64 protein-coding genes, 2 tRNA genes and 1 riboswitch (2 of these 67 running past the window's edge) are annotated in these 53247 nt (G+C 64.1%); of the genes, 38 read left to right on the forward strand and 28 right to left on the reverse strand.

All coding sequences use genetic code 11. From position 1 onward, the window contains the following. From NKJ13_RS08110 to NKJ13_RS08210, 21 genes are all read left to right on the forward strand, one after another. On the forward strand, positions 1 to 5 hold the 3' end of the coding sequence (locus NKJ13_RS08110) for a hypothetical protein (RefSeq protein ID WP_352777615.1). Its footprint begins 217 nt before the window's first position; only the last 5 of its 222 coding nucleotides appear in the window; its start codon lies beyond the left edge, outside the window; its stop codon occupies positions 3 to 5. Next, positions 2 to 244 (forward strand): hypothetical protein, encoded by a 243-nt coding sequence (locus NKJ13_RS08115; RefSeq protein ID WP_352777616.1) that lies wholly within the window; start codon positions 2 to 4, stop codon positions 242 to 244. The genes NKJ13_RS08110 and NKJ13_RS08115 overlap by 4 nt, the downstream gene beginning before the upstream one ends. Continuing rightward, the gene (locus tag NKJ13_RS08120; protein WP_352710879.1) at positions 244 to 462 is read left to right on the forward strand and encodes a hypothetical protein; all 219 of its coding nucleotides are present in this window, start codon (positions 244 to 246) and stop codon (positions 460 to 462) included. The genes NKJ13_RS08115 and NKJ13_RS08120 overlap by 1 nt, the downstream gene beginning before the upstream one ends. A gap of 38 nt (positions 463 to 500) precedes the next feature. Further along, positions 501 to 716 carry a hypothetical protein gene (locus NKJ13_RS08125; RefSeq protein ID WP_352710882.1) on the forward strand — a complete coding sequence of 72 codons (216 nt, stop codon included), beginning with the start codon at positions 501 to 503 and terminating at the stop codon, positions 714 to 716. Then, positions 713 to 838, forward strand: a complete 126-nt coding sequence (locus NKJ13_RS08130) for a hypothetical protein (RefSeq protein WP_352769908.1) — start codon at positions 713 to 715, stop codon at positions 836 to 838. The genes NKJ13_RS08125 and NKJ13_RS08130 overlap by 4 nt, the downstream gene beginning before the upstream one ends. After that, positions 835 to 1092, forward strand: a complete 258-nt coding sequence (locus tag NKJ13_RS08135) for a hypothetical protein (RefSeq protein ID WP_352622304.1) — start codon at positions 835 to 837, stop codon at positions 1090 to 1092. The genes NKJ13_RS08130 and NKJ13_RS08135 overlap by 4 nt, the downstream gene beginning before the upstream one ends. Then, entirely contained in the window at positions 1085 to 1267 is a 183-nt protein-coding gene (locus NKJ13_RS08140) for a hypothetical protein (protein ID WP_352710887.1), read from the forward strand. The genes NKJ13_RS08135 and NKJ13_RS08140 overlap by 8 nt, the downstream gene beginning before the upstream one ends. Next, on the forward strand, positions 1267 to 1569 hold the full coding sequence (locus NKJ13_RS08145; protein WP_352769913.1) for a hypothetical protein: 303 nt from the start codon (positions 1267 to 1269) through the stop codon (positions 1567 to 1569). Before NKJ13_RS08140 ends, NKJ13_RS08145 begins: the two co-directional genes overlap by 1 nt. Further along, positions 1562 to 1939, forward strand: a complete 378-nt coding sequence (locus tag NKJ13_RS08150) for a hypothetical protein (RefSeq protein WP_352777618.1) — start codon at positions 1562 to 1564, stop codon at positions 1937 to 1939. The genes NKJ13_RS08145 and NKJ13_RS08150 overlap by 8 nt, the downstream gene beginning before the upstream one ends. Then, entirely contained in the window at positions 1939 to 3114 is a 1176-nt protein-coding gene (locus tag NKJ13_RS08155) for a DUF5131 family protein (RefSeq protein WP_352777620.1), read from the forward strand. Before NKJ13_RS08150 ends, NKJ13_RS08155 begins: the two co-directional genes overlap by 1 nt. Then, a complete protein-coding gene (locus tag NKJ13_RS08160) occupies positions 3111 to 4130 on the forward strand; it encodes a hypothetical protein (protein ID WP_352777622.1) in 1020 nt (339 codons plus the stop codon). Before NKJ13_RS08155 ends, NKJ13_RS08160 begins: the two co-directional genes overlap by 4 nt. Beyond that, the gene (locus NKJ13_RS08165) at positions 4127 to 4399 is read left to right on the forward strand and encodes a hypothetical protein (protein ID WP_352777624.1); all 273 of its coding nucleotides are present in this window, start codon (positions 4127 to 4129) and stop codon (positions 4397 to 4399) included. The genes NKJ13_RS08160 and NKJ13_RS08165 overlap by 4 nt, the downstream gene beginning before the upstream one ends. Continuing rightward, on the forward strand, positions 4396 to 4581 hold the full coding sequence (locus tag NKJ13_RS08170; protein ID WP_352777626.1) for a hypothetical protein: 186 nt from the start codon (positions 4396 to 4398) through the stop codon (positions 4579 to 4581). The genes NKJ13_RS08165 and NKJ13_RS08170 overlap by 4 nt, the downstream gene beginning before the upstream one ends. 96 nt (positions 4582 to 4677) lie before the next feature. Continuing rightward, positions 4678 to 4956, forward strand: a complete 279-nt coding sequence (locus NKJ13_RS08175; RefSeq protein ID WP_352777628.1) for a hypothetical protein — start codon at positions 4678 to 4680, stop codon at positions 4954 to 4956. Further along, positions 4953 to 5300: a DUF4031 domain-containing protein gene (locus tag NKJ13_RS08180; protein WP_352777630.1), complete on the forward strand. Its 348-nt coding sequence runs from the start codon at positions 4953 to 4955 to the stop codon at positions 5298 to 5300. Before NKJ13_RS08175 ends, NKJ13_RS08180 begins: the two co-directional genes overlap by 4 nt. Continuing rightward, entirely contained in the window at positions 5297 to 5500 is a 204-nt protein-coding gene (locus NKJ13_RS08185) for a hypothetical protein (protein ID WP_352777631.1), read from the forward strand. The genes NKJ13_RS08180 and NKJ13_RS08185 overlap by 4 nt, the downstream gene beginning before the upstream one ends. Further along, positions 5497 to 5970 carry an ASCH domain-containing protein gene (locus tag NKJ13_RS08190; protein ID WP_352777633.1) on the forward strand — a complete coding sequence of 158 codons (474 nt, stop codon included), beginning with the start codon at positions 5497 to 5499 and terminating at the stop codon, positions 5968 to 5970. The genes NKJ13_RS08185 and NKJ13_RS08190 overlap by 4 nt, the downstream gene beginning before the upstream one ends. Further along, complete coding sequence (locus NKJ13_RS08195; RefSeq protein WP_352777635.1) at positions 5967 to 6377, forward strand: DUF4326 domain-containing protein; 411 nt, start codon at positions 5967 to 5969, stop codon at positions 6375 to 6377. Before NKJ13_RS08190 ends, NKJ13_RS08195 begins: the two co-directional genes overlap by 4 nt. Further along, positions 6374 to 6604, forward strand: a complete 231-nt coding sequence (locus NKJ13_RS08200) for a DUF7736 domain-containing protein (RefSeq protein WP_352777637.1) — start codon at positions 6374 to 6376, stop codon at positions 6602 to 6604. Before NKJ13_RS08195 ends, NKJ13_RS08200 begins: the two co-directional genes overlap by 4 nt. Then, a complete protein-coding gene (locus tag NKJ13_RS08205) occupies positions 6604 to 7569 on the forward strand; it encodes a DUF7666 domain-containing protein (protein WP_352777639.1) in 966 nt (321 codons plus the stop codon). Before NKJ13_RS08200 ends, NKJ13_RS08205 begins: the two co-directional genes overlap by 1 nt. A 5-nt stretch (positions 7570 to 7574) precedes the next feature. Beyond that, the gene (locus NKJ13_RS08210; protein ID WP_352777641.1) at positions 7575 to 7811 is read left to right on the forward strand and encodes a hypothetical protein; all 237 of its coding nucleotides are present in this window, start codon (positions 7575 to 7577) and stop codon (positions 7809 to 7811) included. Here the strand turns inward: NKJ13_RS08210 and NKJ13_RS08215 are convergent. Both NKJ13_RS08215 and NKJ13_RS08220 read right to left on the reverse strand, forming a co-directional pair. Next, positions 7771 to 9132, reverse strand: a complete 1362-nt coding sequence (locus tag NKJ13_RS08215) for a DUF6538 domain-containing protein (protein WP_352777644.1) — start codon at positions 9130 to 9132, stop codon at positions 7771 to 7773. The two genes, NKJ13_RS08210 and NKJ13_RS08215, sit on opposite strands and share 41 nt — an antisense overlap. Positions 9133 to 9278: 146 nt before the next feature. Further along, positions 9279 to 9363 (reverse strand) — tRNA-Leu (locus tag NKJ13_RS08220). Between the two features lie 175 nt (positions 9364 to 9538). Between NKJ13_RS08220 and lipB the strand changes: the two genes are divergently transcribed. Next, positions 9539 to 10282 (forward strand): lipoyl(octanoyl) transferase LipB, encoded by a 744-nt coding sequence (lipB, locus tag NKJ13_RS08225; protein WP_352738715.1) that lies wholly within the window; start codon positions 9539 to 9541, stop codon positions 10280 to 10282. A gap of 386 nt (positions 10283 to 10668) precedes the next feature. Here the strand turns inward: lipB and NKJ13_RS08230 are convergent, their stop codons facing one another. The 23 genes from NKJ13_RS08230 to NKJ13_RS08340 all read right to left on the reverse strand — a co-directional run bounded on the left by NKJ13_RS08230 (position 10669) and on the right by NKJ13_RS08340 (position 34135). After that, the gene (locus tag NKJ13_RS08230) at positions 10669 to 11352 is read right to left on the reverse strand and encodes an ABC transporter ATP-binding protein (protein WP_254818120.1); all 684 of its coding nucleotides are present in this window, start codon (positions 11350 to 11352) and stop codon (positions 10669 to 10671) included. After that, the gene (locus tag NKJ13_RS08235; protein WP_352505708.1) at positions 11349 to 12635 is read right to left on the reverse strand and encodes a lipoprotein-releasing ABC transporter permease subunit; all 1287 of its coding nucleotides are present in this window, start codon (positions 12633 to 12635) and stop codon (positions 11349 to 11351) included. The genes NKJ13_RS08230 and NKJ13_RS08235 overlap by 4 nt, the downstream gene beginning before the upstream one ends. Next, positions 12632 to 13960, reverse strand: a complete 1329-nt coding sequence (gene proS / locus NKJ13_RS08240) for a proline--tRNA ligase (RefSeq protein ID WP_352703654.1) — start codon at positions 13958 to 13960, stop codon at positions 12632 to 12634. Before proS ends, NKJ13_RS08235 begins: the two co-directional genes overlap by 4 nt. 560 nt (positions 13961 to 14520) lie before the next feature. Continuing rightward, a complete protein-coding gene (locus NKJ13_RS08245; protein WP_352777645.1) occupies positions 14521 to 14805 on the reverse strand; it encodes a DUF1467 family protein in 285 nt (94 codons plus the stop codon). After that, entirely contained in the window at positions 14802 to 15206 is a 405-nt protein-coding gene (gene mce / locus NKJ13_RS08250) for a methylmalonyl-CoA epimerase (RefSeq protein ID WP_352477558.1), read from the reverse strand. The genes NKJ13_RS08245 and mce overlap by 4 nt, the downstream gene beginning before the upstream one ends. 140 nt (positions 15207 to 15346) lie before the next feature. After that, positions 15347 to 17017 (reverse strand): ribonuclease J, encoded by a 1671-nt coding sequence (locus NKJ13_RS08255; RefSeq protein WP_352703652.1) that lies wholly within the window; start codon positions 17015 to 17017, stop codon positions 15347 to 15349. A 134-nt stretch (positions 17018 to 17151) separates the two neighbouring features. Continuing rightward, entirely contained in the window at positions 17152 to 17973 is an 822-nt protein-coding gene (locus NKJ13_RS08260; RefSeq protein WP_352477556.1) for a biotin--[acetyl-CoA-carboxylase] ligase, read from the reverse strand. Positions 17974 to 17977: 4 nt separating this feature from the next. After that, a complete protein-coding gene (gene nuoN, locus NKJ13_RS08265; RefSeq protein WP_352477554.1) occupies positions 17978 to 19414 on the reverse strand; it encodes an NADH-quinone oxidoreductase subunit NuoN in 1437 nt (478 codons plus the stop codon). A 17-nt stretch (positions 19415 to 19431) separates the two neighbouring features. Next, positions 19432 to 20937 (reverse strand): NADH-quinone oxidoreductase subunit M, encoded by a 1506-nt coding sequence (locus NKJ13_RS08270; RefSeq protein WP_352450009.1) that lies wholly within the window; start codon positions 20935 to 20937, stop codon positions 19432 to 19434. Further along, entirely contained in the window at positions 20937 to 22910 is a 1974-nt protein-coding gene (gene nuoL / locus NKJ13_RS08275) for an NADH-quinone oxidoreductase subunit L (protein WP_352505704.1), read from the reverse strand. Before nuoL ends, NKJ13_RS08270 begins: the two co-directional genes overlap by 1 nt. Positions 22911 to 22920: 10 nt before the next feature. Further along, a complete protein-coding gene (nuoK, locus tag NKJ13_RS08280; protein WP_023676620.1) occupies positions 22921 to 23229 on the reverse strand; it encodes an NADH-quinone oxidoreductase subunit NuoK in 309 nt (102 codons plus the stop codon). Position 23230: 1 nt separating this feature from the next. Beyond that, positions 23231 to 23851 (reverse strand): NADH-quinone oxidoreductase subunit J, encoded by a 621-nt coding sequence (locus tag NKJ13_RS08285; RefSeq protein WP_352505703.1) that lies wholly within the window; start codon positions 23849 to 23851, stop codon positions 23231 to 23233. Between the two features lie 230 nt (positions 23852 to 24081). Further along, entirely contained in the window at positions 24082 to 24573 is a 492-nt protein-coding gene (gene nuoI, locus NKJ13_RS08290; RefSeq protein WP_023676622.1) for an NADH-quinone oxidoreductase subunit NuoI, read from the reverse strand. Continuing rightward, positions 24573 to 25616 carry an NADH-quinone oxidoreductase subunit NuoH gene (gene nuoH, locus NKJ13_RS08295; protein WP_292663045.1) on the reverse strand — a complete coding sequence of 348 codons (1044 nt, stop codon included), beginning with the start codon at positions 25614 to 25616 and terminating at the stop codon, positions 24573 to 24575. The genes nuoI and nuoH overlap by 1 nt, the downstream gene beginning before the upstream one ends. Positions 25617 to 25618: 2 nt before the next feature. Beyond that, positions 25619 to 27700: an NADH-quinone oxidoreductase subunit NuoG gene (nuoG, locus tag NKJ13_RS08300; RefSeq protein ID WP_352505702.1), complete on the reverse strand. Its 2082-nt coding sequence runs from the start codon at positions 27698 to 27700 to the stop codon at positions 25619 to 25621. Positions 27701 to 27774: 74 nt separating this feature from the next. Continuing rightward, on the reverse strand, positions 27775 to 28470 hold the full coding sequence (locus NKJ13_RS08305) for a helix-hairpin-helix domain-containing protein (RefSeq protein ID WP_352505701.1): 696 nt from the start codon (positions 28468 to 28470) through the stop codon (positions 27775 to 27777). 79 nt (positions 28471 to 28549) lie between these two features. Continuing rightward, a complete protein-coding gene (nuoF, locus tag NKJ13_RS08310) occupies positions 28550 to 29854 on the reverse strand; it encodes an NADH-quinone oxidoreductase subunit NuoF (protein WP_352505700.1) in 1305 nt (434 codons plus the stop codon). 10 nt (positions 29855 to 29864) lie between these two features. Then, positions 29865 to 30926 carry an NADH-quinone oxidoreductase subunit NuoE gene (gene nuoE, locus NKJ13_RS08315; RefSeq protein ID WP_352777647.1) on the reverse strand — a complete coding sequence of 354 codons (1062 nt, stop codon included), beginning with the start codon at positions 30924 to 30926 and terminating at the stop codon, positions 29865 to 29867. Continuing rightward, positions 30927 to 32117 carry an NADH-quinone oxidoreductase subunit D gene (locus NKJ13_RS08320; protein ID WP_352738727.1) on the reverse strand — a complete coding sequence of 397 codons (1191 nt, stop codon included), beginning with the start codon at positions 32115 to 32117 and terminating at the stop codon, positions 30927 to 30929. A gap of 66 nt (positions 32118 to 32183) precedes the next feature. Next, complete coding sequence (locus NKJ13_RS08325) at positions 32184 to 32561, reverse strand: four helix bundle protein (RefSeq protein WP_352505698.1); 378 nt, start codon at positions 32559 to 32561, stop codon at positions 32184 to 32186. Between the two features lie 28 nt (positions 32562 to 32589). Continuing rightward, positions 32590 to 33192 carry an NADH-quinone oxidoreductase subunit C gene (locus NKJ13_RS08330; RefSeq protein WP_352738729.1) on the reverse strand — a complete coding sequence of 201 codons (603 nt, stop codon included), beginning with the start codon at positions 33190 to 33192 and terminating at the stop codon, positions 32590 to 32592. Positions 33193 to 33197: 5 nt separating this feature from the next. Further along, on the reverse strand, positions 33198 to 33779 hold the full coding sequence (locus NKJ13_RS08335) for a NuoB/complex I 20 kDa subunit family protein (protein WP_023670824.1): 582 nt from the start codon (positions 33777 to 33779) through the stop codon (positions 33198 to 33200). Beyond that, complete coding sequence (locus NKJ13_RS08340; protein ID WP_023720750.1) at positions 33770 to 34135, reverse strand: NADH-quinone oxidoreductase subunit A; 366 nt, start codon at positions 34133 to 34135, stop codon at positions 33770 to 33772. Before NKJ13_RS08340 ends, NKJ13_RS08335 begins: the two co-directional genes overlap by 10 nt. Positions 34136 to 34471: 336 nt before the next feature. On the opposite strand from NKJ13_RS08340, the gene NKJ13_RS08345 reads away from it, so the two are divergent. The 8 genes from NKJ13_RS08345 to NKJ13_RS08380 all read left to right on the forward strand — a co-directional run bounded on the left by NKJ13_RS08345 (position 34472) and on the right by NKJ13_RS08380 (position 44727). Next, positions 34472 to 35671: a winged helix-turn-helix domain-containing protein gene (locus tag NKJ13_RS08345; protein WP_352738731.1), complete on the forward strand. Its 1200-nt coding sequence runs from the start codon at positions 34472 to 34474 to the stop codon at positions 35669 to 35671. A gap of 29 nt (positions 35672 to 35700) precedes the next feature. Next, a riboswitch (cobalamin riboswitch) is annotated at positions 35701 to 35904 on the forward strand. A 38-nt stretch (positions 35905 to 35942) separates the two neighbouring features. Then, positions 35943 to 36377, forward strand: coding sequence for a DUF1636 family protein (locus NKJ13_RS08350; RefSeq protein WP_352738733.1), 435 nt, complete (start codon positions 35943 to 35945; stop codon positions 36375 to 36377). Next, a complete protein-coding gene (gene cobW / locus NKJ13_RS08355; protein WP_352738735.1) occupies positions 36374 to 37414 on the forward strand; it encodes a cobalamin biosynthesis protein CobW in 1041 nt (346 codons plus the stop codon). The genes NKJ13_RS08350 and cobW overlap by 4 nt, the downstream gene beginning before the upstream one ends. A gap of 18 nt (positions 37415 to 37432) precedes the next feature. Continuing rightward, positions 37433 to 41089, forward strand: a complete 3657-nt coding sequence (locus NKJ13_RS08360; protein WP_352777648.1) for a cobaltochelatase subunit CobN — start codon at positions 37433 to 37435, stop codon at positions 41087 to 41089. Continuing rightward, on the forward strand, positions 41086 to 42576 hold the full coding sequence (gene cobG, locus NKJ13_RS08365; protein WP_352703627.1) for a precorrin-3B synthase: 1491 nt from the start codon (positions 41086 to 41088) through the stop codon (positions 42574 to 42576). The genes NKJ13_RS08360 and cobG overlap by 4 nt, the downstream gene beginning before the upstream one ends. Positions 42577 to 42578: 2 nt before the next feature. Continuing rightward, on the forward strand, positions 42579 to 43211 hold the full coding sequence (locus NKJ13_RS08370; RefSeq protein ID WP_352691660.1) for a precorrin-8X methylmutase: 633 nt from the start codon (positions 42579 to 42581) through the stop codon (positions 43209 to 43211). Beyond that, a complete protein-coding gene (locus tag NKJ13_RS08375; RefSeq protein WP_352691658.1) occupies positions 43208 to 43966 on the forward strand; it encodes a precorrin-2 C(20)-methyltransferase in 759 nt (252 codons plus the stop codon). Before NKJ13_RS08370 ends, NKJ13_RS08375 begins: the two co-directional genes overlap by 4 nt. Continuing rightward, positions 43963 to 44727 (forward strand): precorrin-3B C(17)-methyltransferase, encoded by a 765-nt coding sequence (locus tag NKJ13_RS08380; protein WP_352691656.1) that lies wholly within the window; start codon positions 43963 to 43965, stop codon positions 44725 to 44727. Before NKJ13_RS08375 ends, NKJ13_RS08380 begins: the two co-directional genes overlap by 4 nt. On the opposite strand, the gene NKJ13_RS08385 is transcribed toward NKJ13_RS08380, so the two are convergent. Continuing rightward, a complete protein-coding gene (locus NKJ13_RS08385) occupies positions 44691 to 45473 on the reverse strand; it encodes a cobalt-precorrin-6A reductase (RefSeq protein ID WP_352777651.1) in 783 nt (260 codons plus the stop codon). The genes NKJ13_RS08380 and NKJ13_RS08385 overlap by 37 nt on opposite strands. Position 45474: 1 nt before the next feature. Here NKJ13_RS08385 and cbiE point away from each other — a divergent pair, with 1 nt between their 5' ends. The 8 genes from cbiE to NKJ13_RS08425 all read left to right on the forward strand — a co-directional run bounded on the left by cbiE (position 45475) and on the right by NKJ13_RS08425 (position 52089). Further along, a complete protein-coding gene (cbiE, locus tag NKJ13_RS08390; RefSeq protein ID WP_352738738.1) occupies positions 45475 to 46716 on the forward strand; it encodes a precorrin-6y C5,15-methyltransferase (decarboxylating) subunit CbiE in 1242 nt (413 codons plus the stop codon). After that, a complete protein-coding gene (locus NKJ13_RS08395) occupies positions 46713 to 47093 on the forward strand; it encodes a cobalamin biosynthesis protein (protein WP_254818091.1) in 381 nt (126 codons plus the stop codon). The genes cbiE and NKJ13_RS08395 overlap by 4 nt, the downstream gene beginning before the upstream one ends. Then, complete coding sequence (gene cobM / locus NKJ13_RS08400; RefSeq protein ID WP_352691652.1) at positions 47090 to 47854, forward strand: precorrin-4 C(11)-methyltransferase; 765 nt, start codon at positions 47090 to 47092, stop codon at positions 47852 to 47854. The genes NKJ13_RS08395 and cobM overlap by 4 nt, the downstream gene beginning before the upstream one ends. Then, positions 47851 to 48657 (forward strand): uroporphyrinogen-III C-methyltransferase, encoded by an 807-nt coding sequence (gene cobA, locus NKJ13_RS08405; RefSeq protein WP_352738740.1) that lies wholly within the window; start codon positions 47851 to 47853, stop codon positions 48655 to 48657. The genes cobM and cobA overlap by 4 nt, the downstream gene beginning before the upstream one ends. Further along, positions 48654 to 49967 (forward strand): cobyrinic acid a,c-diamide synthase CobB, encoded by a 1314-nt coding sequence (locus NKJ13_RS08410; RefSeq protein ID WP_352738742.1) that lies wholly within the window; start codon positions 48654 to 48656, stop codon positions 49965 to 49967. Before cobA ends, NKJ13_RS08410 begins: the two co-directional genes overlap by 4 nt. Next, a complete protein-coding gene (cobS, locus tag NKJ13_RS08415; protein WP_254818087.1) occupies positions 49964 to 50725 on the forward strand; it encodes an adenosylcobinamide-GDP ribazoletransferase in 762 nt (253 codons plus the stop codon). Before NKJ13_RS08410 ends, cobS begins: the two co-directional genes overlap by 4 nt. A gap of 24 nt (positions 50726 to 50749) precedes the next feature. Then, positions 50750 to 51760, forward strand: a complete 1011-nt coding sequence (cobT, locus tag NKJ13_RS08420) for a nicotinate-nucleotide--dimethylbenzimidazole phosphoribosyltransferase (protein ID WP_254818086.1) — start codon at positions 50750 to 50752, stop codon at positions 51758 to 51760. A 95-nt stretch (positions 51761 to 51855) separates the two neighbouring features. Continuing rightward, entirely contained in the window at positions 51856 to 52089 is a 234-nt protein-coding gene (locus NKJ13_RS08425; protein ID WP_352703612.1) for a hypothetical protein, read from the forward strand. 179 nt (positions 52090 to 52268) lie between these two features. On the opposite strand, the gene NKJ13_RS08430 is transcribed toward NKJ13_RS08425, so the two are convergent. Both NKJ13_RS08430 and NKJ13_RS08435 read right to left on the reverse strand, forming a co-directional pair. Further along, positions 52269 to 52344, reverse strand: a tRNA-Lys gene (locus NKJ13_RS08430). Positions 52345 to 52451: 107 nt separating this feature from the next. Further along, positions 52452 to 53247, reverse strand: partial view of a PhzF family phenazine biosynthesis protein gene (locus NKJ13_RS08435; RefSeq protein WP_352703610.1) — the 3' portion only. Its footprint extends 110 nt past the window's final position; the window shows 796 of its 906 coding nt (coding positions 111-906); its start codon lies off the right edge, out of view; the stop codon is at positions 52452 to 52454.

Raw genomic sequence — 53247 nt, forward strand, 5'->3', positions numbered from 1 at the left:
CATGACCGCGCGCGATGCCATTGACCACCTCAACCGCAGCCGCTCGCAGATCCGCGGCGAACTGCCCGACCGCGCGCCGCTCGACTACCTCGAGCGCATGTTCGACGATGTCGAGTTCGAAGCTGAAGAGCTGCCGCCGCTCGGCGCTCGTCCGCTCTGGGACTTTCAGGCAAAGTTCCTGATCGTCCTCTTGATGGCGGCGCTGGTCGTTGGCGCCATCGGCTGCTGGCCGAGGCTCGACTGATGAACGCCCGCCTCAATCGCACGCCGCCCCGTGAACTGATTTCGGTGCCGCCGCACGGCAACAAGCAACTGATCTGCGACCAGTGGCCGGAGTGCATGTGCCGCGGCGACTGCCCCGACGATACGGTCAGAAGTCCAGTCGCCTCAGGCATCCTTGCCGTCCTGATGATCGCAGTGGCCCTGATCATCGCTGGCCTGTTCTATGTGGGGCTGCGCTGATGACTAGGCTTGGTCCACGTCCAACACCAGGCGAGCAATTGGCCGACGCCATCAACATGGCGAACCGCCTATTCCCCGGCAAGCATTGGTTGTTCGCCAAGGGCCGTGTCCGGGTTGATGAGCCGCTCTACGGCTTTCGCGTTTTTGAGCCTGGCAACACGGAGACGGTCGTCGCTGAAAGCGAACATGACGATCCCATCGAATGCGTAATGATGGCTATCGATGTCGGCCGGGCAAAAAGGAGGCCGAGATGATGAAGGCCGCCATCATCCTAGCGTTGCTGTTCCTGTCGGCTTGCACGACGACCGAGCCGCACGACTTCGCCGCCGAGCAGCTCGGCGCGCTCGGCCCGCTGCTGAAGGGCGAGCGGCCATGAGTGCGGCGAGCGATCTGCACGATCTCCTGTCCGGCCGCTTCGTCCGCGAAGTCATCGGTCCCGCCATCAAGGGCGGCGCGACCTATGCGGAGCTGATGGTCCTCTTCGAGACCGTCCAGTTCGGCATGATGGAGGTTCTGCACCGTCACTACGAGCTGGCGCCCGCCACCGCAGTCAGCCTCTGCGAGGAAAGCCTGCATAGCGCCATCGAACGCTTTGCCGGCGCCAGGAACAAGGATGGCGCCCGTGGCTGAATTCCCCCCATCCCAGTCCACCGAAGCGAGCTTGCCAGGTGAGGTGCCCGGCAAGGTCGAAATGTTTGAAGGCCGGCTTCAGACCGTGGTCGATGCCGCGCGCACCGGCTGGTGGCGCTTTCATCAGCGCTACGACCGCGACAGCTACTGCGACAACCCGGGAAGGGGTTACTGATGGCAACACTGGAAGAGAAGCTGGTCTTTGCCGTGTCCCCGACCGGGCAGGGCGATGGCGTTCCGCTCCTCATCGTCGGCGTCCCGGCCGGCGCATGGGAGTACATGAAGGACGGCAAGACGCACCACTTCGACCTGACCAAGGCCGGGGTGCCAGTGAAGTTGCTGTTCTTCGGCGCCGCCACTCACGCCGCGGCGATGAAAGTCATCGACGACGCGATGAAGGCGAGCGGCACCGCCTATCTCGACGAGCGCCGTACCGACTTCTCAATCAAGCCGAAGCGGGGTGGCGGCAATGGCTGACCACTTCAACGGCCACATCAATCGCGAGGCTTTCGAGAAGGTGCTGCGCGAGGCTTTTTCAAACATCCCGCCGGAGGCAAAGGCAGCGCCTGTTTTGGCGTGCCAAGCCCGTGCGGTCGAAGTTTCAGTCCAGTTCGCTCTCTTCATCGCGGACGAACTGAATGCCGGCACCAGCGCCACCGTTCTTCTCGATGCGGGATCGCGCGTGATCGGCGGCATGGTCGAGAACTTCGCACGCGGTTTCGCCGCCGATGCGGGCGAGGACATCCTCTCAACCATCCTCGAGCGCGTTCGATGGGCGACAACGTCGGACGATGACGATTTCGAAGTGTCCGTGAAGCGTCCGCAGGTCAAAGGCGGAAGAGCGTGATGGCTGACAAATCCGCCATCGAATGGACCGACGCGACGTGGAATCCCATCGTCGGCTGTTCGATCGACACTACTGGCTGCATCCACTGCTATGCCATGAAGATGGCTGGCCGGATCGAGGCGATGACGGCCGCGCTTCGGGCCAAGGGCCAGACTGGCGCGCCGCATTATGATGGCACCACGAAGGTTGTGAACGGTAAGACCGTCTGGACCGGTAAGCTGGCCATGGCGCCGGATCATATCCTGACCGAGCCTCTGACCTGGCGCACGCCGCGGCGCATCTTCGTCAACTCCATGGGCGACCTGTTCCATGAAGACGTGCCCGACGAGTGGATCGACAAAGTCTTCGCCATCATGGCACTGGCACCGCAGCACACATTCCAGGTGCTGACCAAGCGCGCCAAGCGCATGCGGGAATATCTGGCAGCTTCGCGCGCCAGTCCGGTGGCGTTGGAAGCGATGGAGATCACGCTCTTCGATCACTTCGCCAATCCGGCCTCCGAGGTTGGCAAAGGCTGCATCATCGCCGGCGACATCCCACACCTGAAAGTGTGGCCCCTCCCCAACGTCTGGCTCGGGGTCTCCGCCGAGCGCCAGCAGGAAGCCGACGAGCGCATCCCCGAGCTGCTGGCCACGCCGGCAGCGATCCGCTTCGTCTCCGCCGAGCCGCTGCTCGGGCCGATCGATTTCACGCGCATGCGGCCAGCGCCCGAAAGGCAGATCTACGGTTTCCCGAATCTCGACGCGCTCCGCGGCGCATGGTTCGTCGACGGACATCGGCCAGACGACGAAATTCCCGATACCGCCGTTCGCATCGACTGGATCATCGTCGGCGGCGAGAGCGGCCCCGGCGCGCGGCCCATGCATCCCGCCTGGGCGCGCTCGATCCGCGACCAATGCCAGGCCGCCGGCGTGCCGTTTTTCTTCAAGCAATGGGGCGCGTGGGCGCCCGGCAACTGGGCGTTCGATCTCGACGACCATCTGCATTTCTTCCCCGACGACGAGCGTGTCCCAGTCATCGGTCTGAGCGATCATCAGCGTGCCCAGGCGCGCATGATCTGGTCGGAGGACGATAAGACGCCCGAGGGCCGCGGTTTCCTCAACGTCGGCAAGAAAGCCGCCGGCCGGCTGCTCGACGGCATCGAACACAACGCCATGCCGGAGGTGACAGCATGACGCGCGCTCCGCTCGATATCCGGATTCACGACGCCAGCATCGGGATCTGGCAAGACAATGCGCAAGATGCCAGTTTCCGTTCCGAGGTGTACGGCGTCTTGATCCGCCAGATGCGCGACCGAGGCTGGTCGATCAAGCGCGATCCCGGCATCCATTACCGGCACAAGTGCTTGAGCCCGAGCTACCGCCTTGGCGCACGCGGCACGCTGCGCTGCGCGATCGAGATTTCAGGCCGTGCGGTGAAGGTCGAGTTCTGGTCGGTGACGGCACCTCAGGTGAACCAGAACGGCAGGCGATACGACTTCGACCGGAAGGCTCGCATGCACCACATCGAGCAGCTCCGCGTGGTGCTGGAATTCCGTCGCATCGTAACTTGGCTGGAGACGATAGCTCCGGTGAAAGTGTCCCGCTCCGAAACCCGCGATATGTCTCCGATGGAGCGTATCGAAAAGCGTTACGCCGAGAGCTGGCACAAGGACAAGGTGCTCGGGCGTCCAACGTGGAGCAGCGAATCGCAACGGAAGTCGCAGGACGGGAGTTTGCTCGAACACGGCCAGACGGTCTGGATACCCGACCACAAGGGCCGTCTCGTCCGAGGCGTCGCCTACTACAACATCAACAATATGTGGTGGGTGGTGGCCGGCGGGCAGCTTTATAACGAGGGCTGCCATTCGCTGTTGACTGCGACGCCTGCCGATATTCGCGCAAAGCGCAACCAGCGCGCCCGCCGGCGGCGGCTCGAGGAAGAACTGGCGCTCGCCATCCGGCGCATGAATTTCCAGCGGGCCGAGACACTGAAACGCATTCTGTTCGGCGGCGATGCCACTTTCATGATCTGGGCGCGCGATCACAACGCCTACTACCGCGCCCAATACGCAGGCTACACCACCGACGTCATCAGCGCCGGCAAATACACGCGAGCGGAGGCCGAGGCTGAATGCCGACGGGTGCCGCATGAATTGTCGATAGTCGACCAGGACGGGAGACACACCCGATTCGACAAGGTGGCAGCATGACGCCGGTACAGCGCGACCTCGCCCGCCACGCCATCGGCCTCGACGGCCGGCACAAGCAATCCTTCCGCAACCACTTCGTGACAGGCGAAGGCAGCGCCGACCATCCGCACTGGCTGGCCATGGTGGAATCTGGCCATGCGACGAGGCGTCGGTGCTCAATACTCACCTGCGGCGACGACCTTTTCCGCCTGACGAGGGCCGGTGCCGAGTTGGTGCTGGATCCTGGCGAAAGCCTAAATCCAGATGCTTTTCCGGCGGTGCTGGCATGAAGGTCATCGCCTTTGCCCAGCGCTGCGCCGGCATCTCTCTCGCCGCCCTGAAATGGTCGCACGACACCCTGTCAACGGAACCGGTGCACGTCGACCAGGAAGAGAACCCCGACACCGTTACCCGGTTCATCGCCGAGATGCGGGAGCGTCTCAACTACATCGAAGAGAAACTGAATGGCTGACCACATCAACATCAGAGCCCCACGCCAGCGCGACGGGAACGCCGCTGGCCGGCTGCTCGACGGCGTCGAGAACAACGCCATACCAGAGGTGCCAGCATGAGCGGTTCCGCGCAATGCCCGCATGTCGACTTCCAGTTCGAAGTCAAGGTCGCCCGGTTCGAGGACGACACGATCAAGCAGGCCGACATCACCGGCCGGTGCATCAATTGCGATAAGCCGCTCGTCTTCTTCTGCGACCTTCCCATGGGCGTCAGTTGGACGCATCCGACGTTGTCGACCGACGCGCAGGAACTTCGCCTGCCGGTGGTCGTACTCGGGGACGAGGTCGACGAGGCCAAGCCGCGACCCAGCTTCAGCGTGCGGGAAGTTCGATGAGCGTCTACGTCGACAACATGCGCGCGGCCGTCGGCCGGATGAAGATGTGCCACATGCTCGCCGACAGCACCGATGAACTGCTGGGCATGGCCGATAAGATCGGCGTCGACAGAAAGTGGCTCCAAAAGGCTGGCACGCCTCACGAGCACTTCGACATTGCGCTCTCCAAGCGCGGATTGGCCATATCTGCCGGTGCCGTCGAAGTGTCCAGAATGGAGCTCGGCCGCATCATCCGGGCGCGACGAACCGAGCCGCGGCGTTGCAAGACCAACTTCGTCGGCGGCATGGGCGAGTGCCTCGCCTGTGATGCCGATCAGGGTGAAACCTGCCGGGGGCCGAGATGATCGAAAAACACTCCGGCCTTCAGCAGATCGTCTGCGAATGCGGCGAATCGCAGAGCCGAACCTATCAGGCCGACGAGTTCGACGTGATGGTGTCCGATGCCCGCCGCGAAGGCTTTGTCATCGCCAAGGTCTCCGGCGAATGGCAGCATACCTGCCAGGACTGCGCTCGGCCGGCACGAGCCCAGAGGAGGATGCTGTGAAGGCAATCACCATCTGGCAGCCTTGGGCGACGCTGATTGTTCAAAGCGCGAAGCCCTACGAGTTTCGCGGCTGGCGACCGCCTCGTTCGCTCATCGGGCAGCGAATTGCCATCCATGCCGGCGCGCGGCCGATCCGACGCGATGAGGTTCAGGTGCTACTGCTTCAGCTGCAGGATTCTCTTCGCTATGGGCAGCCTTGCCTGCGTGCGCCACTCGCGCTGCCGGTTCTGGAGTTGGCCCTTCGTAATCCGAAGGCTGGTGCCCTACCCCTTTCACACGTCCTTTGTTCGGCTGTCCTCGGCGAGCCGAGGCGCGGCGACGAATGTGCGGCCGAATTCGGCGAGAACGCCGGCAATGACAGCGACCGCGAAGGGACCTTCAACTGGGGTTGGCCACTCTCGGATATCGAGCCATTCCTGCCACCGATCCAAGCGCGCGGCGCGCAGGGCCTTTGGGACTGGATGCCATGACAAAGCCCGTCCGCCTCCGTCTCTCCCGCTCCAAAGGCTTCGACCTTCAGGCGCACTCTCGGTCGTTCAATGGCCTCGACGCTGTCAACGTCGCCAGGCCATCGGTCTTCGGCAATCCTTTTAAGGTCAGCGCCCGGCACGACCGCGCCTACGCCGTCCAGCTGTTCAGCCAATTTATGTGCTGCTGGACGGTTATGCTGCCGGATCCGGCGCCACAGGAACAGGACGCCGCGAGGCTTAGTATATTTCGCCGCTTAGACACCCTGACCGGCAGGAATCTCGCCTGCTGGTGCGCGCTCGACGGCAAGCCGTGTCATGCCGACGTCCTGCTCAACATCGCCAACGATCCCGAACAACTCGTCAGCCGGCAGCGCTTTGCCACCAGATGCGAAGAGGTTTCACCATGACTACGAAAGAATTCCCGACACGCGACGTTCTGTCGACCATCACCGGCATATTGATGGGCCCGATCGGCGGCGTCTATGAGGTGCTGAACTTCATGACCGGCGAGGACGTGAAGCCCGCAATCGACGCCGCCCGCCGCTCCATCGCCGCCCTTCTCAACATCGCCAACGATCCAGACCAGGTCAAATCGCGTGTGGCCTTTGCTGCCCGCTGCAACGAGGTGAAATGATGGCCCGCACGAAGAAGACTGCCGAAGCCCTTGCCGAAACCGCGGCGCCGCTGATCACCTACAAGGGCTTCAAGCCGGACATGTCGTGTCGCGGCTTCCAGTACGAGATGGGCAAGAACTATAAGGTCAGCGGCAAGATCGTCGCCTGCGAAAACGGTTTTCACGCGTGCGAGCACCCGCTCGCCGTGCTCGGCCACTACCCGCCGGCGACAAGCGTCTACGCCATCACCGAACAGCGCGGCCCGTTCGCCCGCGAGGACGGATCGACCGACACCAAGGTGGCATCGGCGGAGATCACCGTCACGGCACGGATCGAATTGCCAGAACTGGTTGCCGCAGCGATCAAGTATGTTTTCGATCGCGCCAAATGGATCAGCGGCCCTTTCGCCAGCGGCAAGGGCGAAGGTGTCAAGGAAACGAAGGACGGGGGCGCTGCCACCGCATCGGGCGACTGGGGCGCTGCCACCGCATCGGGCGAACAGGGCGCTGCCACCGCATCTGGGCGCTGGGGCGCTGCCACCGCATCTGGATATCAGGGCGCTGCCACCGCATCTGGGAGCGGGGGCGCTGCCACCGCATCGGGCGACTTGGGCGCGGCCACCGCATCGGGCGTATTGGGCGCTGCCACCGCATCTGGATATCAGGGCGCTGCCACCGCATCGGGCTGGCAGGGCGCTGCCACCGCATCGGGCTGGCAGGGCGCTGCCACCGCATCGGGCGAACAGGGCGCTGCCACCGCATCTGGGCGCTGGGGCGCTGCCACCGCATCGGGCGAACAGGGCGCTGCCACCGCATCGGGCTATGAGGGCAAGGCACGCGGCAAGGACGGCTGCGCGCTGTTCCTGGTCGAGCGTTCGACCAGCGGCGAAATCCTCAACGCATGGGCCGGCATCGTCGGCAAGGACGGCATCAAGGCCGACACCTTCTACCGGCTGGCCGACGGCAAGCCGATCGAGGTCGCGTAACGCCCATGCCCGCCCGTTCCACCAAACGAAAGCCGGTGACTCTGGACGAGATCGAGACCTTTCTCGATCTGGTCGCCATACGCATGGACAAGCTCGGGCCGCAGCGGGCCGAGCTCTATCTGCCAATCTGGCGGGCCCTGGAGCGCGAACGGGAAAAACGCATCGAAGCCTCGGCGATCCTGGCCGCCGCCAAAGCGCGCCTCACACGATCGCTGGATCGAACGGCAGCACTATCTTCATGAGCTCGCGCCGGCGCCAGTCGAGCGAGCCGCCGGATCCGTACTTCGGGCGGTCGACCGTATGGCCCATCAAGATCCGGCGCAATTCATCCTCGATGCCGCCGTCCTTCATCCGGTCTTCAAACGAATGCCGGATCGAATAAACGGTGTGCTTTCTGGTCGGCATCAGCGCGTTGCTGCGCAGGTATTTGTTCAACGTCGCCGACAATTCATTTTCACGATTGCGGTAGAGTGGAAAACCGGCCTTGTGGCGCTGGGCGGCAGCAAGCGCCACGCCGACCAGCGGCACCAGGCGGGTCGAGGATTCGGTCTTGATCTCGCGCGGGTCCTCCGGATCCTCGCGCGGCTCGATCGACAGATGCGGCACCTTGTGCGACAGCCGGATGGCATGCGGTTCGAGATTACAAACCTCGCTCGGCCGGGCGCCAGTTTCTATGATAATCAACAGGATACCGCGCGCTTCCTCATTCATCGTGGCAAGGTTGCCAGGCTTCATGATCGTGTCGCGGATCCACTCTGTTGGAACCGGCGGCCTGGAACGCTTCTTCTTCAGCGCGAAGCCGAGACCCTCAAACGGGTTGGCGCGCTTGGAGTCACCCTGGTACTTGAAGTAGGCATCATAGAGAACGCGCATGTTGCCGAGATCGCGATTGCCGGAAGAGGCGCCGGCCGTGGCCGGTCCTTCCTTCGGCGCAATCCTGTTGAGCCAGTGGCGATAAACCTTCTTGGCGTCGTCGATGGTGATCTCCTCCATCGGCTTGTCGCTAACCAGACTGATGAAATTGTTGACCGCGCGCCGCTTGACCTTTTTCCACTGGTTCTTCTGCACATGGCTTTTGTTGACCAGTTCGTCGGCAACGATCTCGTCGCAATAGAGGTCGAAGGCTTTCGACACCGTCATCTTCGGCACTTCGATGGCGCCGAGCAGCGGCTCCATGATCTGGTCCTGCTGGCCGGTCGCAAGCACGTGCCGCAGCCGGTCGACCAGGTCGTCGAAAGCTTCCGGCTGCTCGAAATAACCGGCGCCATGGAAGGTGAAGTCGAGCGCCTCGACCCGCTTGACCGCGGCCTCGTAGCGTCGGCGAGCCGGGTCGGTGACCCCCTTGGTGATCAGCGACGCCCACAGCGCATCGTCGGCCGCCTCGAGCAGATCGCGCTTGCGCCTGGCGAGACCGCGATCGTCCGTTTTCAGCGAGGTGCGGACATGCGGCGCGCGCTCGTCGAGATGCGCGATCGTGACCGGCACCCGGCGCTTGTAGTGGAAGTTACCCTGCCGCTTGGTAAGGTATCTGTCGGGATCGGTTCGGGTACGATTTCGACCCATGCACGCACCTGCAAAAAAGCCTGTCGGGGCTTGGTATGTGGCGCGATTAGTGGCACAAAACGGTGCGTTTCTGCAAGGCCGGAATTATCGAACCGGGTTTTATGTAACGATTACAAAGGAGTAGGCCGGTATTTCGGCTTGAGTAATGGTGCGGTCGAGAAGACTCGAACTTCCACGGGTTGCCCCACAGCGACCTCAACGCTGCGCGTCTACCAATTCCGCCACGACCGCACGTGGTAGGAGCCGGAACCAACCGGCCCGCGGCGTGTAGCAAATCGTTTCCGGTGAAACAAGTGCGCGGCCAGCAATAATCGGCCGGACATCGGCATAACTCTTCAAGGGCCGAACGTGCCGGAACTGGACGTTTGTACCGATTGCCGCCATATGAGTGGCGAGACGAGATATCATGACGGACCGCAGCCAGATCGCCACGTCGTTCCTGCCCTTGCCCGGCTCGGCGCCGGTCGAATGGCGCATCGAGCCTGGGCTCACCGCCTATCCCGATGCGCTCGCCCTGATGGAGGCGCGAGCCGAGGCAATCCGCAGCGGCGCCGCCGGCGAGATGGTCTGGCTGGTCGAGCACCCGCCGCTCTACACCGCCGGCACCAGCGCCCGCGTCGAGGACCTGATCGAGCCGGACCGCTTCCCGGTCTTTGCCGCCGGGCGTGGCGGCGAATACACCTATCATGGGCCAGGCCAGCGGGTCGCCTACGTCATGCTCGACCTGAAGCGGCGGCGCGAGGATGTCCGCGCCTTCGTCGCCGCTCTCGAACAATGGATCATCGGCTCACTGGCCGCCTTCAACGTACGCGGCGAACGCCGCGAGGACCGCGTCGGCGTCTGGGTGGTTCGGCCGGACCGCCCCGCTTTGCCCGACGGCTCGGCGGCCGAGGACAAGATCGCCGCCATCGGCATAAGGCTGAGGCGCTGGGTGAGCTTTCACGGCATCGCCATCAATGTCGAGCCGGACCTTAGCCATTTCAGCGGCATCGTGCCGTGCGGCGTCCAGGATCACGGCGTCACCAGCCTTGTCGACCTCGGCCTTCCCGTAACCATGGCCGACCTCGACCTGGCGCTGAAATCCGCTTTCGAGGACGTGTTCGGGCCCGCCGCGGTGTCGCCTGTCGAAATGTCCCGCAAGGCCGGCTGAAACACTCGCCCAATGCCTGCGCCAATATGCGAAGGCGGCCTTCGCTCATCAGCATCGAGCCCGCCCTTGAGCTCAAGCCTCACATCGCGCCGATCCAGATTGCCATGGAAATGAGGAACGTGCTCATGCACACCAGCGAAACGACATCCTGAACAAGATCGGTCATAACTCTCTCCTGTTGTTAGTATGTTCGTATTTTGTTCTAATTTTGTTCGAATGTCAACGATCGCAGTCCGGGTGTCACCGGAATTGCGCTCGGTCATTTCGACAGGGTTAAGAAAGGGTTGAGAGGGAGATGCCAAGCGTTTCGGGCCAACAGGCGCGCGAAAGCGGCGGGACGGCGCACGGCAGCCCGCAGGCCGTCATCGCCTCAATTGCAGCGCACCCTAAAGCGGCACAACCTTGCCGTCGGCCAGCGTCACGCGGCGGTCCATGCGCGAGGCGAGCTCATGATTATGAGTGGCGATCAGCGCCGCCAGGCCCGATTGCCGGACCAGCGCTGCCAGCGCCTCGAACACATAGGAAGCAGTCACCGGGTCGAGATTGCCGGTCGGCTCGTCGGCCAAAAGCACCAGCGGCGCATTGGCGACGGCACGCGCAATGGCGACCCGCTGCTGCTCGCCGCCGGAGAGCTCGGAGGGGCGATGCTGTGCCCGCTTGCCGATCTGCATATAGTCGAGCAATTGCGCCGCCCGCTCGGCCGCCTCCTTGCGCGGCAGCCCTTTTATCAGCTGCGGCATCATGATGTTTTCCAGCGCCGAGAATTCAGGCAGCAAATGATGGAACTGATAGACGAAGCCGACGTCGTTGCGGCGGATCGCCGTGCGCTCGTCGTCGGAAAGCCGGCCGCAGGCGCGCCCCGCCAGGATCACGTCGCCGGCGTCCGGTCGCTCCAGCAGCCCGGCGGTGTGTAGCAGCGTCGACTTGCCGGTGCCCGACGGCGCCACAAGCGCCACCATCTCGCCACGCTTCAGCGAAAAATCGGCGCCGTTCAGGATGGTCAGCTTGCGCGGTCCCTGCACATAGTGCCGTTCGACGCTCTTCAGCTCGATAATGGCTTCGGCCATCACTCGTACCTCAGCGCTTCGACCGGATCGAGCCTGGCCGCGCGCCACGCCGGAAACAGCGTGGCCAGGAACGACAGCGCCAGCGCCATGAGAACGACGGAGATCGTCTCGCCGGCATCCATGCGGGCCGGCAATTGGCTCAGGAAATAAAGCTCGGGATTGAACAGCCGCTCGTTGGCCAGCCAGGAGAAGAACTGGCGAATGCGCTCGACGTTGAGGCAGATCACGATGCCGAGCAGCACGCCGGCGATGGTGCCGACAACGCCGATCGCAGCCCCGGTCATCAGGAAGATGCGCAGGATCGCGCTGCGCGTCGCGCCCATGGTGCGCAGGATGGCGATGTCGTGGCCCTTGTCCTTCACCAGCATGATCAGGCCCGAAATGATGTTGAGCGCCGCCACCAGCACGATCAGGGTCAGGATCATGAACATGACGTTGCGCTCGACCTGCAGCGCGTCGAAGAACGTCTTGTTGCGTTGCCGCCAATCGACAAGGCTGATCGGCCGCTGCGCCGCATCTTCGACCTTCGGCTTCAGCGCGTCGATATTGTCGGGATTGTCGGCGTAGATCTCGATCGTCTGCGCCCGGCCGTCCATGTTGAAGTAAAGCTGCGCTTCCGAGAACGGCATGTAGACGATCGAGCTGTCATATTCCGACATGCCGACCTCGAAGATCGCGGTGACCGGATAGCCTTTCATGCGCGGCGTCGTGCCAAGCGGCGTGATGTCGCCCTCGGGCGAAATCAGCGTGATCGTATCGCCAAGCACTAGCCCGAGATTCTCGGCCATGCGGCTGCCGATGGCGACGCCTTCGCCGGTGTCGAAGCCGACGATCGAGCCCTCCTTGATATTGTTGGCGACGATGGTGATCTTGCCGAGATCCTCGCCGCGTATGCCGCGCACCAGCGCGCCGGTGCCGCCGCCGACATTGCCTTGCGCCAGCACCTGCCCGTCGATCAGCGGGATGGCGTATTTGACGCCGGGCACGCCGTTGATGCGGCCGGCGACCTGGGCATAGTCCTCCAGCGGCATATCGAGCGGCTGCACGATCAGGTGCCCGTTGACGCCTAGGATGCGCGTCAGCAGTTCGGCGCGAAAGCCGTTCATCACCGCCATGACGACGATCAGCGTGGCGACGCCCAGCATGATGCCGAGGAAGGAGATCGAAGCGATGACCGAGATCACCGTCTCCTTGCGACGCGAGCGCAGATAGCGCCACGCCACCATGCGCTCGAAGCCGGAAAAAGGCCCGGCGCCCGATGGTCTTGCTGCCGCCGCTTTGTTCATGCGGCGGCACCGAAACGCTGCTTCACGTCCGCGATCGGCAGCGTCTCGCGCTCGCCGGTCCTGCGGTTCTTGATTTCGACCTCGCCGGCGGCGATGCCGCGCGGCCCGACGATCACCTGCCACGGCAGCCCGATCAGATCGGCGGTGGCGAACTTGCCGCCCGGCCGCTGGTCGGTGTCGTCGTAGAGCACCTCCTTGCCGGCGGCGGCAAAAGCGGCGTGCAGCTCGCCGCAGACGCGATCGCATTCGGCATCGCCGGCCTTCATGTTGATCAAGCCGACATCGAACGGCGTCACCGCCTCCGGCCAGATGATGCCGTTATCGTCATGACTGGCTTCGATGATCGCGGCGACCAGCCTGGACGGGCCGATGCCGTAGGAACCGCCAGAAACGAAATGATCCTTGCCGTCCGGGCCTGTCACCTTGGCGCCCATCGGCTTGGAATATTTGTCGCCGAAATGGAAGATATGACCAACCTCGATGCCGCGCGCCGAGACCCGGTCGCTCGCGGGCACCTTCTCCCATGCCGCCTCGTCATGCATCTCGTCGGTGGCGGCATAGGGCGTCGTCCATGTCTTGACGATGGCGCCGATCTCGGCGTCGTTCGAAAAATCCGTGTCTGCGCCAGGCACTGCCAGCGAGAGATAATCGCGGTGGCAAAACACCTGGCTCTCGCCGGTGTCGGCCAGGATGATGAACTCATGGCTGAGGTCGCCGCCGATCGGCCCGGTGTCGGCGCGCATCGGGATAGCCTGCAGCCCCATGCGCGTAAACGTCCTGAGGTAGGACACGAACATGCGGTTATAGGCAGCCTTGGCGCCTTCATAATCGAGGTCGAAGGAATAGGCGTCCTTCATCAGGAACTCGCGCGAACGCATGACGCCGAAGCGCGGGCGCACCTCGTCGCGAAACTTCCACTGGATGTGATAGAGGTTGAGCGGCAGGTCCTTGTAGGACTTGACGTAGGAGCGGAAGATCTCGGTGACCATCTCCTCGTTGGTCGGCCCGTAGAGCATATCGCGGTCTTGCCGGTCCTTGATGCGCAGCATCTCCTTGCCGTAATCTTCATAGCGGCCACTTTCGCGCCACAGCTCGGCCGATTGGATGGTCGGCATCAGGATTTCGAGCGCGCCGGCGCGATTCTGCTCCTCGCGGATAATCCGGCAGACCTTGTCCAGCACCCGCTTGCCGAGCGGCAGCCAGGAAAAGCTGCCCTGCCCCTGCTGGCGGATCATGCCGGCACGCAGCATCAGCCGATGCGAGACGATCTCGGCCTCGCGCGGGTTTTCTTTGAGGATGGGCAGGAAATAGCGCGACAAACGCATGAACTGGTCCGTGAGAGAGGATGGCGGCGCCGGAATCGGCGCGGCACAGGCTTGCTTGCCCCGGCTTCATAGCCATTTCATGGCGGAATGGAAACCCGGCCCAGGCGCTGCACAGGCGCCGCAATTGCCGCACGCGGCTTGCTGGGCGTTTCGCAAGCAACGCCTGCCGTACTATTGTGCACTGCAGCACGAGATTGCCTGTTTCCGGGCAAAATTCTTCGTGACATTTTCACCCGCCTTAGGCTAGTGTGCCCACATAACCGAGAGGGTAGAGAAAAATCTGCCCTCCTACGCGGTCAAAGTCTTGGGAGGATGCGATCTAGGCGCGGTAACTCGCTGCCGCCGGACACCGGAAACAGATCGGACGCGTTTAAATTGCAAGGCCTCGCGCCTTGCATTTTTTTTGTGCAATCATTTGGTTAGCGCGACAGATTACCAGACTACATGACGTCGCGTCAGCCCAAGCCCGCCCCGGCCTTTACTTTGGGTTTACCTTGCTGGCTCAGCTTGATTTCAGGGCGTCGGCTAGGCTGGGATAGCCGGACACGGTAGGTAGCCGGCTAATGCGCTGGGCTCTGGTTGAAATCCGGCACGATGTGGGGGATGTCGTCGATGCCGAGGCCAAGCCCTTTCGTGATGCCGTAGAAGATACCCATGAGGACCAGCGTGGCGATTGTCGTGCGCAGCGCCGCGCGCAGCATATGCGGTCCGCGCGGTGCACTCGGAACCGTGCCAAGCGTCACGTCCCGGTCCTCGTCCTGTGTCCGCATGCTGAACGGCAGGACGGCGAACAACACCACCCACCATGTGGCGAAGAACAGGGCAACAAACGAAACCCAACTCATGCTTGCTCCAGTTCGACCAGCGTGCCGAAGAAATCCTTGGGGTGCAGAAACAATACCGGTTTGCCATGCGCGCCGGTCTTCGGCTTGCCGTCGCCCAGCACGCGCGCGCCGCTGGCCTTGAGACGGTCGCGCGCCGCAACAATGTCGTCCACCTCGTAGCAGAGATGGTGCATGCCGCCGGACGGATTCTTCTCGAGGAATGCGGCGATCGGTGAGGCTTCGCCGAGCGGCTCGAGCAACTCGATCCTGGTGTTGCCGACGTCGACGAACACCACCGTAACGCCATGCTCCGGCAGCGCCTGCGGCGCGGTTACGCGGGCGCCAAGCGTATCGCGATAGACCGCCGCAGCCGCGGCCAGATCCGGCACCGCAAGCGCGACATGGTTGAGACGTCCGAGCATAGGGTACTCCCGGGTTAAGGGAGTAGGGGAGTAAGGCAGTAGGGAGTAGGGAAAAAAGGATCTAGAAGTGCAGACTGTTTGCGCTCCTACCTCCTACTTCCCTACTCCCTTACTGCCCTACTCCCCTATTCCCTTGTTCGTCACCGCGTGACGAACACTGTCACCAGTGGCTTCTTGCCCCAGGCTTCGTTGGCCGCGCCGCGCACCGCGCGCCGCACCGCCTCCTGGACCAGGTCGAGGTCTTTTCGGCGCTGGCGGGGGATGGAGTCCACGGCGCCGATTGCCGCATCGATCATCAGGTCTTCCAGGCTCTCGCCGCTGCCGTCGGCCTCGGCGACGCCGATGGCGACGAGATCGGGATCGCCGGCAAGCTCGTATTTGTCGTCGAGCACGACGTTGACGGCGACATGGCCGGCAAAGGACAGCTTGCGGCGGTCGCGAATGCCCATCGCCTGATCGCTGCCGATCAGCCTTCCGTCCTTGTAGATGCGGCCGAACGGAACCTGGTCGATGATGGCGGCAGCACCCGGATACAGCCTGAGCATGTCGCCGTCGCGCACCTGCGCCACCTGGCCGATGCCGGACGTCGACATCAGCGAGCCCTGCGCCACCAGATGCGCCGCCTCGCCATGAACGGGAACGCCGATCTGCGGCCGCACCCATTCATACATCTTGCGCAATTCGCTGCGGCGTGGATGGCCGGAGACATGCACCAGCGCATCGCCGTCCTCGATGATCTTGATGCCGAGATCGATCAGGCGGTTCTTGATTTCGAGGATCGCCTTCTCGTTGCCGGGAATGGTGCGCGAGGAAAACACCACCGTGTCGCCGGCCGTCAGCGCCACCGACTTCATCTCGTCGCGCGACAGCTTGGCAAGTGCGGCAAGCGGCTCGCCTTGGCTTCCGGTGCAGATGATGACGAGGTTTTCGCGCGGGATGAAGCCGTAATCCTCCTCGGCGATGAATTCCGGCAACCCGTCCATATAACCGAGTTCATCAGCCACATCGATGACGCGCTTCATCGAGCGGCCAAGCACCAGGCATTGGCGGCCGGCATCCCGCGCTGCCTTGGCGATCGAGACGATGCGGCCGACATTGGAGGAGAAGCTGCTGACGGCGACACGGCCCTTGGCATTCTGGATGACACCTTTGAGGCCCTCGCCCACCGCCACTTCCGACGGTGATTCCCCTTCCCGCAGCGCGTTGGTGGAATCGCAGATCAACGCCAGCACGCCCTTGTCGCCATAGGCACGGAAGCGTGCCTCGTCGGTCATCGGCCCCACCGTCGGCGCCGGATCGATCTTCCAGTCGCCGGTATGGATGACGACGCCGGCCGGCGTGGTGATCGCCAGCGACATCGGTTCGGGAATGGAGTGCGCGACGGGGATGGCCTCGATCTCGAACGGACCGACGGTGAATTTCTCGCCAGCCCGGTAGATCGTCACCGGGATCTTCGGCGCCCCTTGCTCGCCCTGCCGCTTGGCTTCCAGCAGGCCGGCGCCGAACGGCGTCATCCAGACCGGCGCCTTGAGCTTCGGCCAGATGTCGTGCAGCGCGCCGTAGTGGTCCTCATGTGCATGGGTAATGACGATGCCGCGCAGATTGGCGACATTCTCCTCGATGAAGCGGGTGTCGGGCAGTACCAGGTCGACGCCGGGCAGGGTTGCATCGGGAAAAGTAACGCCGACGTCGACGACGATCCATTCGCGCGCATTGGCCGGCCCATAGCCGTAGAGGGCGAAGTTCATGCCGATCTCGCCGACACCGCCGAGCGGCACGAAGACAAGTTCGGCATTTTCCGCTGTCGCCATGGTCTTTCCTTCCTTGCCGGTCAAATTGTGGGCCGGTCAAATTGTGGGCCGGTCAAAATTGTCGGCCAATCAAAATTGTCAGCCGGTCAAATTCAAGCTGGTCAAATACCTGGCCAGTCAAACGTATTGGCCAGTCAACCGACGGCCGATGCGACCGCGCCGAAATGCACGTCGCCGGCGGCGATCGTCAGAACCGAGCCTTCATCGTCGCGGATCACGAAACGGCAGTCTTCGTCAATGGTCTCGAAGGTGCCGCGCACCACATTACCGTCAATTCTGACAGCAACCTGCCCGCCAAGCCCCGCCGCACGCGCCAGCCAGCGCCGCCTGACGGCGGCAAGCCCACGCCCTTCGTTCCACAGCCGGGCATTCTCGCTCCATGCATCCGACAGCGCCAGAAACAGCGTCTCGGCATCGCAAGCAGACCCCAGCGCGTTGAGCGACGTCGCTGGATAGGGCAAATCATTAGGATAAGCCACCACATTGACGCCGATGCCAACAGCCACCGCCGAACGGTCGCCATCCAGCATCGCCGATTCCAGCAGGATGCCGGCGAGCTTAGCGCCCGAGGCAAGCACGTCGTTCGGCCATTTCAACTCGAAGCGGTTCTTGCCCTGGCTCGCACCATCGAGGCCGATCGCAATCCTGCCTTTCGGCACGACGGCGTCGAGCGCGTCGGCCAGCGCCAGTCCGGCAACGAAGCCGAGCGTCGCGGCAAGTCGAAGCTCGGTGTTGGTGATCACCAGCAGCGTCGCCGCCAGGTTGCCTTCGGGCGTCGCCCAGGCGCGGCCGCGGCGGCCACGTCCCGCTTCCTGCTTTTTTGAGACGACCCAGAGTTTGCCCGGATCGCCGGCCCGCGCGTGCTCCAGCGCCAACGCATTGGTGGAGCCGACCGTATCGTGCGCCTCGAGCCGGAACCCTTCCGAAGCCGCGGTTGGAGCCAGCCTGAACGTCATTCCGTTAGAAGAAGGTCTTGGCCGCGGCGGCTGCGTAGGTTCCGATCGGGCCGCCGATCAGCACGTAGAACAGCACGAAAGCGCCGCAGGCGCCGAGCACGACGCGCAGTTCGGTCGCCATCGGCACGAAGCCGCCGACCGGTTCGTCGAACCACATGATCTTGATGATGCGCAGATAATAATAGGCGCCCACCACAGAGGCCAGCACGCCGATGATCGCGAGCGCGTAGAGGTTGGCATTGATGGCGGCGAGGAACACGTACCATTTCCCCCAGAAGCCGGCGAGCGGCGGGATACCGGCCAGCGAGAACATCATGATGGTGAGGATCGTCGCCATGATCGGGTTGGTCGCCGACAGGCCGGCGAGATCGCTGATCTGCTCGACATTGCCCTCCTTGCGCCGCATGGCCAGGATGAAGGCGAAGGTGCCGAGCGTCATCACCAGATAGATCAGCATGTAGATGGCGACGCCGCGCACGCCGTCCTGGCTGTTGGCGGCAAGGCCGACCAGAGCATAACCCATATGACCGATGGAGGAATAGGCCATCAGCCGCTTGATGTTGGTCTGGCCGATGGCCGCGAATGCGCCGAGCGCCATCGAGGCGATCGAGATGAAGACGATGATCTGCTGCCAGTCGGCGGCGATCGGCTTGAAGGCGCCCATGGTGACGCGCACCATCAGCGCCATCGCCGCCATTTTGGGTGCCGCCGCCAGAAAGGCCGTCACCGGCGTCGGCGCGCCCTCATAGACGTCGGGCGTCCACATATGGAACGGCACCGCCGAGATCTTGAAGGCAAGGCCGGCCAGCACAAAGACCAGGCCGAAGACGAGGCCGAGCTGGCGCTCGCCGCCGCTGAGCGCCGCGGCGATCTCCTGGAAGCCGGTGTTGCCCGTGTAGCCGTAGACCAGCGAGATGCCGTAAAGCAGCATGCCCGACGACAGCGCGCCAAGGACGAAGTACTTCAGCCCGGCCTCGGTCGAGCGCAGATTATCGCGGTTGATCGCCGCCAGCACGTAGATCGCCAGCGACTGCAGCTCGAGGCCGAGATAGAGCCCGATCATGCCGTTGGCCGAGATCATCAGCATCATGCCGAGCGTGCAGAGCAGGATCAGCACCGGATATTCGAACTTGTCGAAACGCTCCGCCTGGGCAAAGCGAACCGACATGACCAGCGTCACCGCCGAGCCGACCAGCGCCAACATCTTCATGAAGCGGGCGAATGGGTCCTGGATGAAGGCTTCGCCATAGGCGTTGCCCTGCCCCGGGGAAAAGATCAGCCAGGCGCCGGCGATCACCAGCACGGCAACAGCAAGGCCGCTCACCGTGACGGCGGTGTTGGCGCGCGAATAGGCGCCGAGCATCAACAGCGCCAAGGCGCCGATGGCGAGGATCAGCTCTGGCGTCGAGAGCGACAGGCTGGAGAGAAGGTCCGGCGTCATGGTTCGCAAACCCCCAGTCAGTTCGCCGCCGCGGTCTGCGCGGCGCCGATGGATGCGGTGACATTGGTAACGAGCGCCTTGACCGATTCGGCCGTCGCGTCGAAGATCGGCGCCGGATAGACGCCAAAGAAGATGACCAGCGCGACCAGCGGATAGATGATCACCTTTTCGCGCGTCGACAGGTCGAGCAAACCTTTCAGGCTTTCTTTGGTCAGTGCGCCGAAGATCACCTTGCGGTAGAGCCAGAGCGCATAGGCCGCCGACAGTATGACGCCGGTGGCGGCGAAGAACGCCACCCAGGTGTTGACCCGGAACACGCCGAGCATGGTCAGGAACTCGCCGACGAAGCCGCTGGTGCCGGGCAGGCCGACATTGGCCATGGTGAAGATCATGAACACGGTTGCATATTTCGGCATGTTGTTGACCAACCCGCCATAGGCGTCGATGTCACGCGTGTGCATGCGGTCGTAGACGACGCCGACGCAGAGGAACAGCGCGCCGGAGACCAGGCCGTGCGACAGCATCTGGAAGATCGAGCCCTGGACGCCTTCCTGGTTCATCGCGAAGATGCCCATGGTAACGAAGCCCATGTGAGCGACCGACGAATAGGCGATCAGCTTCTTCATGTCCTCCTGCATCAGCGCCACCAGCGAGGTGTAGATGATGGCGACGACGGAAAGCGTGAAGATCAGCGGCGCGAACATTTCGGATGCGATCGGAAACATCGGCAGCGAAAAACGCAGGAAGCCGTACCCGCCCATCTTGAGCAGGATGGCGGCCAGGATCACCGAGCCGGCCGTCGGTGCTTCGACATGCGCGTCCGGCAGCCAGGTATGCACCGGCCACATCGGCATCTTCACCGCAAAGGACGCGAAGAAGGCAAGCCATAGCCAGGTCTGCATATTGGCCGGGAAATTATGCGTCAGAAGCGTCGGGATATCGGTGGTGCCGGACTGGAAGAACATCGCCATGATGGCGAGCAGCATCAGCACCGAGCCGGCCAGGGTGTAGAGGAAGAACTTGAACGAGGCATAGACGCGCCGCTTGCCGCCCCACACGCCGATGATGATGAACATCGGGATAAGGCCGGCTTCGAAGAAGACGTAGAACAAGACGATGTCGAGCGCACAGAACACGCCGATCATCAGCGTCTCGAGCAGCAGGAAGGCGATCATATAGGCTTTGACGCGCTTCTCGATCGATTCCCACGAGGCGAGAATGCAGAGCGGCATTAGGAAGGTGGTCAGGATGACGAACAGCATGGAGATGCCGTCTACGCCCATATGGTAGGAGATGCCGGAATCCAGCCAGGCAAACTTCTCGACGAACTGGAAGCCAGGTTGCGAATTGTCGAAGCCGGTCCAGATAAACAGCGAAATCACAAACGTGAACGCAGTCGTGAAAAGCGCGATGGCGCGGATGTTGCGGCGCGCGTTCTCGCTGTCATCACGCACGAAAAGGATGAGCAGCACACCAACCAGCGGCAGGAAGGTGACCAGCGATAGGATCGGCCAGGCGGTCATCAGAGCATCATCCAGGTGACGAGTGCGGCAACGCCGATCAGCATGGCGAAGGCATAGTGGTAGAGATAGCCGGTCTGCAGCTTGACGACCCGGTTGGTGACGTCGACGACGCGCGCCGAAATGCCGTCCGGCCCGAGTCCGTCGATGACGGTGCCGTCGCCGGTCTTCCACAGGAAGTGGCCGAGGCGCTTTGCCGGCCGCACGAACAGGAAGTCGTAGAGCTCGTCGAAATACCATTTGTTGAGCAGGAAGGCGTAGAGCAGGCGATGGTTGGCAGCGACGCTCCGAGGCATTTCCGGCGCGCGAACATAGAACTGCCAGGCTATCGCAAAGCCGATCAGCATGGCGATGAACGGCGACAACTCGACCCATAACGGCACTTCGTGGATTTCGTGCAGGATCTGGTTGTCCGGCAGCGTGAACAGCGACGCCTTCCAGAATTCGGCATAGCCCTCGCCGATGAAGGCGCCGTGGAAGATCACACCGGCGAGCAGCGCGCCAGCCGCCAGGATGAACAGCGGCACCAGCATGACCGGCGGCGATTCATGGACATGGTGCATGACCTCGTGGCTGGCCCGCGGCTCGCCGTGGAAGGTCATGAAGATCAGCCGCCAGGAGTAGAAGGAGGTGAAGCAGGCAGCAATGACCAGCAATATGAAGGCAAATGCGGCGACCGCATTGTGGCCGGCGAAGGCCGCTTCGATGATGGCGTCCTTGGAAAAGAAGCCGGCCGTGCCGATGATCGTTACCGGAATGCCGACACCGGTCAGCGCCAGCGTGCCGATCACCATCATCCAGTAAGTCGTCGGGATCAGCGTCCTTAGGCCACCCATTTTGCGCATGTCCTGCTCGTCGGAGACGGCGTGGATGACCGAGCCCGAGCCGAGGAACAGCAGCGCCTTGAAGAAGGCGTGGGTGAACAGATGGAAAATCGCCGCGCCATAGGCGCCGACGCCGAGCGCCACGAACATGTAGCCGAGCTGCGAACAGGTCGAATAGGCGATGACGCGCTTGATGTCGTTCTGGACAAGACCGACTGTCGCCGCGAAGAAGGCGGTGAAGGCGCCGATGAAGGTGACCACCGTCAGTGCCGAATGCGACAGCTCGAATAGCGGCGACAGCCGCGCCAGCATGAACACGCCTGCCGTCACCATGGTGGCGGCATGGATCAGTGCCGAGACCGGCGTCGGGCCCTCCATGGCATCCGGGAGCCAGGTGTGCAGCGGCACCTGCGCCGACTTGCCCATGGCGCCCATGAACAGGAGCAGGCAGACAACCGTCATCGCGGCCTGCTTATCAAGCGCATAGCCGAGGAAGGTCAGTACGGCCGCGCCTTGCGGCGCGCCTTCCGCCGGAATGAACGTCGCCGCATTGGCGAAGATGGTGCCGAGATTGACCGAGCCGAACAGCACGAACACGCCGAATATGCCGAGCGCAAAGCCGAAATCGCCGACGCGGTTGACGACGAAGGCCTTGATCGCAGCTGCATTGGCCGACGGCTTCTTGTACCAGAAGCCGATCAGCAGATAGGAGGCAAGGCCGACGCCTTCCCAGCCGAAGAACATCTGCACGAGGTTGTCGGCCGTCACCAGCATCAGCATGGCGAAGGTGAACAGCGACAGATAGGCGAAGAAGCGCGGCCGGTCCGGGTCGTGATGCATGTAGCCGATCGAGTAGATATGGACCAGCGCCGACACCGTATTGACGACGACCAGCATCACCACGGTCAGCGTATCGATCCGCAGCGCCCACGACGCTTCGAGGCCGCCGGACTGGATCCAGCGCAGTACCGGCACGGTGAACACCTCGCCGCCGCCGAAGCCGACCGAGAAGAAGGCAACCCACGACAGCACTGCCGCGATCACCAGGAAGCCGGAGGTGATGTATTCGGAAGCCTTGGCCCCCAGCGAAGTGCCGAACAGGCCGACGATCAGGAAGCCGAGCAGCGGAAGGAAGACGATGGCCTGATACATGGTGGTTCCGTCAACCCTTCATCATGTTCACGTCTTCGACCGCGATCGAGCCGCGGTTGCGGAAGAAGACGACGAGAATGGCAAGGCCGATCGCCGCTTCGGCCGCCGCGACCGTCAGCACGAACAGTGCGAACACCTGGCCGACCAAATCGCCGAGCGCCGCCGAAAAGGCGACGAAATTGATGTTGACCGCAAGCAGGATCAGCTCGATCGACATCAGGATGACGATGACGTTCCTGCGGTTCAGGAAGATGCCGAACACGCCGAGCGTGAACAGGATCGCCGATACGGTCAGGTAGTGCGCGATGCCGACGACCATTTCAGACTCCTTCGCCCGTCTTGACCTTGCGGATTTCCACTCCGGTTGCCGCCGTGCGGCCGACCTGGGCGGCGATCGACTGCCGCTTGACGCCCGGCTTATGGCGCAGCGTCAGCACGATGGCGCCGATCATGGCGACCAGCAGCACCAGGCCGGCGATCTGGAAGTAATAGAGGTAATCCGTATAGAGGATGTCGCCGAGCGCTGCCGTGTTCGAGCGGGCGGCCAGGTCCGGAATGGGCTTGGCGACCATCGCCGCCAGTTTCGGCGCGAATGTATAGCCGCCGAGCACCACGATCAGCTCCGCCGCCAGGATCAGCCCGACCAGCGCGCCGATCGGTGCATATTGCAGGGCGCCTTCCTTCATTTCGGCGAAGTCAACGTCGAGCATCATGACGACGAACAGGAACAGCACCAGCACGGCGCCGACATAGACGACGAGCAGGATCATCGCCAGGAACTCGGCGCCGGTCAGCATGAACAGGCCGGCGGCGTTGAAGAAGGTCAGGATCAGAAACAGCACAGAATGCACGGGATTGCGCGCCGAAATGACCATGAACGCCGATGCCACCGCGACAAAGGCGAAGAGGTAGAAAAAGGCCGCCTCTAGTCCACTCAGCATGGGTTCCCCCGGGTTTCCTGTCCAAACAGGACGTTCGTCCTGTTTTTTGCCACCGCCTCCGGTCGGCAAGTTGCGTGTTCCTATCGCATGTTCCGATCGGGTTGAAAGACCCGATCGAAAAGAAAACATGCGACACTCTTTCATTCCGGAGGATGATCTTGTCCGAAAAGTATGCAACTTTTCGGGATCATCCTCTGAACGAGGCCCTCGCCCCGTTCATGCATCAAATATCAGCGGTAAGGCGCATCCAGCGAGATGTTGCGCGCCAGCTCACGCTCCCAGCGGTCGCCATTGGCCAGAAGCCTGTCCTTGTCGTAATAAAGTTCCTCGCGCGTCTCCGTCGCGAACTCGAAATTCGGCCCCTCGACGATGGCGTCGACCGGGCAGGCTTCCTGGCAGAAGCCGCAATAGATGCATTTCACCATATCGATGTCGTAGCGCACGGTGCGCCGCGTGCCGTCATTGCGGCGTGGGCCGGCTTCGATGGTGATGGCCTGCGCCGGGCAGATCGCCTCGCACAATTTGCAGGCGATGCAGCGTTCCTCGCCGTTCGGATAACGGCGCAGCGCATGCTCGCCGCGGAAGCGCGGGCTGACCGGTCCCTTCTCATGCGGATAGTTGATCGTCTCCTTCGGCGCGAAGAACTGGCGCATCGACAGGAAGAAAGCGCTGACGAAATCCTGCAAAAGCAGTGACTTGGCGGCCTGGGATAATGCAGACATCAGGCAAACCCCGTGATCTTTAGGAAAGCGGCGGTGGCGACCACCATGAACAGCGAGATCGGTAGGAAGACCTTCCAGCCGAGCCGCATCAGCTGGTCGTAGCGATAGCGCGGCACGAACGCCTTCACCATCGAGAACATGAAGAACACCAGGCAGACCTTGAGCACGAACCAGATCAGCCCCGGCACCCAGGTGAACGGCGCGAAGTTGAAGGGCGGCAGCCAGCCGCCGAGGAACAGGATGGTGGCCAGCGCGCACATCAGGACCACGGCGACATATTCGCCGAGGAAGAACAGCAGGAACGGCGTCGACGAATATTCGACCATGTGGCCGGCGACGAGTTCCGATTCGGCTTCCACAAGGTCGAAGGGCGGCCGGTTGGTCTCGGCCAACGCCGAGATGAAGAAGACGATGAACATCGGGAACAGCGACAGCCAATGCCAGTCGAGGAAGGTGTTGGGCAGGCCGAGCCGCGTGCCCAGCCCGTCCTGCTGCGACAAGACGATGTCGGACAGGTTGAGCGAGCCGACGCAAAGCAGCACGGTGACGATGACGAAACCGATGGAGACTTCGTAGGACACCATCTGCGCCGCCGAGCGCAGCGCGCCAAGGAACGGGTATTTCGAATTGGACGCCCAGCCGCCCATGATCACGCCATAGACCTCGAGCGAGGAGATGGCGAAGACATAGAGGATGCCGACATTGACGTTGGCGATCGCCCAGCCCTCATTGACCGGGATCACCGCCCAGGCCGAGATCGCCAGCACCGCCGAGACCAAGGGCGCCAGCAGGAAAACGCCCTTGTTGGCGCCGGACGGGATCACCGGCTCCTTGAACACGAATTTCAGCAGATCGGCGAAGGCCTGCAGTGTGCCCCACGGGCCGACGACGTTCGGGCCGCGGCGCAATTGCACCGCCGCCCAGATCTTGCGGTCGGCATAAAGCACATAGGCGACGAAGATCAACAGAACGACGATCAGCACGACCGACTTCAAAAGGATCAGCAGCGCCGGCAGCACGTAGAAGGAGAAGAAAGTGTCCATGTCTACTCCGCCGCCTGCCTGAAGCCGTTTTTCGCCAAAGCCGAGCATTCGGCCATCACCGCGGAAGCCCGCGCGATCGGATTGGTCAGGTAGAAATCCTTGACCGGCGAGGTGAAGGTGCCCTTGTTCAGCCGACCGCCGAGCTTGGCAACCCTGGCGATGTCGGCCGGGTCGCCGGCCGCGACATGGTCGACGCGGGCAAGATGCGGGTATTGCGCATAGAGCTTTGCGCGCAGTTGCTGCAGCGAATCGAACGGCAGCTTCTTGCCGAGCACATCCGACAGTGCCCGAAGGATCGCCCAGTCCTCGCGCGCTTCGCCGGGCGCGAAGCCGGCACGGTTGGTCTGCTGCACGCGGCCTTCGGTGTTGACGAAGGTGCCCGACTTCTCGGTATAGGCGGCGCCCGGCAGGATGACGTTGGCGCGATGCGCGCCCTTGTCGCCATGCGTGCCGATATAGACGACGAAAGCGCCGCCGGTCTTGGCCATGTCGATTTCGTCGGCGCCGAGCAGGAACAGCACGTCGGTCTCGCCCAGCATGCCGGCGACATTCCTGCCGCCCTCGCCCGGTACGAAGCCGACATCGAGGCCGCCGACGCGTGCCGCGGCGGTGTGCAGCAGGGCAAAGCCGTTCCAATCGGCCCTAGCGGCGTTGACTGCGACGGCGAGCTTCGCCGCCTGGCCGAGCACGGCCGCGCCGTCCGGACGCGCCAGCGCACCCTGGCCGACGATGATCAGCGGATGCGTCGCCTTCTTTAGCAGATGGAAGAACTTGCCGTTGCCGTCGGCCAGATCCTTCAGCGATTCCGGTCCGGCGCCGAGCTGCTCGTAATCATAGCGCGTATCGCCGACATCGCCGATGACGCCGACCGGCAGATTGCCGGCCCGCCAGCGCTTGCGGATGCGGGCGTTGAGCAGGGATGCCTCGAAGCGCGGATTGGCGCCGATGATCAGCACCGCATCGGCCTGTTCGATGCCTTCGATGGTCGGGTTGAAGACATAGCTGGCCCGGCCGAGCGACGGATCGAGTGCGGCACCGTCCTGGCGGCAGTCGGTGTTCCTCGAGCCGAGCGAAGCCATCAGAAGCTTCAGCGCGTAGATCTCCTCGACGGCTGCGAGATCGCCGGCAATGGCGCCGATCTTTTCGGGTGCGGCATTCGACACCGCTTCCTTGATCGCGGCAAAAGCCTCCGCCCAGCTTGCCGGGGCCAGTCTGCCGTCCTTGAGCACATAGGGCCGGTCGAGGCGCTGCGTGCGCAGGCCGTCCCAGATAAAGCGGGTCTTGTCGGAAATCCACTCCTCGTTCACCGCCTCGTTGGTACGCGGCAGGATGCGCATCACTTCGCGGCCCCGGCTATCGACGCGGATCGCCGAGCCGACGGCGTCCATCACGTCGATGGACTCGGTCTTGGTCAGTTCCCAAGGCCGTGCCTGGAAGGCGTAGGGTTTGGAGGTCAGCGCACCGACCGGGCAAAGGTCGATGACATTGCCCTGCAGTTCCGAAGTCATTGCGCTTTCGAGATAGGTGGTGATCTCGGCATCCTCGCCGCGGCCGATCAGGCCGAGCTCGGATATGCCCGCAATCTCGGTGGTGAAGCGGACGCAGCGCGTGCAATGGATGCAGCGGTTCATGATCGTCTTGACCAGCGGCCCGATATACTTGTCTTCGACCGCCCGCTTGTTCTCGTGGTAGCGTGAGGAATCGACGCCGAACGCCATCGCCTGGTCCTGCAGGTCGCACTCGCCGCCCTGATCGCAGATCGGGCAGTCCAGCGGATGGTTGATCAGCAGGAATTCCATCACGCCTTCGCGGGCCTTCTTGACCATCGGCGTGTTGGTGAAGATTTCCGGCGGCTCGCCGTTCGGACCGGGGCGCAGGTCGCGCACGCCCATGGCGCAGGACGCCTGCGGCTTGGGCGGGCCGCCCTTCACCTCGATCAGGCACATGCGGCAATTGCCGGCGATCGACAGCCGCTCGTGGAAGCAGAAGCGCGGCACTTCCGCACCGGCGTCCTCGGCCGCCTGCAGCAGCGTGTAGTGGTCGGGTACAGTGATCTCTTTCCCGTCGACCTTGAGCTTTGCCATTTCGCCTCAAACCCCTGCGGACGTTCCGCAATCTTTCCTTCCGGGCGCAGCCGACACCGCGCACGGTATTGAATTCAATTTTTGGCCCCGGCCAATGCGGCCGCCTGACCGATCCAGCCGTCACGGCCGATACGGCCCTTCAACGACAGGTAATCTTCGACCCAGGCGATCTCTTGCGGCGTCCACGCGGCAATCTGGGCGTATGTCCAGATGCCAAGGCCGTTCAGCACCTTTTCCAGTTTCGGCCCGATGCCCGATATTGCCTTGAGGTCGGCGGGCACGGCTGGCCGGTCCATCGGCTTGGGCTGCTTGAAATCTTCCGGCATCAGCCCGGCCGACGCATCCGCTGCAACGGTGCTGGCATTCGCCACGCTCCGCGCCGCAGTGCTTGTTGCAATGTCGGTCACGTCATTAGCGAAGGACTGCGCCTCGGCAATCAGGGTTTTGGTGGCTGCGCGCGCCTTGGTCGAGGAGCTTTTGCCGGTCGCGGAAACGCGTTCGGTCCGGGCCTCGAAATCCTCGGTGACCGGCTGCCAAAGCCGCTGCGAGGTCTCGGCCACGCCTGAAAGCACGCCCATCCAGACGCCAAAGGCGTGGTTGGCAAGCCCGATGCCGAGTGCCGTCATCGCCGCCGCGCCGGCGACAGGATGCGCCAGGAGATTGACGGCGCTGGCCATCTCCTTCGGCATTGTCCTGGTCAGGTCCTGGTTCATCTTCAAGAACGGGTCCCCATCGGGCGTCAAATCGTCGGGTATCGAAAACAGCGACATAGGTGGTCTCCTGGTCGTTTCCGTCTGCCCCGCGCTCGTTTCCTCGTTTCGGGCATTCGCCCGCATTTTTTGAATTCTTCTATTCCGCCGCCGCCAGCACCGGTTCGGCGCGGTGTGCGTTGCGCGAGAACTCGTCGATGCGCCGCTCCACCTCGCCGCGGAAATGCCGCATCAGGCCCTGGATCGGCCATGCCGCCGCATCGCCCAGAGCGCAGATCGTGTGGCCCTCGACCTGCTTGGTCACGTCGAGCAGCATGTCGATCTCGCGCTTCTGCGCCTCGCCGCGCACCAGCCGTTCCATCACCCGCCACATCCAGCCCGTGCCCTCACGGCAGGGCGTGCACTGGCCGCAGCTCTCATGCTTGTAGAAGTAGGACAGCCGCGCGATCGCTTTCACGATATCGGTCGATTTGTCCATGACGATGACAGCCGCGGTGCCGAGGCCCGATTTCAGGTCGCGCAGCGCATCGAAATCCATCGGCGCGTCGATGATCTGCTCGGCCGGCACCAACGGCACCGAGGCGCCGCCCGGAATGACCGCCAGCAGATTGTCCCAGCCGCCGCGGATGCCGCCGCAATGCGTCTCGATCAGTTCGCGGAACGGGATCGACATCGCCTCTTCGACGGTGCACGGATTGTTGACGTGGCCGGAGATGCAGAACAGCTTGGTGCCGGCATTGTTGGGCCGGCCGAAGGACGAGAACCAGGCCGCACCGCGGCGCAGAATGGTTGGCGCCACGGCGATGGACTCGACGTTGTTGACCGTCGTCGGGCAGCCATAGAGGCCGACATTGGCCGGAAACGGCGGCTTCAGCCGCGGCTGGCCTTTCTTGCCTTCGAGGCTTTCGAGCAGCGCCGTTTCCTCGCCACAGATATAGGCGCCGGCGCCATGGTGCATGTAGATGTCGAAATCGTAGCCGGAGGTATTGTTCTTGCCGATCAGCTTGGCCGCATAGGCCTCGTCGATGGCGAGTTGCAGCGCCTCGCGCTCGCGGATGAACTCGCCGCGCACGTAGATGTAGGCGGCGACCGCGCCCATGGCGAAGCCGGCGATCAGGCAGCCCTCGACCAGCGTATGCGGATCGTGGCGCAATATATCGCGGTCCTTGCAGGTGCCGGGTTCGGACTCGTCGGCATTGACGACGAGATAACTCGGCCGGCCGTCGCTCTGCTTGGGCATGAACGACCATTTGAGCCCGGTCGGGAAGCCGGCGCCGCCGCGGCCGCGCAGGCCCGATGCCTTCATCTCGTTGACGATCCACTCGCGCCCCTTGGCGATGATGCCGGGCGTGTTGTCCCAGGCGCCGCGCGCCATGGCGCCGGCCAGCGACTTGTCGAAGCGGCCGTAGATGTTGTTGAAGATGCGGTCTCTGTCCTGAAGCATTGCTCGTTCCTCAGACCGGCTTCTTGCCGGTCGGCCGGCTCTTGTTTCCGGGCGACGGCTTGGCCGCTTCGGCGGCAGCCTTCGCTGGTTTAACCTTGGCCTCCGGCGCTTTGAAAGCAGACGCCGGCTCGGCCTTGTTCTTGGAGCCTTTGCGCTGTTTCGAGACGTCCTCGACCTGCGGCTCGGCCTTGTTGGCATTGGCGGCCGAATGCAGAGGCGCTGCAATGCTCGCCGCCTTCTCCGCCGCGGGCGCGACTTTTGTCGCCGACGGCGATTTCAGCGCCGGGCTGGTCTCGACCGCATCGGTCTTCGGCTTGCTGGCATTCGAGGGCGCAACTGGCGCCGGTGCAGGCGCGGCAGCAGGCGGAACCGGCGCTGCGGCGGCGGCCACCGGCGCCGTTTCCTTGGCGGCCTTGGTTGCCGCCCTGGCTTCCCGGTCGCGGGTCGCCTTGAGGATCGCCTTTTCACTCTTAAGGGTCGTCAGGCCACTGGCCGGCTCAGAGGTGATGCGGCCGTTTTGCGGTCCCGGTTTCACCGCGGCGCCCTTGCCTGCGTCATAGAGGTCGATGATCTCGGCAAGCCGCTCCGGCGTCAAATCCTCATAGGTGTCCTTGAATATCATCACCATCGGCGCGTTGACGCAGGCGCCGAGGCATTCGACCTCCTCCCACGACAGCGTGCCTTTGTCGTTGGTGTGGAACTGGTCGTGATGGATCTTCGAGCGGCACACATCCATCAGCGCTTCCGAGCCGCGCAGCATGCAGGGCGTGGTGCCGCAGACCTGGATATGGGCGCGGCTGCCGACCGGATTGAGCTGGTATTGCGTATAGAAGGTGGCGACTTCCAGCCCTCTGATATAGGGCATGCCGAGCATGTCGGCGATCGCCTCGATCGCCGCCTTGGTCACCCAGCCTTCCTGCTCCTGCGCCAGCATGAGCAAGGGAATGATCGCGGATTGCTCGCGCCCCTTCGGATATTTCTTGATCCACTGCTTCGCCGCTGCCGCATTCGCCCGGTTGAAGGCGAAGGAGGCTGGCTGGAGGCTGGCTTCTGCGAGACGGCGGACTGACATTTAGCGATCGACCTCACCAAACACGATGTCGAGGGAGCCGAGAACGGCGGTGACGTCGGCCAACATGTGGCCGCGGCACAAAAAGTCCATGGCTTGCAGATGCGCAAAGCCCGGCGCGCGCAGCTTGCAGCGGTAGGGCTTGTTGGTGCCGTCGGAGACGAGATAGACGCCGAACTCGCCCTTCGGAGCCTCGACCGCGGCATAGACCTCGCCGGCCGGAACGCGGTAGCCTTCGGTGTAGAGCTTGAAGTGATGGATCAGCGCTTCCATCGAGCGCTTCATCGCCGCGCGCTTCGGCGGCACCACCTTGCCGTCGAGGTTCGACACCGGCCCGCCGCCCTCCTTGCCGAGCAACAGGTCGACGCACTGGCGCATGATTTTCGCCGACTGCCGCATCTCTTCCATGCGCACCAGATAACGGTCGAAACAGTCGCCGTTCTTGCCGACCGGAATGTCGAAATCCAGCTCGGCATAGCATTCGTAGGGTTGCGATTTGCGCAGGTCCCACGGCGCACCCGAGCCGCGCACCATGACGCCTGAAAAACCCCAGGCCCAGGCGTCCGCCAGGGAGACGGTGGCAATGTCGACATTTCGCTGCTTGAAGATGCGATTGCCGGTCAAAAGCGCGTCAAGGTCGTCGATCGACTTCAGGAACGGGTCGATCCACTTGCCGATGTCCTCGATCAGCTTCTTCGGCAGGTCCTGATGCACACCGCCCGGCCGGAAATAGGCCGCATGCATGCGCGAGCCACTGGCACGCTCATAGAACACCATCAGCTTTTCGCGCTCGACGAAGCCCCACAGCGGCGGCGTCAGCGCGCCGACATCCATCGCCTGCGTCGTCACATTGAGGATGTGCGACATGATGCGGCCGATCTCAGAGTAGAGAACTCGAATAAGCTGCCCGCGCTTCGGCACCTCGATGCCGAGCAGCCGCTCGGCTGCGAGCGCAAAGGCATGCTCCTGGTTCATCGGCGCGCAATAGTCGAGCCGGTCGAGATAAGGCACCGCCTGCAGATAAGTCTTGTGCTCGATCAGCTTTTCCGTGCCGCGATGCAACAGTCCGATATGCGGATCGACCCGGTCGACGACCTCGCCGTCGAGCTCCAGCACGAGGCGCAAAACGCCGTGCGCCGCAGGGTGTTGCGGGCCGAAATTGATGTTGAAGTTGCGGACGGAGGTTTCAGCCATGGAGGCGCCTCTGGCGAAGAGTCAGTAGTGAGTAGTGAGTAGTGATCATCAACCTCAATGCCTGCTTCATTCCGCCTGCTTGGCCTGCACCGTCCGGATAAGAGATCTCGTCATTTTTCCAATCTCTTCGCATCGCAGTAGCAGTTCAATCTCATCGTCTTTTCGTAGCAGCCCAACCCGGCATGCCAGCAAAATGTGCGTTTCCAGTTCCTTCAACGAACCTTGCGCCATGCGCAAAAATTGAACGAACGAACCTCTGTTTTCTCGACCGTATCCCTCCGCGACGTTGGCTGCGATCGAAACCGCCGATCGGCGCATCTGCGAGGTCATGCCGTAGATCTCCTCCTTCGGAAACCCTTTACTGATGCGGTAACAGTCTTCAGCAAGCACCATCGCCGATTGCCACACCTTCAGGTCGCGATAAGATTCGATCCTTTTTTCCAATTCCTACTCACTACTCACTACTCACTACTCACTGTTTCGCCTTCTCGTCCCCCGGCAGAACATAATCCGTGCCTTCCCATGGGGACAGAAAATCGAAATTGCGGAATTCCTGCTTGAGCTCCACCGGCTCGTAGATGACGCGCTTGGCTTCGTCGTCGTAGCGCACCTCGACGAAGCCGGTCAGCGGAAAGTCCTTGCGCAGCGGATGGCCTTCGAAGCCGTAGTCGGTCAGAATCCGCCGCAGATCGGGATGACCCGAAAACAGCACGCCGTAGAGATCGTAGGTTTCGCGTTCGAACCAGTCGGCGCCGGGATATATGCCCGTGATTGACGGCACCAGCGTCTCTTCGCCGGCCTGGACCTTGATGCGGATGCGGATATTCTGCCTCGGCGACAGCAAATGATAGACGACGTCGAAGCGCTTTGCCCGCGACGGATAATCGGCGCCGCAGACATCAATGATCGAGATGAACTGGCATTTCGGGTCGTCGCGCAGGAAGGTCACTACCTCGATCAGGTCGCGCGGTTCGACCGAGATGGTGAGTTCGCCGTAGGCAAACACCACCTCGCCGATCCGGCCGGCCAGCTTCTCGCCGAGATAGGTCGAGAGGTCATTCAACGCCTGGGTCATGCCGCTCACCGCTCGATCGTGCCGGTGCGGCGGATCTTCTTCTGCAGGAGAAGGATGCCGTAGAGCAGCGCTTCGGCGCTCGGCGGGCAGCCGGGCACGTAGATGTCGACCGGCACGATGCGGTCGCAGCCGCGCACCACCGAATAGGAATAATGATAATAGCCGCCGCCATTGGCGCAGGAGCCCATCGAGATGACGTAGCGCGGCTCCGGCATCTGATCGTAGACCTTGCGCAGCGCCGGCGCCATCTTGTTGGTCAGCGTGCCGGCAACGATCATGATGTCGGACTGACGCGGAGACGCGCGCGGCGCGACACCGAACCTCTCGGAGTCATAGCGCGGCATCGAGGTATGGATCATCTCGACCGCGCAGCAGGCGAGACCGAAGGTCATGAACATCAGCGAGCCGCTGCGCGCCCAGGTGATCAGCGCCTCGGTCGAGGTGACGAGAAAGCCCTTGTCGGCGAGCTCGTTGTTGATCTCCAGGAAGAACGGATCGTCGGACCCCACCGGCCTGCCGGTGTTGGGGTCGATGAGGCCCTTGGGCTTCGGCGCGACGAGCGTGCCGGAACTGTCGTTCAATCCCATTCCAGCGCTCCTTTTTTCCATTCATAGGCAAAGCCGATGGTCAGCACCGCCAAAAACACCATCATCGACCAGAAGCCGAGCATGCCGATCTGGCTGAACGACACCGCCCAAGGAAACAGGAAGGCTACCTCCAGATCGAAGATGATGAACAGGATCGACACCAGGTAGAAGCGGATGTCGAACTTCATGCGCGCATCGTCGAACGAGTTGAAGCCGCATTCATAGGCCGAAAGCTTTTCCGGATCGGGGTTGCGGTAGGCCACTAGGAAGGGTGCGGCAAGCAGCGCCAGCCCGACCACCAGCGCCACGCCGATGAACAGGACGATGGGCAGGTACGAACCTAAAAGTGCGTTCATGCTGCAGTTTCCGTTGGCGGCCAATCCACTCTGATTACAGCACCGGACCCACTTGCGGAAGCGTGACAGTTTAACCACTGAACCGTTTTAAGGGGGCTCTATGCTGCAACGCGGCGAGGGTTAGCGCAGCGCTTTCGGCGAAGCAAGTCAAACCTTGTTCAAATCGCGGTACTGGGCGGCATATCCGGGAAAACTGGTCAGATCCGCTCCTGTTTGATTTCTTTCACTTTTCACTCCACTTTTCTCTCCTAACATGGATGCCGCCAAAACCCTGCTAGCATGGCGCGGAATCGCAGATTCTCTGCTCTGTCCGGCATCATCAGGATACCCGCATTGATGAAGGAAAAAATCTCACTTCGCATGGCCCGCCGCATCGCGCTGGCGGCACAGGGATTCAATGACCCCCGACCCGCCGGTACACCCGACCGCCGACATCTGGCCCGCGTGCTTGCCCGTACCGGCCTGCTGCAGATCGATTCCGTCAGCGCCGTGGTGCGCGCCCACTACATGCCGCTCTATTCGCGGCTTGGCCCCTACAAGCTGGCGCTGCTCGACGACGCCGCCATAACGCGCAAGCGCATGGTCTTTGAATATTGGGCGCACGAAGCCTCCTTCCTGCCGGTCGAGACCTATCCGCTGATGCGCTGGCGCATGCAGCGGGCCGAGCGCGGCGAGGAAATGTACAGCGGACTGGCCAAATGGGGCCGCGAGCACGCCGCCTATATCGAAGACATCTATCGCGAGGTCGCCGAACGAGGCCCGATCGCGGCGTCGGCTTTCGAAGGCCAGAAGGGTTCGGGCGGCTGGTGGGGCTGGAGCCATGCCAAGCACGCCTTCGAATGGCTGTTCTGGGCCGGCCGCATCACCACCGCGCATCGCCGCGGCTTCGAACGGTTCTACGATCTGCCGGAGCGCGTACTGCCGCCCGCGATACTCGCTCTACCGGTTCCCTGCCCCGAGGACGCCCACCGCGAATTGCTGCGCATCTCCGCCCGCGCCCATGGCGTCGCCACGGCAGGCGACCTGCGCGACTATTTCCGCCTCTCGCCCGCCGATATTAAGGGCCGCATCGAGGAGCTGGTCGAGGCTGGCGAGCTGTTGCCGGTGAGCGTCGACGGCTGGAGCAAAACAGCCTATCTCCACAAGAACGTCCGTTTGCCGCGCAGGATCGAGGCGCGCGCCTTGCTTGCGCCGTTCGATCCCGTGGTCTTCGAGCGGTCGCGCACCGAGCGATTGTTCGACTTCCACTACCGCATCGAGATCTACACGCCGGCCGAAAAGCGCCGGTATGGCTATTATGTGCTGCCGTTCCTGCTCGGCGACAGCCTCGTCGGGCGCGTCGACCTCAGGGCCGACCGTCCGGCCGGCGTATTGCGCGTCCATGCCGCCTATGCGGAGCCCGGCGCCCCGCCACAAACCGCTGCCGAACTCTTCGAGGAATTGAAGCAGATGCAGGGCTGGCTCGGGCTTGAGCGCATCGAGGTGACGGCTGCCGGCGACCTTGGCCGGCCGCTCGCAGATATCGCCGCGTCATAGACGTGCGTTGACACGACTGCCTCCACAAGCCTAAATCCGTTCCAGACGGTCCCCTGCCCGCAACGGCAGGGGCCAAGAGGGAATGCGGTGCGAAATCTCGATTTCAAATCCGCGGCTGTCCCCGCAACTGTAAGCGACGAGCCAAGGCCGAAAACCACTGGGATATTCCCGGGAAGGCGGCACCAAGGCGATGACCCGCGAGCCAGGAGACCTGCCGTCTAGGACATAAGAATCCGATCGCCTGGCGGGTTTTCCGGGCAAGGAGCCTGATTTGGAACGCGACAGCAGTTTTTCGGCTGAGACAGCGGATTTATTGTCCGGCCCTGACGATTCCCTGGCCGGCGTTACCGTCATCGTCTGCTCTTCCTGCCGTGACGAGACCGGTTCGGACGCTCATCCCCGCGCCGGCGAACTGCTCGCCGAGGACACGCGCCGCGCCGCTTCCGGCGAAAACATCAAAATCCGCACCGTCGAATGCCTCGGCAATTGCAAGCGCCGGCTCAGCGCCGCCATGCTGCGCGGCGGCTGCTGGAGTTACGTCTTCGGCGACCAGACCGCGACCAGCGGCGCCGATCTCGTGACCGGCGCAAAGCTGTTCGCCACCTCGACGGATGGGCTCATTCCGTGGCGCGGCCGTCCCGATTGTCTGAAGCGCGGTCTGGTTGCCCGCATCCCTCCCCTCGACCTTTTGAAGGACTTGATATGACCGCTGCCTCCCTTTCGCGCGTCCCCTGCACCGTCGTTACCGGCTTTCTCGGCGCCGGCAAGACGACATTGATCCGCCATTTGCTCGAAAACGCCAAAGGCAAGCGGCTGGCCATCATCGTCAACGAGTTCGGCGACATCGGCATCGACGGCGAGATCCTGAAGGGCTGCGGCATCGACACCTGCCCCGAGGAAAACATTGTCGAGCTGGCCAATGGCTGCATCTGCTGCACCGTCGCCGACGATTTCGTCCCGGCGCTCGACCAGATCCTGTCGCTGATGCCGAGGGTCGACCATATCCTGATCGAGACGTCCGGGCTGGCCCTGCCCAAGCCGCTGGTCCAGGCCTTCCAGTGGCCGTCGGTCAAGAGCCGGGTGACCGTCGATGGCGTTATCGCCGTCGTCGACGGACCGGCGCTGGCTGATGGCCGCGTCGCCAACGACATGGACGCCCTGCAGGCGCAGCGCACGCAGGACGAGACGCTCGAACACGACGATCCGGTCGAGGAAGTATTCGAGGACCAGCTCGCTTGCGCCGACCTGATCATCCTGTCGAAGAGCGACCTGATGGACGCAGCCGGCTCGGCCCGTGCCAATGCCGTCATCGGCAAGCATGTTGCGCGGGCGGTGAAGATCGTGCCGACTTCGCAAGGCAAGGTCGATCCGTCGGTGCTGCTCGGCCTCGGCCTCGCCGTCGAGGACGACATCGAGAACCGCAAGACCCATCACGACGACGAGCTCGACCACGAACATGACGATTTTGACTCGTTCGTCATCGACATCGCGTCCGTGTCCAACCCGGACGAGCTCGCACAACGCGTCGCCACGGCGGCGGCGGAGGAAAACGTGTTGCGCGTCAAGGGCTTCGTCGAGGTTGGCGGCAAGCCGATGCGGCTCCTGCTGCAGGCCGTCGGCCCGCGCGTCAACCATTATTACGACCGCGCCTGGACGGCTGAAGACGATCGCCGCTCGCGCCTTGTCGTCATCGGCCTGAAAGGGCTGAACCGCCCGGCGATAGAGCGTATCCTCGCCGGCTGACCCCAGGTACGAGCCGCGATGCACATCCTCACCACCACATCCGCCTCGCTCGACGATCTCGCCGAGCCTGTCGATCTCAGGCAAACGCCTGCGGATGTCGTGGCCCTGTCCTTCACCGACAGCGACCTGGCCGGGCTGGCGGCGGCGTGGAAGGCGGATGCGGACCGCCTGCCCTCGATGCGGCTCGCCGCCTTGCGCGACCTGCGCCATCCGATGTCCGTCGACCTCTGGACCGAGAGCGTCGCCCGCCACGCCAAGGTCATTCTGGTCCGCATTCTCGGCGGCTACGAGTGGTGGCGCTATGGCTGCGACCAGCTCGCCGTTATCGCGCGAAATCGCGGTATCAAGCTGGCGCTCCTACCGGGCGAGAGCCACGACGAGGATTTGCGACTGATCGAAGGCTCGACGCTGCCGCGCGAGGAGTTGGACGCCCTGCTGGGCTATTTTCGCGAGGGCGGGCCGGCAAATATGACGGCGCTGGTGCAGAGGCTGGCAAGTCTCGCTGGATCGGGTGCGGCGGTAGCCGAACCTGTTAGCGTGCCAAAGGCGGGATTTTACGAGCCGGGGCTGGGGGTCGTCCCCCTCCCCCTCGAGGGGAGGGTCCGGCCGAAGGCCGAGGGTGGGGTCCTCTCCGAAGCGTGCCAACACTTTGAAGCGCGCCGACAGAAAAAAATGTCGAGCACTGCCGCAACGACCCCACCCGGCCCTTCGGGCCACCCTCCCCTCGAGGGGGATGGGGACGTCGTGCCAATTCTCTTCTACCGTTCGATGCTGCTCGCCGCCGACGTCGCGCCCATCGACGCACTTTTCGAAGCGCTGAGCGCGCGCGGCATGGCTCCCGTGCCTATCTTCGTCTCCAGCCTCAAGGACCCGGCCTCACTCGCCTTTGTTGAAACCGCGCTTGCAACGCTGAAGCCTGCCGCCATCATCACTGCCACAGCTTTCGCCTCCGGGGCCGAGCCGGGCGTTGAAACCCTGTTCGACCGCGCCGGCGTGCCGGTGTTCCAGGTCATCGTCGCAACCACCCGCCGCGACATCTGGCAAACCAATCAGCGCGGCCTGGCGCCGGCCGACCTTGTTATGCATGTCGTCCTGCCCGAGCTCGACGGCCGCATCCTGGCCGGCGCCATTTCCTTCAAGGGCGAAAGCGAAACCGATCCTGCATTGGCCTTCCGCGCCTTCGCCAACCGGCCAGAGCCCGACCGCGTCGCGCAAGTGGCGAACCGTATCGAGGCATTCGTGCGCCTGCAGCGGACGCCGCGCGCGGAACGCAAGCTCGCCATCCTGATCCCCGACTATCCGAGCGCCCCCGGTCGCACCGGCTACGCCGTCGGCCTCGACGTGCCGTCCAGCGTGCTGGCAATGCTGCACGACCTGAGCGAACAGGGCTACGCCGTTGAAAGGATTCCGCAAACGCCAAGGGAGTTGTTGGATTTGCTGGAACGGGGCAATGGTGGGCTGAGACTGGACGATTATCTCGCTCTTTCTGCAGAGTTACCGACTGCGGCACTCGCTGCCGTGGAGGCGGCATGGGGTAAGGCGGAAGATGAGACAGGTTCGCGCGAGGCGCCCCCCTCTGTCCTGCCGGACATCTCCCCCTCAAGGGGGGAGATTGGCCGTTTCGCCGACGGCACCCGTTCTGCAACCTCAGTGATTGGCGAAACCGGCAATGAGAGCGCAACCTCCCCCCTTGCGGGGGAGATGTCCGGCAGGACAGAGGGGGGTGTTCAAGCGCCTGCCGTCGCCAAATTCCGCTTCCGCACGGCCACGTTCGGCAACATCACCGTGGCGCTCGCCCCCGATCGCGGGCGCTCAGTCGACCGCCGCGCCGACTATCACGACCCGACATTGCCGCCGCGCCATGCGCTGGTCGCCTTTGGCCTCTGGCTGCGCCAGTCGCTCGGCATCCATGCAATTGTCCATGTCGGCGCCCACGGCACGTTGGAATGGCTGCCCGGCAAGACCGTTGCGCTCAGCGAAAACTGCTTTCCCGAAATCGTCACCGGCGCCCTGCCCGTCGTCTACCCCTTCATCGTCTCCAACCCCGGCGAGGCAGCGCAAGCCAAGCGGCGCGTTGCCGCCGTCACGCTTGGCCATCTGCCGCCGCCGCTGACCGGCGCCGGGCTGGACGAAAACCAGCACAGGCTCGAACGACTGGTCGACGAATATGCCCAGGCCGACGGGCTCGACCGCCGCCGCCGCGACCGCCTGGCGAAGCTGATAGTCGAAACGGCGGAAAAGACCGGCCTCGCCTCAGAGGCTGGTGTCGCCAGGACCGACGTAGCCGACGAGGCTTTGCGCCGCATCGACGCCTGGCTCTGCGATCTCAAGGATTTCGCCATCAAGGACGGCCTGCACATTTACGGCCGCTCGCCGGAAGGCGAAGCTGATCCGGTACGGCGGCAAAGTGCGGCAGCTGAAAAAACCGCGCTGCTTGCCGCCCTCGACGGCCGCCACGTCGCTGCCGGTCCGGCCGGCGCGCCGGCGCGTGGCCGGAGCGATGTGCTGCCCACCGGCCGCAATTTGTTTACCGCCGACCCGCGCACCATGCCGACGCCGACCGCCTATGATCTGGGTAAGGCGGCAGCGGAAGAAGTCGTCCGCAACTACATGCAATCGCATGGCGACTGGCCGCGCTCGCTGGTCATCGACCTCTGGGGGTCGGCCTCGCTGCGCACCGGCGGCGAGGAGATCGCGCAAGGCCTGGCGCTGATGGGCTGCCGGCCGCAATGGGATTCAGCCACCGGCCGCATCACCGGCATCGAGGTGCTGCCGCCGGCAACGCTCGGCCGCCCGCGCGTCGACGTCACCTGGCGCATATCGGGCCTGTTCCGCGATATGTTCCCGACCCAGATCGCGCTGATCGACGCCGCGGCCAACGCCGTGGCGACCCGCGACGAGCACGATTCGGAAAACCCGCTGGCGGCCAGGACCCGCATCGACGGCAAGATCAGCCCGCGCATTTTCGGCACTTCGCCCGGCACTTACGGCGCCGGCGTCGAGGACATGTTGTCGAGCGGCGACTGGTCGGCGCGCGAAGAGATCGGCCGCGCCTATCTCGACGCCACTTCGCATGCCTATGGCGGCGCCGAGGGCGAAGGCATTTCGGCGCCTGGCGCGTTTGAGGGTCGCATCGCTGAGGCCGACCTTCTGGTTCATACCGGCGACGACCCCGGCCGCGACATCCTCGAAGGCTCGGCCGACGTCGCCTTTATCGGCGGCTTTTCGGCAGCGCTTGCCGCGCTCGGCAAGAACGCCGACGTGATCGTGCTCGACACCACGGACCCGCAAAAGCCCAAGCCGCGCTCGGTTGGTGAGGCCGTATCCCGGGTAGTTCGCGCCCGCGCGGTCAACCCGCGCTTCATCGCCGGCCAGATGCGGCACGGGCCGCGCGGCGCCTCGGAATTCGCCGAGACGGTCGACCGGCTGGTCGGCTTTGCCGAGACTACCCATGCCATATCAGGCACGCTGATCGAGGCCGTGCACGACGCCTATCTCGGCGACCCCGTGGTGCGCGCCTTCATCCTGCGCGAGAACCCGGCGGCGGCGAAGGTGATTGCCGAGCGTTTGCTGTCAGCACGGCGGCGCGGGCTCTGGCATCCGCTGCGCAACTCGATCGATAACGATCTCGCCGCACTGATTGCCGAAGCGCAAGCTCTGGGAGTGGCGGCATGAACGCTTTCTCGCGCCGTGGCGCCTGCCCTGCCTTGTCCGCGCCGATGCAAACCGGCGACGGGCTGCTGGTGCGGCTCAATCCGGTCGCTGGAGGACTGTTGCCGAAGTCGTTGATCGGACTCTGCGAATCCGCCTTGCGCCATGGCAACGGCATCATGGAAGTGACCGCCCGCGGCGGCCTGCAGATACGCGGCCTGACGCACGAAAGCGCCCGGCTACTGGCGATGGAGGTCGATGCGCTCGGCATCGCCGTGCGCACCGGCGTGCCGGTCGAGACCGGCCCACTGGCCGGGCTCGACCCGGAGGAGATAGCCGACCCGCGCCCGATGGCGGAGCGGATTCGGGTGGCGATTGAAGAGGCTGGTCTGACGGCAAGGCTCGGTCCGAAGGTTTCAGTCGTCATCGACGGCGGCGGGCAACTGACGATGGATGCGGTAGTGGCCGATGTACGACTGGCTGCGATCAGAACCGACGCGGGCGTCGGCTGGCGGATAGCTGTTGCTGGTGACGGGCAGAATGTCAGGCCTCTCGCCATGATCGAGAAAGATGCTGCCCGTGATATCGCCGTCGCGATTCTCAGGATGGTCGCCGAAAAAGGCCGCGAAGCTCATGCAAGGGATTTGACGGAACGGCAGCGTAGATCACTCGCAAGCTGGCATTCCTTCGCGCCCCCCTCTGTCCTGCCGGACATCTCCCCCTCTAGGGGGGAGATCGGCAGTTCCGCCGACGGCCGTACTTCTGCTGCCTCGGTATTCGGCGCGACTTCGGCGATTAGCGAAGGCGGAGACCAAGGCGCAATCTCCCCCCTAGAGGGGGAGATGTCCGGCAGGACAGAGGGGGGCGCCGCCGAACGCTTTCGCCCGCCCATTGGTATCTTCAACCTGAGCAACGGCCGTGCCCTCGGCATCGGCCTGCCCTTCGGCAGCATGCCCGCGCAAAAACTCATCGGCCTCACGCAAGAAGCCATCGCCCTGGGCGTCACCGAAATCCGTCTCGCTCCAAGCCGCGCGCTGCTTTTCATCGGCCTGCCACCGGCCGCCTGCCCCCAGCTGCACCAAGCCGCCGCAACCCTCGGCTTTGTCACCGACGCAGCCGATCCGCGCACGAAAATCGCCGCCTGCCCTGGCGCACCCGCCTGTGCCTCCGGCCGCATCGCTACCCGCGACATCGCCGAGATCATCGCTACAGAAAACCGCGACATCCTCGATTCCTCGCTGACGCTGCACATCTCCGGCTGCGCCAAGGGCTGCGCCCATCCCGGTCCGGCGAAGCTGACCCTGGTCGGTGGCGAAAACGGAGCCGGGCTTGTCGTGGACGGGACGGCAAAGGCATTGCCCGCCGGATACAGGCCGGGCTACGACGCCGCGCACGGCATCGGCCGCGTTGCAGCGGCGATCCGCAGCGCAAGACATCCCGGCGAAACCGCTGCCGCCTGCCTAGCGAGGCTCGGCACGGCGGGCGTCGTCAAAGCTTACCGACAGGAATGAACATGACCGCCTACGACTACATCCATGACGGCACGGCGATCTATGAGCGCTCCTTCGCCATCATCCGCGCCGAGGCCGACCTGTCGCGCTTTTCCGAAGCCGAGGCCGACGTCGCTATCCGCATGATCCATGCATGCGGCCAGGTCGAGGCCGCGCGGCACTTCGTTTTCTCGACCGATTTCGTCGCCGCCGCGCGCACAGCGTTGGGCGCCGGCGCGCCGATCTTCTGCGACGCGCAGATGGTCTCGCACGGCGTCACGCGCGCCCGGCTGCCTGCCGGCAACGAGGTAATCTGCACGCTGCGCGATCCGCGGACCGCCGACATCGCGAAAAAGATCGGCAACACCCGCTCGGCCGCGGCGATCGACCTGTGGGGCGAGCGCATGGCCGGTTCGGTCGTCGCCATCGGCAATGCGCCGACCGCCCTGTTTTATCTGCTGGAAAAGCTGCGCGACGGCGCGCCGAGGCCGGCGGCGATTATCGGCATGCCGGTCGGGTTTGTCGGTGCCGCCGAATCGAAAGATGCGCTGGCCGAAAATTGCTATGGCGTGCCTTACGCCATCGTGCGCGGCCGGCTGGGCGGCAGCGCCATGACCGCCGCCGCCCTCAATGCATTGGCGAGGCCGGGCCTATGAACGTGATCGCAAAAGGTCGACTGGTCGGCGTCGGCACCGGTCCCGGCGACCCCGACCTGCTGACGCTGAAGGCGGTGCGTGCGCTGGCCGAGGCCGATGTCGTTGCGCATTTCGCCAAGCGCGGCAACAACAGCAATGCGCGCGCCATCGTCGGTGCCCATTTTCGCCCCGATTTGATTGAACTGCCGCTGCTCTATCCGGTGACAACCGAAATCGACAAGGATCACAGCGATTACCGCTCGCAGATCACCGATTTCTATGAGCAATCGGCCGAAAAGGTCGCCGAGCACCTCAGCGCCGGCAGGATGGTCGCGGTGCTCTCGGAGGGCGACCCGCTTTTCTACGGCTCCTACATGCATCTTCATGTCCGGCTGGCGCACCGCTTTCCGACCGAAGTCATCCCGGGCGTCACCGCCATGTCCGGCTGCTGGTCGGCGACCGGCCTGCCGATCGTCCAGGGCGACGACGTGCTGACGGTGCTGCCGGGCACGATGAGCGAATTCGAGCTGACGCGTCGCCTCGCCGACACCGACGCTGCGGTGATCATGAAGGTCGGCCGCAACCTGCCCAAGATCAGGCGCGCGCTGGAGGCAACCGACAAACTGGCGCGGGCCGTCTACGTCGAGCGCGGCACCATGCCGGGCGGCGTCTCGATGCGGCTGGCCGATAAAAAGGACGACCAGGCGCCCTATTTCGCCATCGTTCTGGTGGCCGGCTGGTCGGGCCGGCCAAGCGCATTGAGAGCCGAAGCATGAGCGGCCGCCTCACCGTCATCGGCCTCGGGCCCGGCAACGCCGACCAGGTGACGCCGGAAGCCAGCCGCGCCGTTGGCGAGGCAAAATTCTTCTATGGCTACAAGCCTTATCTCGACCGGCTAGATCTGCGCCCCGAGCAGACCCGCGTCGCTTCCGATAATCGCGAGGAACTCGCGCGCGCCAGGGACGCGCTGCTGAAGGCTGCGGAAGGCCACGATGTCGCCGTCGTGTCGGGCGGCGATCCCGGCGTCTTCGCCATGGCGGCGGCCGTCTGCGAGGCGATCGAGGCGGGCCCACCCGAATGGCGCACGGTCGACATCGCTATCGTGCCCGGCATTACCGCCATGCTCGCCGTCGCCGCCCGCATCGGCGCGCCGCTCGGCCATGATTTCTGCGCCATCTCGTTGTCCGACAATCTGAAGCCGTGGGATTTGATCGAGCTGCGCCTACTTGCGGCGGCGGGCGCCGGCTTCGTCATCGCGCTCTACAATCCGATCAGCAAGGCACGCCCCTGGCAGCTTGGCCGCGCGTTCGAATGCCTGACGGCGATCCTGCCCGGCACCACGCCGGTGATCTTTGGCCGTGCCGCCGGCCGTCCCGACGAGCGCATCGAGGTTTTTCTGCTGGCCGACGCCGATGCCGCGAAGGCTGACATGGCCACCTGCATCATCATCGGCTCGCCGGAAACCAGGATCATCAAGCGGCGTGACAAGGCCGCGCTGGTCTACACGCCGCGTTCGGCAGCGGGCCCAAGAACATGACCGACCAGAAAATGATCGACCATAGCGGCAAGCGATTCGATGGTTTCGGCCGACGTAACGTCCGGCAACGCCGGCCTACGGATCATGATCACCTCGACACCGAGCGCCCGCGCCGCCGCGATCTTGCCGTAGGTCGCCTCGCCGCCGCTGTTTTTGGAAACAACGACTTCGATGCCACGGCTTTCGAGCAGCGCGCGCTCATCGACCTCATGAAACGGCCCGCGCGCCAAGAGATAGGCCGCGTCGGGCACAGCGAGCCTGGGCTCGACCGGGTCGACACTGCGAACGAGATAATGATGCCGGGGAGCTGCCTCGAAGGCAGCGACCTCCTGCCGCCCGAGCGCCAGGAACACACGGCGCGGCACCGATCCCAAAGCCGTCACCGCGCTGGCAACGGTGTCGACCAACGTCCAGCGATCACCTTCGACCGCCTCCCATCCGGGACGCCTGAGCGCAACGATAGGCACGCCGGTCATGCGCGCTGCTTCCGCCGCATTGGCGGAGATTTGCGCCGCATAGGGATGCGTGGCGTCAATCAGCAGGTCGATCTTGTTCTGGCGGAGATACGCCGCCAGCCCGCCGGCACCGCCGAAGCCGCCGACCCGCACCGGCACCCCCTGCGCGGCCGGGTTTTCGGTACGACCGGCCAGCGACAGCATGACCGAAATATCCGCGCGCGCGGCAAGCTTGCCGGCCAGTTGCCGTGCTTCGGTGGTTCCGCCGAGGATCAGAATGCGGTGGGTCATTATGCCTGCTGAAGCTCCGCGCGGCGCCAAGCTCACCTCAAAGTGGCTTACGATCGTCGGCATCGGCGAGGACGGTGTAGCGGGTCTCGGCGACGAGGCCAAGCGGTTGATCGCTGAGGCCGAGTTCGTCTTCGGCGGCAAGCGCCACCTCGCCCTTGTCGCATCACTGATCAAAGGTGAAGCGCGCGCCTGGCCGACGCCCTTCGATGCCGAGATGCGCGACGTGCTGGCGCTCTCCGGCAGACGCGTCTGCGTGCTGGCCTCCGGCGATCCCTTCTACCACGGTGCCGGCGTCACCCTCGCCCGCAAGGTCGCGGCAGAGGATATGCGGGTGATCCCCGCGCCCTCGGCCTTTTCGCTGGCCGCCTCACGCCTGGGCTGGGCGCTGCAGGACGTCGAGACCATTTCGCTGCATGGCCGCTCGCTCGACCTGATCCGGCCGTTGCTGCATCCTTGCACCCGCATTCTCGCGCTGACCTCGGACAGCGATGCACCGGGAGCGATTGCCCGTCTCATTATCGAACTTGGCTTCGGCGCTTCGCGGTTGACGGTGCTGGAGGCGCTGGGTGGGCCGAACGAAAGGCTGCGCTCGGCGAGCGCCGGCACCTTCGACCTCGCAAAGATCAATCCGCTCAACGTGCTCGCGATCGAAGTTGAATCGACTCCGCAAGCACCCATCCTGCCGCTGACAGCGGGACTTGCCGATCGTTTGTTCGAGCATGACGGCCAGATCACCAAGCGCGAAGTGCGCGCCGTCACCCTGTCCGCTCTCGCGCCAAGGCGCGGCGAACTGCTGTGGGACATCGGCGCCGGATCGGGCTCCATCGGCATCGAATGGATGCTGGCCCATCCTTCCATGCGTGCCATCGCCGTTGAGGCCGATCCGGCCCGCGCCGTCCGCATCCGACGTAACGCCGCGGCCTGCGGCGTTCCCGGTCTCGCCGTCGTTGAAGGTTCCGCACCGCAAGCTCTTGCTGGGCTGGAAACGCCGGCAGCGATCTTCATCGGCGGCGGCGGCAGCGATGCCGGCGTGCTGGAAAGAGCCATCGATGCCTTACCTGCCGGCGGCCGCCTAGTCGCCAACGCAGTGACCCTGGAGATGGAGGCACTGCTGCTTTCCCGTCACGCTGCGCTCGGAGGCGAGCTTACCCGGATCGCTATATCCCGTGCTTCGCCGGTTGGTTCGATGCAGGCCTGGCGGCCGGCTGTGCCGGTCACCCAATGGAGTTGGGCCAAGCCATGATGGTCGCGGGCATCGGCAGCCGCAAAGGTGTCAGCGCACGCGACGTGCTTGCTGCGGTAGAAACCGCACTGGAGGCGCACGGGCTTGCCCTGCCCGCGCTTTCAGCCCTCGCGACCGCGTCTCTCAAGCAGGATGAAGCGGCAATCTTCGCCGCCGGACGTGAACTGCGCCTCCCGGTGATCGTTGTCGAGCAGGACGAACTCAAAGCTGCATCTACGACCAGCCACTCCGACCTATCACAGGAGCATGCCGGCACGCCGTCTGTTTCCGAAGCCTCGGCGCTTGCCGCCGCCGGCAAAGGCGCAAAGCTGCTCGGGCCGCGCACGGTGCTCGGTGCTGTCACCTGCGCCATCGCCATCAGCGGAGATGCGGCATGACCGTCCATTTCATCGGTGCCGGCCCGGGTGCTGCCGACCTGATCACCTTGCGCGGCAGCCGCCTGCTCGGCAGTTGTCCCGTCTGCCTCTATGCCGGATCGATCGTCGCGCCGGAGCTGTTGCAGCACTGCGCGCCCGGAACGAGGTTGATCGACACCGCGCCGATGTCACTCGACGAGATCGAGGCCGAATATGTGGCCGCCCACGCGGCCGGCCATGATGTCGCCCGCCTGCATTCCGGTGATCTGTCGGTCTGGAGCGCAGTTGCCGAGCAGATCCGCCGGCTGGAAAAGCACGGCATCCCTTATACACTGACGCCGGGCGTGCCGTCCTTCGCCGCTGCGGCGGCAGCGCTGCGCCGCGAGCTGACCATTCCAGAAGTCGCGCAAAGCCTGGTGCTGACCCGCATCTCCGGCCGCGCCTCGAAAATGCCGCCCGGCGAAACGCTGGCCGGCTTCGGCCGCACCGGCGCCACGCTGGCCATCCACCTTGCCATCCACGCCATCGACCGCGTCGTCGCCGAGCTGACGCCGCATTACGGCGCCGACTGCCCGGTCGCGGTCGTCTTCCGTGCCTCCTGGCCGGACGAGCGCGTGCTGACCGGCACGCTGGCCACCATCGAGGCGCAATTGGCCGCCGATCCGATGGAGCGCACGGCAATCATCTTCGTCGGCCGCTCGCTGGCGGCGGAAGGCTTTGGCGAAAGTTCACTGTATGACGCGCACTACCAGCGGCGCTTTCGCGGACGGGACGGATTGTGAGCGGCAGCAATAGAAACACTACGGTCGAGCAGGCGCTCACCCGGCTGAACTTCAAACCGCGCCAGCTGGAGCCCGGTCATGTCTGGCTGGCCGGTGCCGGCCCTGGCGATCCCGGCTGCCTGACGCTGGAAGTGCTGGCCGCCCTCGGACAGTGCGACGCGCTGGTTTATGACGCGCTGGTCTCGCCCGCGGTCGTCGCCGTCGCTGAGGGCGCGGAACTGTTCTATGCCGGCAAGCGCGGTGGCAAGCCATCGATGAAGCAGGACGACATTACCGCTCTTCTGGTTCGGCTGGCGCGCGCGGGCCGGCGCGTCGTCAGGCTGAAGGGGGGCGACCCCTATATTTTCGGGCGTGGCGGCGAAGAGGCGCTGGCGCTGGCCGGGAAAACCATCCCGTTCCGCATCCTGCCTGGCCTGACGTCCGGCCTCAGCGCGCTGGCCGCCACCGGCATTCCCGGCACCATGCGCGGCATCAACAAGGCGCTGATCCTGGCGACCGGTCACGCCGCCGGCACCGATGACGATCTCGACTGGGCGGCCATCGCCCGTACCGGCCAGCCGGTGGTCATCTATATGGGCATGGCCAATCTGCCGCTGATCGCCGCCTCGCTGCTCGAGGGCGGGCTGGCGCCTTCGACGCCCGCCGCGGTGATTGTCGCTGCGACGACACCGCAGGAACGGATCGTCGTCGCCACGCTCGCCACCATTGCGGAAGAGGCAGCGGCCGCCGGTCTGACCTCGCCGGCGCTGATCGTCGTCGGGGGTATTGTCGCTATGCGTGCGGCACTGGCGGGCGAGCCATGACCCGCGCCATCATCATCGGCGCGCCGCGCTCGGGCTCGGGCAAGACCAGCGTCACCATCGGCATTCTGCGCGCGCTCGCCCGGCGCGGCCTGAAGGTGCGCGGCGCCAAGTCCGGCCCGGACTATATCGATCCCGGCTTCCACACCGCCGCCACAGGCTTATCCGGCATCAACCTCGACAGCTGGGCAATGCCGCCCGCCCTGCTTAACGCACTGGCCGGCGAAGCGACCGAAGATGCCGATCTTATCTTCCTCGAAAGCGCCATGGGCCTGTTCGACGGGATTCCGGCTGCTCCGGGCCGCACCGGCTCGGCCGCCGACCTTGCCCGACTTTATGGCTTGCCGGTGCTGCTGGTGCTCGACGTTTCCGGCCAGTCGACCACGGCGGCGGCCGTTGCCAAGGGCTTTACTACTTATGACCCGGATGTGCGCATGGCCGGTGCCGTGCTCAACCGATTGGGCAGTGAACGCCACCGCCGACTGTGCGGCGATGCCATCGAAGCGCTCGGCTTGCCTGTCGTCGGCGCTATCCTGCGCGATCCCTCGCTCAACCTGCCCGAGCGCCATCTCGGCCTCGTCCAGGCCGGCGAATATGAGAATCTGATGGCGCATCTCGACCGGCTGGCCGATATGGTCGAGCGCTCGCTCGACCTCGACGCCATCATGGCTCTGGCGGCGCCATTCACGCCCGCGCCTGGCAATTTCGGCGACGCGCTGCCGCCCCCCGGCCAGCGCATTGCACTCGCCGAGGACGCCGCCTTTACCTTCCTCTATCCGCACGTTGCCGCGCATTGGCGCAAGGCCGGCGCCGAGATCGTCCCATTCTCGCCGCTCGCCGATGAAGCGCCCGGCGACAATTGCGATGTCTGCTGGCTGCCCGGCGGCTATCCCGAGCTCCACGCCGGCCGCCTCGCCGCCGCTGCGAATTTCAGGGCGGGCATGGCGAGGTTCGCCGCCACGCGGCCGGTGCATGGCGAGTGCGGCGGCTTCATGGTGCTGGGCGAAGCGCTCGAGGACGCATCGGGCGAGACGCATCGGATGCTTGGCCTGCTCGGCCATTCGACCAGCTTCGCCAAGCGCAAGATGAATCTCGGCTACCGCGAGGCGCGGCTGCGGTCCGGCTGTCCGCTCGGCAGCCAAGGCACGCTGATCCGCGGCCATGAGTTCCACTACGCGCAGATGGTTGCGACCGGCAATGACGGGCCGCTGGCCGATCTCGCCGACGGGCAAGGCAACCCGCTCGGCGCCTCCGGCTACCGGCGCGGCAATGTCAGCGGCACGTTCTTCCATGCCATTGCGAGGGCCGGATGAAGGCCTCGCAACAGCAAATTCTCGATGATATCGCGCTTTGCCTCGTCTTCTTTACCCGGCTGCCGCTGCCGCGAGCCGACTTCCGTGGCCGAAGCCTTGCCGCTGCGATCTGGGCTGCACCGGTCGCCGGTCTCGCCGTCGCTATGGCCGGTGCGCTGGCCTGCGCCGTCGGCACGACGCTGGGCCTAGCCGGAGGTCCTGCTGCAGCGTTCGCCCTTGCCGCGATCTTGCTTGTCACCGGCTGCCTGCATGAGGACGCGCTGTCGGATGTTGCTGATGGTTTTGGCGGCGGCAAGACCCGCGACAGGAAACTGGAGATCATGCGTGACAGCCGCATCGGTGCCTACGGCGCCTGCGCGCTCGGCATCTCGCTGTTGATCCGCTGGAGCGCGCTCTCAGAACTCGCCGGCCCGGCTCATGTCTTCTGGGCCCTCATTGCCGCGCATGCCGCCTCGCGCGGCCTGCTCGGCGCCTTCATGCACCTGCTGCAGCCGGCCCGCAGCGACGGCCTTTCGGCCGAAGCGGGGACCGTCTCGGCTAAAACAGCTGGCATCGGTGCCGTACTCGGTGCGGTCGCACTGCTGACGCTTGGGTTCGGCGCTGCCGTTTTCGCGATCATCCTGCTCGGTCTGTCATTCGCCGCCTTCCGCGCGCTTTGCCTCAACCAGATCGGCGGCCAGACCGGCGACACCGTCGGCGCCCTTCAGCAGCTGGGCGAGATCGCAATCCTGCTCGTCGCTTCCATTTCCCTTTCCTGACTCTGTTTCGGAGATTTTGCCCCCATGCCTTTCAAATCGCTCGATGAACTGCGCGCCGCCTGCCTCGGCCTGCCCATTGGCAGCGACGCCGCGGCCAATGCCGTCGCCCGCCGCCAGGACACGCTGACCAAGCCCCAAGGCAGCCTTGGCCGGCTGGAGACAATAGTCGCCTGGCTGGCGCGCTGGCAGGGCCGCGACATGCCAAAGCTCGACCGTGTCAAGGTCTTCGTCTTCGCCGGCAATCACGGCGTCACCGCGCAAGGCGTGTCGGCCTTCCCGTCGGAGGTCACCGTGCAGATGGTGGCGAATTTCGCCGGCGGCGGCGCCGCCATCAACCAGCTTGCCCGCATCGCCGGCGCGGAGCTAGACGTCATCCCGCTTGATCTGGATCATCCGACCGGCGATATCACGCAAGAGCCGGCGATGGACGACGAGGCCTTCCTCGCCGCTGTCTCGGCCGGCTACGACGCGGTCAGCAAGGACCTCGACCTCGTCTGCTTCGGCGAAATGGGCATCGGCAACACCACGCCGGCGGCGGCCATCTCAACCGCGCTGTTCGGCGGCGGCGCCGAACGATGGACTGGGCGCGGCACCGGCGTCGACGATGCCGGCCTCGTGCGCAAGATCGTCGCCATCGAGGCCGGCCTGAAGCGCCACGCCCCGGCGCTGGCCGATCCGCTGAAGGTAGCGGCGGCCCTCGGCGGCCGCGAGCTTGCGGCGATCTTGGGCGCAACGCTGGCTGCGCGTCATCTCGGCGTGCCGGTATTGCTCGACGGCTTCGTCTGCACCGCCGCAGCGGCACCTTTGGCAGCGCTGCACCCTGCTGGCCTCGCCCACACGCTGGCAGCCCATGTCTCGGCCGAATCCGGCCACCGTCGTCTATTGGAGGCGCTCGGCCTGCCGCCCTTGCTCGACCTCGGCATGCGGCTCGGCGAAGGCTCCGGCGCCTGCCTCGCCGTCAACGTCGTCCGCTCGGCACTCGAATGCCATGCCAGGATGGCAAGTTTTGCGGAGGCTGGTGTTTCGGAGAAGTAATCGGATACGGCCTATGAACTCGATCCACTAAGTATGAACTCGATCCACTAAGGCAGCAGCTTCCGTTCGCGATGATTCTCAGATAATCTGGTGGGATGAAAAAGTTTCACCCCGCCTACTCTGCTGCGTTTCTCATTGTCGGTAGCGGTGCGCTGATTTCGCGCGGCAGATATTCCAGCTACGGTCCGATCGACACCGCGATTCTCGTCCTTTTCTTGATCTTCTTCTGGTGCTTATCAGCGACTTTTCAGGGGGAAAAGCCGATGTTGATGCTGACAGACGTCAGAGTGCTGACAATGGCATCGCTTTTCGGTTCGGCAAGTTTCTGAGCCGCGTTTTCGGGCGCGGCAATCGCAGCGTTTGATCCAGTCGGCTGCGAGCGCTGCGAGCTAAGAGCACGCCTCGCCAAAGACTATCGGACTCCAAAGGCAGCCCAAAGTTGATGAAACGAGCGCGGTGAATGAAACCGGCTCGTTCTAAGGTCTTTCCACCAAATCCTGGAGATTTTTGGTGGGTGCGCACAGGATTGAACTGTGGACCCGCTGATTAAGAGTCAGCTGCTCTACCAACTGAGCTACGCACCCACTCGGCCGGTAAAAAACCGGCGTTGGCGGGCATATAGCCGCCGCCATCCGCCATGTCCAGCCCCGTGGGATTCATTTCCCGACAAATCGCCGAAGTGCCGAGGTCGTCAAACAAAAAGCCTGCCTTCAGCCACCTTCACCGCATGGCCGCCGATGCGGGCGGCGGCCAGTTTGCCGCCGTCGACATTCAGTTCGAGGCGAATGCGCGAAGGCCGGCCCATCTCCAGCCCCTGCTCGATCCACAGTTGTGAAACGCCGTCTGTCGGGCCGTCGAAATGCATGATCGCGCCGGCGAACGCGGCCGCCGCTGATCCGGTCGCCGGGTCTTCGTAGGACGGATTGCCGGGCACCATCATGCGGACGTGGAAGGCACTGTCATGGTGCACCGTCTCGCGGCAATAGACATAGGGGCTGGCGAAGGCCCATTCGCTCTTGCGTGGTGCCAACTCCGACCACGCCTGGTTGTCCAGCCTGATCCGGGCGGCCGCCTCCAGATTGGCGACGGGGATGGTCACGTAGGGCACTCCAGCCGACCAGAACGAAACGCGGTGGTTCTCGAAGCCGATCTCGTGCGGCCCAAGGCCAAGGGCCGCGCCGATCGCCTCGGGAGCGGCCGACAATTCCAGCTGCGCCGGCAGTTTCGCCAGGTCGAACTCGGCAAAGGTCGAACCATCGTGCTTGCTGACAGCGCAGCGCACCGGGCCGATATTCTCCTCGAGCACGAAGATGCCGGCGGCCTCTCCCGCCATTTCGGCGAGCGCTATCGCCGAGCCGACGGTCGGGTGGCCGGCGAACGGCATTTCATAGTCGGGTGTGAAGATACGGATGCGGGCCCGATGCTTGGGATTATCAGGCGGCAGCACGAAGACGGTTTCGGACAGGTTGAACTCGCGCGCCACCGCC

Source organism: Mesorhizobium sp. M0174 (assembly GCF_040322275.1).
GTDB lineage: Bacteria > Pseudomonadota > Alphaproteobacteria > Rhizobiales > Rhizobiaceae > Mesorhizobium.

What these genes read in the sequence shown, in the direction of transcription:
- NKJ13_RS08385 (WP_352777651.1), bottom strand. Translation starts at nt 45,473, where the DNA reads ATGACCCACCGCATTCTGATCCTCGGCGGAACCACCGAAGCACGGCAA.
- NKJ13_RS08210 (WP_352777641.1), top strand. Translation starts at nt 7,575, where the DNA reads ATGCCCGCCCGTTCCACCAAACGAAAGCCGGTGACTCTGGACGAGATC.
- NKJ13_RS08120 (WP_352710879.1), top strand. Translation starts at nt 244, where the DNA reads ATGAACGCCCGCCTCAATCGCACGCCGCCCCGTGAACTGATTTCGGTG.
- NKJ13_RS08235 (WP_352505708.1), bottom strand. Translation starts at nt 12,635, where the DNA reads ATGAACAAAGCGGCGGCAGCAAGACCATCGGGCGCCGGGCCTTTTTCC.
- NKJ13_RS08285 (WP_352505703.1), bottom strand. Translation starts at nt 23,851, where the DNA reads ATGCTGAGTGGACTAGAGGCGGCCTTTTTCTACCTCTTCGCCTTTGTC.
- NKJ13_RS08340 (WP_023720750.1), bottom strand. Translation starts at nt 34,135, where the DNA reads ATGAACGCACTTTTAGGTTCGTACCTGCCCATCGTCCTGTTCATCGGC.
- nuoG (WP_352505702.1), bottom strand. Translation starts at nt 27,700, where the DNA reads ATGGCAAAGCTCAAGGTCGACGGGAAAGAGATCACTGTACCCGACCAC.
- NKJ13_RS08345 (WP_352738731.1), top strand. Translation starts at nt 34,472, where the DNA reads ATGAAGGAAAAAATCTCACTTCGCATGGCCCGCCGCATCGCGCTGGCG.
- NKJ13_RS08205 (WP_352777639.1), top strand. Translation starts at nt 6,604, where the DNA reads ATGGCCCGCACGAAGAAGACTGCCGAAGCCCTTGCCGAAACCGCGGCG.
- NKJ13_RS08410 (WP_352738742.1), top strand. Translation starts at nt 48,654, where the DNA reads ATGACCCGCGCCATCATCATCGGCGCGCCGCGCTCGGGCTCGGGCAAG.
- NKJ13_RS08370 (WP_352691660.1), top strand. Translation starts at nt 42,579, where the DNA reads ATGACCGCCTACGACTACATCCATGACGGCACGGCGATCTATGAGCGC.
- nuoE (WP_352777647.1), bottom strand. Translation starts at nt 30,926, where the DNA reads ATGTCAGTCCGCCGTCTCGCAGAAGCCAGCCTCCAGCCAGCCTCCTTC.
- cobT (WP_254818086.1), top strand. Translation starts at nt 50,750, where the DNA reads ATGCCTTTCAAATCGCTCGATGAACTGCGCGCCGCCTGCCTCGGCCTG.
- nuoK (WP_023676620.1), bottom strand. Translation starts at nt 23,229, where the DNA reads ATGGTCGTCGGCATCGCGCACTACCTGACCGTATCGGCGATCCTGTTC.
- NKJ13_RS08255 (WP_352703652.1), bottom strand. Translation starts at nt 17,017, where the DNA reads ATGGCGACAGCGGAAAATGCCGAACTTGTCTTCGTGCCGCTCGGCGGT.
- NKJ13_RS08380 (WP_352691656.1), top strand. Translation starts at nt 43,963, where the DNA reads ATGAGCGGCCGCCTCACCGTCATCGGCCTCGGGCCCGGCAACGCCGAC.
- cobW (WP_352738735.1), top strand. Translation starts at nt 36,374, where the DNA reads ATGACCGCTGCCTCCCTTTCGCGCGTCCCCTGCACCGTCGTTACCGGC.
- NKJ13_RS08165 (WP_352777624.1), top strand. Translation starts at nt 4,127, where the DNA reads ATGACGCCGGTACAGCGCGACCTCGCCCGCCACGCCATCGGCCTCGAC.
- NKJ13_RS08150 (WP_352777618.1), top strand. Translation starts at nt 1,562, where the DNA reads ATGGCTGACCACTTCAACGGCCACATCAATCGCGAGGCTTTCGAGAAG.
- NKJ13_RS08155 (WP_352777620.1), top strand. Translation starts at nt 1,939, where the DNA reads ATGGCTGACAAATCCGCCATCGAATGGACCGACGCGACGTGGAATCCC.
- cobS (WP_254818087.1), top strand. Translation starts at nt 49,964, where the DNA reads ATGAAGGCCTCGCAACAGCAAATTCTCGATGATATCGCGCTTTGCCTC.
- nuoL (WP_352505704.1), bottom strand. Translation starts at nt 22,910, where the DNA reads ATGTATCAGGCCATCGTCTTCCTTCCGCTGCTCGGCTTCCTGATCGTC.
- cobG (WP_352703627.1), top strand. Translation starts at nt 41,086, where the DNA reads ATGAACGCTTTCTCGCGCCGTGGCGCCTGCCCTGCCTTGTCCGCGCCG.
- NKJ13_RS08200 (WP_352777637.1), top strand. Translation starts at nt 6,374, where the DNA reads ATGACTACGAAAGAATTCCCGACACGCGACGTTCTGTCGACCATCACC.
- nuoF (WP_352505700.1), bottom strand. Translation starts at nt 29,854, where the DNA reads ATGCTTCAGGACAGAGACCGCATCTTCAACAACATCTACGGCCGCTTC.
- NKJ13_RS08185 (WP_352777631.1), top strand. Translation starts at nt 5,297, where the DNA reads ATGATCGAAAAACACTCCGGCCTTCAGCAGATCGTCTGCGAATGCGGC.
- NKJ13_RS08395 (WP_254818091.1), top strand. Translation starts at nt 46,713, where the DNA reads ATGATGGTCGCGGGCATCGGCAGCCGCAAAGGTGTCAGCGCACGCGAC.
- NKJ13_RS08305 (WP_352505701.1), bottom strand. Translation starts at nt 28,470, where the DNA reads ATGTCGCTGTTTTCGATACCCGACGATTTGACGCCCGATGGGGACCCG.
- NKJ13_RS08145 (WP_352769913.1), top strand. Translation starts at nt 1,267, where the DNA reads ATGGCAACACTGGAAGAGAAGCTGGTCTTTGCCGTGTCCCCGACCGGG.
- proS (WP_352703654.1), bottom strand. Translation starts at nt 13,960, where the DNA reads ATGCGTTTGTCGCGCTATTTCCTGCCCATCCTCAAAGAAAACCCGCGC.
- nuoH (WP_292663045.1), bottom strand. Translation starts at nt 25,616, where the DNA reads ATGGACACTTTCTTCTCCTTCTACGTGCTGCCGGCGCTGCTGATCCTT.
- NKJ13_RS08375 (WP_352691658.1), top strand. Translation starts at nt 43,208, where the DNA reads ATGAACGTGATCGCAAAAGGTCGACTGGTCGGCGTCGGCACCGGTCCC.
- NKJ13_RS08160 (WP_352777622.1), top strand. Translation starts at nt 3,111, where the DNA reads ATGACGCGCGCTCCGCTCGATATCCGGATTCACGACGCCAGCATCGGG.
- NKJ13_RS08425 (WP_352703612.1), top strand. Translation starts at nt 51,856, where the DNA reads ATGAAAAAGTTTCACCCCGCCTACTCTGCTGCGTTTCTCATTGTCGGT.
- nuoI (WP_023676622.1), bottom strand. Translation starts at nt 24,573, where the DNA reads ATGTCTGCATTATCCCAGGCCGCCAAGTCACTGCTTTTGCAGGATTTC.
- nuoN (WP_352477554.1), bottom strand. Translation starts at nt 19,414, where the DNA reads ATGACGCCGGACCTTCTCTCCAGCCTGTCGCTCTCGACGCCAGAGCTG.
- NKJ13_RS08335 (WP_023670824.1), bottom strand. Translation starts at nt 33,779, where the DNA reads ATGGGATTGAACGACAGTTCCGGCACGCTCGTCGCGCCGAAGCCCAAG.
- NKJ13_RS08330 (WP_352738729.1), bottom strand. Translation starts at nt 33,192, where the DNA reads ATGACCCAGGCGTTGAATGACCTCTCGACCTATCTCGGCGAGAAGCTG.
- NKJ13_RS08360 (WP_352777648.1), top strand. Translation starts at nt 37,433, where the DNA reads ATGCACATCCTCACCACCACATCCGCCTCGCTCGACGATCTCGCCGAG.
- NKJ13_RS08320 (WP_352738727.1), bottom strand. Translation starts at nt 32,117, where the DNA reads ATGGCTGAAACCTCCGTCCGCAACTTCAACATCAATTTCGGCCCGCAA.
- lipB (WP_352738715.1), top strand. Translation starts at nt 9,539, where the DNA reads ATGACGGACCGCAGCCAGATCGCCACGTCGTTCCTGCCCTTGCCCGGC.
- cobM (WP_352691652.1), top strand. Translation starts at nt 47,090, where the DNA reads ATGACCGTCCATTTCATCGGTGCCGGCCCGGGTGCTGCCGACCTGATC.
- NKJ13_RS08175 (WP_352777628.1), top strand. Translation starts at nt 4,678, where the DNA reads ATGAGCGGTTCCGCGCAATGCCCGCATGTCGACTTCCAGTTCGAAGTC.
- NKJ13_RS08180 (WP_352777630.1), top strand. Translation starts at nt 4,953, where the DNA reads ATGAGCGTCTACGTCGACAACATGCGCGCGGCCGTCGGCCGGATGAAG.
- NKJ13_RS08135 (WP_352622304.1), top strand. Translation starts at nt 835, where the DNA reads ATGAGTGCGGCGAGCGATCTGCACGATCTCCTGTCCGGCCGCTTCGTC.
- NKJ13_RS08245 (WP_352777645.1), bottom strand. Translation starts at nt 14,805, where the DNA reads ATGAGTTGGGTTTCGTTTGTTGCCCTGTTCTTCGCCACATGGTGGGTG.
- NKJ13_RS08115 (WP_352777616.1), top strand. Translation starts at nt 2, where the DNA reads ATGACCGCGCGCGATGCCATTGACCACCTCAACCGCAGCCGCTCGCAG.
- NKJ13_RS08195 (WP_352777635.1), top strand. Translation starts at nt 5,967, where the DNA reads ATGACAAAGCCCGTCCGCCTCCGTCTCTCCCGCTCCAAAGGCTTCGAC.
- cbiE (WP_352738738.1), top strand. Translation starts at nt 45,475, where the DNA reads ATGCCTGCTGAAGCTCCGCGCGGCGCCAAGCTCACCTCAAAGTGGCTT.
- NKJ13_RS08215 (WP_352777644.1), bottom strand. Translation starts at nt 9,132, where the DNA reads ATGGGTCGAAATCGTACCCGAACCGATCCCGACAGATACCTTACCAAG.
- NKJ13_RS08170 (WP_352777626.1), top strand. Translation starts at nt 4,396, where the DNA reads ATGAAGGTCATCGCCTTTGCCCAGCGCTGCGCCGGCATCTCTCTCGCC.
- NKJ13_RS08260 (WP_352477556.1), bottom strand. Translation starts at nt 17,973, where the DNA reads ATGACGTTCAGGCTGGCTCCAACCGCGGCTTCGGAAGGGTTCCGGCTC.
- mce (WP_352477558.1), bottom strand. Translation starts at nt 15,206, where the DNA reads ATGCTCGGACGTCTCAACCATGTCGCGCTTGCGGTGCCGGATCTGGCC.
- NKJ13_RS08130 (WP_352769908.1), top strand. Translation starts at nt 713, where the DNA reads ATGATGAAGGCCGCCATCATCCTAGCGTTGCTGTTCCTGTCGGCTTGC.
- NKJ13_RS08270 (WP_352450009.1), bottom strand. Translation starts at nt 20,937, where the DNA reads ATGACCGCCTGGCCGATCCTATCGCTGGTCACCTTCCTGCCGCTGGTT.